The sequence below is a fragment of the Sorangium sp. So ce1335 genome (assembly GCF_051521615.1).
Taxonomy (GTDB): Bacteria; Myxococcota_A; Polyangia; order Polyangiales; family Polyangiaceae; genus Sorangium.
This window is the reverse complement of sequence record NZ_CP150363.1, coordinates 4,174,557-4,232,227: the sequence shown is the minus strand read 5'-3', so window position 1 is coordinate 4,232,227 and position 57,671 is coordinate 4,174,557. Positions and strand designations below refer to the sequence as shown.

Annotated in this window: 45 protein-coding genes (1 of these 45 only partly in view); 16 read left to right on the top strand and 29 right to left on the bottom strand. The window is 72.8% G+C overall.

Annotated features, from left to right (window positions below; genetic code table 11):
• The 4 genes from WMF24_RS15645 to WMF24_RS15630 form a co-directional block, all read right to left on the bottom strand.
• A protein-coding gene (locus WMF24_RS15645; RefSeq protein WP_437737207.1) for a ferritin-like domain-containing protein crosses the window boundary here: on the bottom strand, positions 1-770 show its 5' portion. 409 nt of this gene lie to the left of the window's left edge; only the first 770 of its 1,179 coding nucleotides appear in the window; its start codon is at positions 768-770; its stop codon lies off the left edge, out of view.
• A gap of 198 nt (positions 771-968) precedes the next feature.
• Positions 969-1,547: a c-type cytochrome gene (locus tag WMF24_RS15640; RefSeq protein WP_437737206.1), complete on the bottom strand. Its 579-nt coding sequence runs from the start codon at positions 1,545-1,547 to the stop codon at positions 969-971.
• 209 nt (positions 1,548-1,756) lie between these two features.
• Positions 1,757-2,725: a TauD/TfdA dioxygenase family protein gene (locus WMF24_RS15635; protein ID WP_437737205.1), complete on the bottom strand. Its 969-nt coding sequence runs from the start codon at positions 2,723-2,725 to the stop codon at positions 1,757-1,759.
• A gap of 82 nt (positions 2,726-2,807) precedes the next feature.
• The gene (locus WMF24_RS15630) at positions 2,808-3,623 is read right to left on the bottom strand and encodes a class I SAM-dependent methyltransferase (RefSeq protein WP_437737204.1); all 816 of its coding nucleotides are present in this window, start codon (positions 3,621-3,623) and stop codon (positions 2,808-2,810) included.
• A 567-nt stretch (positions 3,624-4,190) separates the two neighbouring features.
• Between WMF24_RS15630 and WMF24_RS15625 the strand changes: the two genes are divergently transcribed.
• The 3 genes from WMF24_RS15625 (at position 4,191) to WMF24_RS15615 (ending at position 8,118) form a co-directional block, all read left to right on the top strand.
• Positions 4,191-5,852: a DUF1592 domain-containing protein gene (locus WMF24_RS15625; RefSeq protein ID WP_437737203.1), complete on the top strand. Its 1,662-nt coding sequence runs from the start codon at positions 4,191-4,193 to the stop codon at positions 5,850-5,852.
• Positions 5,852-7,234 carry a DUF1552 domain-containing protein gene (locus WMF24_RS15620; RefSeq protein ID WP_437737202.1) on the top strand — a complete coding sequence of 461 codons (1,383 nt, stop codon included), beginning with the start codon at positions 5,852-5,854 and terminating at the stop codon, positions 7,232-7,234. The genes WMF24_RS15625 and WMF24_RS15620 overlap by 1 nt, the downstream gene beginning before the upstream one ends.
• Positions 7,235-7,362: 128 nt before the next feature.
• Positions 7,363-8,118 carry a hypothetical protein gene (locus WMF24_RS15615; protein ID WP_437737201.1) on the top strand — a complete coding sequence of 252 codons (756 nt, stop codon included), beginning with the start codon at positions 7,363-7,365 and terminating at the stop codon, positions 8,116-8,118.
• Between the two features lie 163 nt (positions 8,119-8,281).
• Here the strand turns inward: WMF24_RS15615 and WMF24_RS15610 are convergent, their stop codons facing one another.
• The gene (locus WMF24_RS15610; RefSeq protein ID WP_437737200.1) at positions 8,282-10,345 is read right to left on the bottom strand and encodes a rhamnogalacturonan lyase; all 2,064 of its coding nucleotides are present in this window, start codon (positions 10,343-10,345) and stop codon (positions 8,282-8,284) included.
• Between the two features lie 272 nt (positions 10,346-10,617).
• On the opposite strand from WMF24_RS15610, the gene WMF24_RS15605 reads away from it, so the two are divergent.
• A complete protein-coding gene (locus WMF24_RS15605; RefSeq protein WP_437737199.1) occupies positions 10,618-11,925 on the top strand; it encodes an RICIN domain-containing protein in 1,308 nt (435 codons plus the stop codon).
• A 54-nt stretch (positions 11,926-11,979) separates the two neighbouring features.
• On the opposite strand, the gene WMF24_RS15600 is transcribed toward WMF24_RS15605, so the two are convergent.
• The 6 genes from WMF24_RS15600 to WMF24_RS15575 all read right to left on the bottom strand — a co-directional run bounded on the left by WMF24_RS15600 (position 11,980) and on the right by WMF24_RS15575 (position 18,374).
• Positions 11,980-13,062, bottom strand: a complete 1,083-nt coding sequence (locus WMF24_RS15600; RefSeq protein WP_437737198.1) for a hypothetical protein — start codon at positions 13,060-13,062, stop codon at positions 11,980-11,982.
• On the bottom strand, positions 13,059-14,357 hold the full coding sequence (locus WMF24_RS15595) for a FecR domain-containing protein (RefSeq protein ID WP_437737197.1): 1,299 nt from the start codon (positions 14,355-14,357) through the stop codon (positions 13,059-13,061). Before WMF24_RS15595 ends, WMF24_RS15600 begins: the two co-directional genes overlap by 4 nt.
• The gene (locus tag WMF24_RS15590; RefSeq protein ID WP_437737196.1) at positions 14,347-14,910 is read right to left on the bottom strand and encodes an RNA polymerase sigma factor; all 564 of its coding nucleotides are present in this window, start codon (positions 14,908-14,910) and stop codon (positions 14,347-14,349) included. The genes WMF24_RS15595 and WMF24_RS15590 overlap by 11 nt, the downstream gene beginning before the upstream one ends.
• Before the next feature lie 450 nt (positions 14,911-15,360).
• The gene (locus WMF24_RS15585) at positions 15,361-15,696 is read right to left on the bottom strand and encodes a 4Fe-4S binding protein (RefSeq protein ID WP_437737195.1); all 336 of its coding nucleotides are present in this window, start codon (positions 15,694-15,696) and stop codon (positions 15,361-15,363) included.
• Positions 15,693-17,363 (bottom strand): FAD-binding protein, encoded by a 1,671-nt coding sequence (locus tag WMF24_RS15580; RefSeq protein ID WP_437737194.1) that lies wholly within the window; start codon positions 17,361-17,363, stop codon positions 15,693-15,695. The genes WMF24_RS15585 and WMF24_RS15580 overlap by 4 nt, the downstream gene beginning before the upstream one ends.
• 180 nt (positions 17,364-17,543) lie before the next feature.
• A complete protein-coding gene (locus WMF24_RS15575; protein WP_437737193.1) occupies positions 17,544-18,374 on the bottom strand; it encodes an NADPH-dependent oxidoreductase in 831 nt (276 codons plus the stop codon).
• Between the two features lie 364 nt (positions 18,375-18,738).
• Between WMF24_RS15575 and WMF24_RS15570 the strand changes: the two genes are divergently transcribed.
• Both WMF24_RS15570 and WMF24_RS15565 read left to right on the top strand, forming a co-directional pair.
• Positions 18,739-19,512 (top strand): alpha/beta hydrolase, encoded by a 774-nt coding sequence (locus WMF24_RS15570; RefSeq protein WP_437737192.1) that lies wholly within the window; start codon positions 18,739-18,741, stop codon positions 19,510-19,512.
• Positions 19,509-20,411: a hypothetical protein gene (locus WMF24_RS15565; protein ID WP_437737191.1), complete on the top strand. Its 903-nt coding sequence runs from the start codon at positions 19,509-19,511 to the stop codon at positions 20,409-20,411. The genes WMF24_RS15570 and WMF24_RS15565 overlap by 4 nt, the downstream gene beginning before the upstream one ends.
• Positions 20,412-20,495: 84 nt before the next feature.
• Here the strand turns inward: WMF24_RS15565 and WMF24_RS15560 are convergent, their stop codons facing one another.
• The 5 genes from WMF24_RS15560 to aroA form a co-directional block, all read right to left on the bottom strand.
• Positions 20,496-21,059: a GrpB family protein gene (locus WMF24_RS15560; RefSeq protein ID WP_437737190.1), complete on the bottom strand. Its 564-nt coding sequence runs from the start codon at positions 21,057-21,059 to the stop codon at positions 20,496-20,498.
• Between the two features lie 90 nt (positions 21,060-21,149).
• Positions 21,150-21,545 (bottom strand): tautomerase family protein, encoded by a 396-nt coding sequence (locus tag WMF24_RS15555; protein ID WP_437738809.1) that lies wholly within the window; start codon positions 21,543-21,545, stop codon positions 21,150-21,152.
• Positions 21,546-21,622: 77 nt separating this feature from the next.
• The gene (locus WMF24_RS15550) at positions 21,623-22,039 is read right to left on the bottom strand and encodes a MarR family winged helix-turn-helix transcriptional regulator (protein ID WP_437737189.1); all 417 of its coding nucleotides are present in this window, start codon (positions 22,037-22,039) and stop codon (positions 21,623-21,625) included.
• Between the two features lie 113 nt (positions 22,040-22,152).
• The gene (locus WMF24_RS15545; protein WP_437737188.1) at positions 22,153-23,574 is read right to left on the bottom strand and encodes a mechanosensitive ion channel family protein; all 1,422 of its coding nucleotides are present in this window, start codon (positions 23,572-23,574) and stop codon (positions 22,153-22,155) included.
• Between the two features lie 228 nt (positions 23,575-23,802).
• Positions 23,803-25,104 carry a 3-phosphoshikimate 1-carboxyvinyltransferase gene (gene aroA, locus WMF24_RS15540; RefSeq protein ID WP_437737187.1) on the bottom strand — a complete coding sequence of 434 codons (1,302 nt, stop codon included), beginning with the start codon at positions 25,102-25,104 and terminating at the stop codon, positions 23,803-23,805.
• A gap of 252 nt (positions 25,105-25,356) precedes the next feature.
• On the opposite strand from aroA, the gene WMF24_RS15535 reads away from it, so the two are divergent.
• Entirely contained in the window at positions 25,357-27,237 is a 1,881-nt protein-coding gene (locus WMF24_RS15535; protein WP_437737186.1) for a PEGA domain-containing protein, read from the top strand.
• 51 nt (positions 27,238-27,288) lie between these two features.
• The gene (locus WMF24_RS15530; RefSeq protein ID WP_437737185.1) at positions 27,289-30,465 is read left to right on the top strand and encodes a kelch repeat-containing protein; all 3,177 of its coding nucleotides are present in this window, start codon (positions 27,289-27,291) and stop codon (positions 30,463-30,465) included.
• Positions 30,466-30,558: 93 nt separating this feature from the next.
• On the opposite strand, the gene WMF24_RS15525 is transcribed toward WMF24_RS15530, so the two are convergent.
• The 4 genes from WMF24_RS15525 to WMF24_RS15510 form a co-directional block, all read right to left on the bottom strand.
• Positions 30,559-31,980, bottom strand: a complete 1,422-nt coding sequence (locus WMF24_RS15525) for a glycosyl hydrolase family 8 (protein ID WP_437737184.1) — start codon at positions 31,978-31,980, stop codon at positions 30,559-30,561.
• Positions 31,981-32,205: 225 nt separating this feature from the next.
• Positions 32,206-33,123, bottom strand: coding sequence for an isoaspartyl peptidase/L-asparaginase (locus tag WMF24_RS15520; RefSeq protein ID WP_437737183.1), 918 nt, complete (start codon positions 33,121-33,123; stop codon positions 32,206-32,208).
• Between the two features lie 51 nt (positions 33,124-33,174).
• On the bottom strand, positions 33,175-33,726 hold the full coding sequence (locus tag WMF24_RS15515) for a hypothetical protein (RefSeq protein WP_437737182.1): 552 nt from the start codon (positions 33,724-33,726) through the stop codon (positions 33,175-33,177).
• 1,035 nt (positions 33,727-34,761) lie between these two features.
• Positions 34,762-35,262: a hypothetical protein gene (locus WMF24_RS15510; protein ID WP_437737181.1), complete on the bottom strand. Its 501-nt coding sequence runs from the start codon at positions 35,260-35,262 to the stop codon at positions 34,762-34,764.
• 743 nt (positions 35,263-36,005) lie between these two features.
• Here WMF24_RS15510 and WMF24_RS15505 point away from each other — a divergent pair.
• From WMF24_RS15505 to WMF24_RS15495, 3 genes are all read left to right on the top strand, one after another.
• Positions 36,006-37,826: a hypothetical protein gene (locus WMF24_RS15505; RefSeq protein ID WP_437737180.1), complete on the top strand. Its 1,821-nt coding sequence runs from the start codon at positions 36,006-36,008 to the stop codon at positions 37,824-37,826.
• A gap of 65 nt (positions 37,827-37,891) precedes the next feature.
• Positions 37,892-39,280 (top strand): pyridoxal phosphate-dependent aminotransferase, encoded by a 1,389-nt coding sequence (locus tag WMF24_RS15500; protein ID WP_437737179.1) that lies wholly within the window; start codon positions 37,892-37,894, stop codon positions 39,278-39,280.
• Between the two features lie 90 nt (positions 39,281-39,370).
• The gene (locus WMF24_RS15495) at positions 39,371-41,608 is read left to right on the top strand and encodes a serine/threonine-protein kinase (protein ID WP_437737178.1); all 2,238 of its coding nucleotides are present in this window, start codon (positions 39,371-39,373) and stop codon (positions 41,606-41,608) included.
• A 98-nt stretch (positions 41,609-41,706) separates the two neighbouring features.
• Here the strand turns inward: WMF24_RS15495 and WMF24_RS15490 are convergent, their stop codons facing one another.
• Complete coding sequence (locus tag WMF24_RS15490; RefSeq protein WP_437737177.1) at positions 41,707-42,147, bottom strand: response regulator; 441 nt, start codon at positions 42,145-42,147, stop codon at positions 41,707-41,709.
• A 209-nt stretch (positions 42,148-42,356) separates the two neighbouring features.
• On the opposite strand from WMF24_RS15490, the gene WMF24_RS15485 reads away from it, so the two are divergent.
• The 3 genes from WMF24_RS15485 to WMF24_RS15475 all read left to right on the top strand — a co-directional run bounded on the left by WMF24_RS15485 (position 42,357) and on the right by WMF24_RS15475 (position 45,377).
• Complete coding sequence (locus WMF24_RS15485) at positions 42,357-42,863, top strand: DUF2505 domain-containing protein (protein ID WP_437737176.1); 507 nt, start codon at positions 42,357-42,359, stop codon at positions 42,861-42,863.
• 251 nt (positions 42,864-43,114) lie between these two features.
• Positions 43,115-44,446, top strand: a complete 1,332-nt coding sequence (locus tag WMF24_RS15480) for an NAD(P)/FAD-dependent oxidoreductase (RefSeq protein ID WP_437737175.1) — start codon at positions 43,115-43,117, stop codon at positions 44,444-44,446.
• Between the two features lie 184 nt (positions 44,447-44,630).
• Positions 44,631-45,377: a hypothetical protein gene (locus WMF24_RS15475; RefSeq protein WP_437737174.1), complete on the top strand. Its 747-nt coding sequence runs from the start codon at positions 44,631-44,633 to the stop codon at positions 45,375-45,377.
• Positions 45,378-45,401: 24 nt separating this feature from the next.
• On the opposite strand, the gene WMF24_RS15470 is transcribed toward WMF24_RS15475, so the two are convergent.
• The 3 genes from WMF24_RS15470 to WMF24_RS15460 all read right to left on the bottom strand — a co-directional run bounded on the left by WMF24_RS15470 (position 45,402) and on the right by WMF24_RS15460 (position 49,938).
• Positions 45,402-46,901 (bottom strand): tetratricopeptide repeat protein, encoded by a 1,500-nt coding sequence (locus tag WMF24_RS15470; protein WP_437737173.1) that lies wholly within the window; start codon positions 46,899-46,901, stop codon positions 45,402-45,404.
• 110 nt (positions 46,902-47,011) lie between these two features.
• Positions 47,012-49,198: a protein kinase domain-containing protein gene (locus tag WMF24_RS15465; RefSeq protein ID WP_437737172.1), complete on the bottom strand. Its 2,187-nt coding sequence runs from the start codon at positions 49,196-49,198 to the stop codon at positions 47,012-47,014.
• A 44-nt stretch (positions 49,199-49,242) separates the two neighbouring features.
• A complete protein-coding gene (locus WMF24_RS15460) occupies positions 49,243-49,938 on the bottom strand; it encodes a hypothetical protein (protein ID WP_437737171.1) in 696 nt (231 codons plus the stop codon).
• A gap of 111 nt (positions 49,939-50,049) precedes the next feature.
• On the opposite strand from WMF24_RS15460, the gene WMF24_RS15455 reads away from it, so the two are divergent.
• Positions 50,050-51,258, top strand: coding sequence for an LNS2 domain-containing protein (locus WMF24_RS15455; RefSeq protein WP_437737170.1), 1,209 nt, complete (start codon positions 50,050-50,052; stop codon positions 51,256-51,258).
• A 22-nt stretch (positions 51,259-51,280) separates the two neighbouring features.
• Here the strand turns inward: WMF24_RS15455 and WMF24_RS15450 are convergent, their stop codons facing one another.
• Positions 51,281-52,099 carry a lysophospholipid acyltransferase family protein gene (locus WMF24_RS15450; RefSeq protein WP_437737169.1) on the bottom strand — a complete coding sequence of 273 codons (819 nt, stop codon included), beginning with the start codon at positions 52,097-52,099 and terminating at the stop codon, positions 51,281-51,283.
• 113 nt (positions 52,100-52,212) lie between these two features.
• The gene (locus tag WMF24_RS15445) at positions 52,213-53,277 is read right to left on the bottom strand and encodes a hypothetical protein (RefSeq protein ID WP_437737168.1); all 1,065 of its coding nucleotides are present in this window, start codon (positions 53,275-53,277) and stop codon (positions 52,213-52,215) included.
• Positions 53,278-53,468: 191 nt separating this feature from the next.
• On the opposite strand from WMF24_RS15445, the gene WMF24_RS15440 reads away from it, so the two are divergent.
• Positions 53,469-53,906: an acyl-CoA thioesterase gene (locus WMF24_RS15440; protein ID WP_437737167.1), complete on the top strand. Its 438-nt coding sequence runs from the start codon at positions 53,469-53,471 to the stop codon at positions 53,904-53,906.
• A 24-nt stretch (positions 53,907-53,930) separates the two neighbouring features.
• Here the strand turns inward: WMF24_RS15440 and WMF24_RS15435 are convergent, their stop codons facing one another.
• The 3 genes from WMF24_RS15435 to WMF24_RS15425 are packed head-to-tail and all read right to left on the bottom strand — an operon-like array spanning position 53,931 to position 57,531.
• Positions 53,931-55,517 carry an AMP-binding protein gene (locus WMF24_RS15435; protein ID WP_437737166.1) on the bottom strand — a complete coding sequence of 529 codons (1,587 nt, stop codon included), beginning with the start codon at positions 55,515-55,517 and terminating at the stop codon, positions 53,931-53,933.
• The gene (locus WMF24_RS15430) at positions 55,505-56,590 is read right to left on the bottom strand and encodes a mandelate racemase/muconate lactonizing enzyme family protein (protein ID WP_437737165.1); all 1,086 of its coding nucleotides are present in this window, start codon (positions 56,588-56,590) and stop codon (positions 55,505-55,507) included. Before WMF24_RS15430 ends, WMF24_RS15435 begins: the two co-directional genes overlap by 13 nt.
• Before the next feature lie 5 nt (positions 56,591-56,595).
• Positions 56,596-57,531 carry a 1,4-dihydroxy-2-naphthoate polyprenyltransferase gene (locus WMF24_RS15425; protein ID WP_437737164.1) on the bottom strand — a complete coding sequence of 312 codons (936 nt, stop codon included), beginning with the start codon at positions 57,529-57,531 and terminating at the stop codon, positions 56,596-56,598.
• Positions 57,532-57,671: the final 140 nt, after the last annotated feature.

Here is a 57,671-nt window from a genome sequence, read left to right as displayed (position 1 = left end):
CTCGCGGCGCGCGCCGCGATCGACGCGAGATCCGCGTCGACCTCGACCCGCCCGTCGAACGGGAACGCGCCGGGCGCGATCGCCTCGCCAGCGTAGGCGCTCGCGAGCGCGAAGCAGAGGCGCGCGTGGCGGGCCTCGTCGAGCGCGGCGCGGTGCGCGTCCTCCACGAGGCCGGCCGGCGCGCCCGCGGCGAGCAGCTCGAGGGCGAAGCGGCCGAACGAGGCGACGGACGCGTGCTCGAAGAGCGCGTCGCGCGTCCACGCCGCGGCCAGCGCCTCCCGCACCTCGGCGGCCAGGTCGCCGACCCCCGGGGTCATGGCCTCCGCCGAGCCCCACCCGGCGTCGCGGCGGGCGCGCACGGCGGGCGCGGTCCGCGCCGCCTCCTCGACGAGGTAAGGGCGCCCCTCGCATATCGAGAGGACGTGGGCCTGATAGCAGCACTGGCCGTCCTCGAAGGTCCCGTCGCTCCTGACGGCGTGAGACGCGAACTGTGTTCGATCGAGGATCTCCTCTGCTTCCGGCCGCGAGGGGCACACGAGCGGCTCGCCCCCGCCGGCACCACCGTCGCCCGCACCGCCCGCAGCGCCGCCGCCTGCGCCGCCCGCGCCTTCCTGCGGCCACGCGAAGCAGGCCACCCGCGGAACGGGCTCCCGATCGTCGGGACAGCTGCTCGTCTGGAAGCAACCGGCGGAGGCGCCCGCGGCGGGGAGCGCGAGCAGGGCGAAGAGGCGATGGGCGAGCGCGAGACGGAAGGCATGTGCTGTGTTCATCGAGGACCTCGTCGGCAAGGGAATCGGACGAGGCGCAGGCCCATGCACGACGAATGCCCCTCTCGCACCGAGGCGGGACGCGAGCCCCGCGCGCCCGCAGGGCATGATCAGGCGATCATGACGACTTCGCGTCGGTCGCCGCGGCGTCGCCGCTCCCGCCGGTCGCGGCCCCCCCGCCGGCGACGCCGAGCCCCGGCCTCAGCGCAGGACCCGCGTCGCCCTGGCCGCCTCGAGCTCGGCGCCGCCCGCCCACGGCGCCTGCCGGTCGCCCAGCGAGGCGCGCACCCGCGCGACGTCGTCCTTCGTGATCGCGGGCGCGCTGTTCCCCCAGCTCGATCGGACGTAGGTGAGCACCAGCGCGATCTCCTCGTCCGTGAGCGTCACCCCGTGGTTGGGCATCACGTCGTTGTAGACAACGCCGTTCACCTCCATCGGGCCGGCGGCGCCGAGCAGCGTGATCCGGATCGGGGTCTCCGCGTCCTCGAGCAGCCACGACGCGCCGACGAGGGGCGGGTAGCGGCCGGGCTTCCCCTCCCCCCTCGCCTGGTGGCAGCTCGTGCACGAGCGGTAATAGATCTTACCGCCCTGGGCGAGGTCCTCGGCCGTGACGCCGGCGGCCACGCCGCCGGGCGGCGGCAGCGCGCGGTCCTCCAGCTTGCGCAGCACCATCCACGGCAGCGCGAGCACGCCGAAGGCCACGAGCAGCAGGATCACCACGACGTGCGCCGTATTCTGCTCTCGACCCCTGGCGTCGTCGCGCTTGCTCGCTGTCTCCACGCGGCACTCCTCCGCCGCTGATGAAGCGCACGCGATCCCCGCCGTCAAGGACCCATCCGTCACCGGCCGCCGACCCCGGCGCCGCGCCCCGGAAACCTGGGCCCCTGCGGCGCCGCGCGCCGGGCTCGACGTCCGGCCCGTCGCCGTGGTGGACGTCGACGTCCACCGCGGCGACGGCGTCCTCGCGCTCTCCTCCCGCGATCGGGTCGCTACGCCGTGGCAGCCGCCACGGAGGCCGCCGCGACGCCGGCGCTCTCGCTCCTCGCCGCGGGCGCGCGCGGCGCCTTCTTGCGGGTGAAGCTGCGCCGGCCGTCGACGCCGACGGGCACGTCGCCGTCCACCGTCACCCGGCGCACGACGCGGAGCTGATCGCCGTAATCGTTGATCGCGTAGTGCTGGGTCGCGCGGTTGTCCCAGATGGCCACGTCGCCCACGGCCCAGCGCCATCGCACGGTGTTCTCGAGGCGCGTCACGTGCTCCTGGAGCACCTGGAACAGGTGCGCGGAGTCGAACGACGACACGCCGAGGAGGTTCTTGACGAAGTGGCCGAGCAGCAGCGACCGCTCCCCCGTCTCGGGGTGGACGCGCACCACCGGGTGCTCCGTCTCGTAGACCGTCGACGTGAACACCTCCTGGTACCGCCGCACGTCGTCCGCCGACGACTGCGGCTTCCGCGCCTGGTAGTCGTACTCGTTGCTGTGCACGGCCCACAGCTTGTCCGCGAGCTCGCGCAGCGCCGGCGGCAGATCCTGGTACGCGGCGACCGTGTTGGCCCAGACCGTGTCGCCGCCGTACGCCGGGATCGCGAGCGCCCGGAGGATCGACGCCTTCGGGTACGCGTCGACGAACGTGACGTCGGTGTGCCACGAGTTCGCGCGGCCGCCGTACCGCGAGTCGAGCTCGTGGATGTAGTCGGTCCCCTGGACGACAGGGACCGTCGGGTGCGCGACGGGCTTGCCGTCGAACAGCGCGGTGAGCGTCTGCTGACCGGCGTCGTCGAGGTGGTGCTGGTTCCGGAAGAAGATCACCTTGTAACGCAGCCACGCCTTGCGGATCTCGCTCGCCGTCGCGGGGTCGAGATCGGCCGAGAGGCGCACGCCGCGCACCTCCGCGCCGATCCGGCCGGCGACCGGCACGATCTCGAGGACATTGCTGCTCTGGTTCACTGTGGCGCTCATGCGGAGTTCTCCTGTTGGCAAGGATCGGCCCGTCCACGCGGCGCCATCGCGCCGCGACGTGGAGCTCGGCCGGGTGGGCTTCTCAGTGCGACGCGGGCTTGTGTGCGATGGCGAAGAGCCGCTTCCCCTCGAGCCGGATGCCCGCGGGCGTCCGGAAGGCCTCGAGCTCGCGCTGGATGTCCTCGATGGCCTGGTTGCGCAGCGACTCCGGCAGGTGGCCGAGGAAGTTGCCGAACGAGCTCGCCTGCGAGAAGGCGATCGCCGCGCGCCCGTCAGGCTGGTAGTGGACGTTCTCCTGCGCCTCGATCTTCTGCACGGCGAAGCCCGCGCCGGTGAGCAGCTGCGAGAGCTCCTCGGCCGTGACCCAGTGGGGCGTGCCCGCCTGGGACTCCGGATAACGCGCGTACGGCTCGCGCGACAGCACCTGCCGCTTGATGGCCTGGAGCCTGTTCGGGTGGTCCTTCGCGCCCGTCGTGAGCCCGACCCGCCCCCCCGGCTTGAGCAGGCGATGGATCTGCCGCAGCGGCTCGGTCTTCTCGGGCAGCCAGTGGAAGACGGCGTTGAGGTACACGACATCGAAGCTGCCCGAGGGGAGCTCGTCGAGCGCATACGCGTTGCCGACCCGGAAGGAGAGGTTCGCCTTCGCCTTGCGCTGGGCGATCTCGATCCGCAGCGGCAGCGGGTCGATCCCGAGCACCTTGCCCGTCGGCCCGACGATCCCCGCCACGTGCTCGGCGAGCAGCCCGGTGCCGCTCCCGATGTCGAGCGCGTGCTCGCCCGCGCGCACGCCGAGCTCGGCGATCAGCCGCTGGCCGTGGCGGAACTGCCGCTCCGCGCTGCGCACCTCGTAGTCCTGCGCGAGCTGCGGTGTATCGAAGACGAGACTGAGTCCACTCATGCGACGGCTCCGGAGAAAAGAGGGTTGTCGGGCGCTCTCGGCAGGGCGACGTCCTCGCCCGCGCCCGTCGACGCCCACGTCGACCGCCTGACATCGCACGCGCCGTGCCAGGGTTTTCCGCGCGCTCCGGCCGGTCTTCGCCCGCCGGGTGCTGCGTCGCGAGCACGCCGCCAGCACCTCGTGTTGCGCAGCGCGCAGACCGCACCTCGCCCGCCCGCGGGGCTACGCTCCCAAAGCAAAGCTTCATCTTCGCTGTATTCGCTCTTGCGGTGAGCCGATCCGAGGGCGAGCCGCTACTGCCGGACGGGTGCTTCGCTGGCTCCTGCTTTCGCTCATCCCTCTCCATCCGTCAGCCGCCCGAGGGCGGCGCGTCCCAGTTCGTTGGGGGCAGACCGGCGATACGCGCCCGCCAGGACACGGCACGTCAAGAAATATGTTGTTTGTTCGATGATGGGGCTTCAGCGCGCCCAGAGCGGGCGAAGGGCGACATCGATGTATAGATCCTTGAACCATGAGCAGGCGCTTCGTCTCAGAGGCCTTCGGTCCGCTGTCCCGATCGCGTTGATCGTGGCCAGCGGTTGCACTGGAAACGTGGGCGGCGCGGGCAACGCAGGCAACGCGGGCAGCTCGGGCGGCGTGGGCGAGCCTGGCACCGAGAATCCCACCACGGTGGAGCCGCTCGTCTGCGACGACGGCCTCGTGCACCCCGGGCGAGCGCCGCTGCGGCGGCTCACGCGCTTCGAGTACAACAAGACCGTTCGCGACCTCTTCGGCGACACGACCGAGCCAGCCTTCTCGCTGCCGAGCGAGGATGTCGGCAACGGCTTTGGCAACGACGCGGACGCGCTGTCGGTCTCGAGCCTGCTCGCCGAGCAGCTCAGCACCGTCGCGGAGGGCGTCGCCCGGCGCGCGACCTCCAGCCCGGAGGCGCTCGCGAGGCTCGACCCGTGCGCCCGCAACGTGACGCCGTCGGGCGAGGAGGCGTGCGCCCGCACGATCATCGAGCGGATCGCGCCGCTCGCCTATCGAAGGCCGCTCGTCGCCGACGAGGCGGGCGAGCTCATGGCCCTGTACAGCGTCGGGCGGACGGATGCGACGTTCGACGTCGGCGTCGCGACGGTGATCGAGGCGCTGCTCCAGTCGCCCGATTTTCTCTACCGCATCGAATGGGGCACGCCCGACCCGGAGCGCCCCGAGCTCCGCCGGCCCACCGGCGACGAGATGGCGACGCGGCTCTCGTACCTGCTCTGGGGAACGATGCCCGACGAGGAGCTGCGCATGGCGGCGCGGGCGGGCGAGCTCTCGACGAAGGAGGGCGTGCGCGCCCAGGCCGAGCGCATGCTCGAGGATCCTCGGGTTCACACCACCGTCCGGTTCTTCTTCGACAACCTGCTTCCCATCAGCAACCTCGCGGACCTGGAGCGCAACGCGGAGACGTTCCCGACCTTCTCGCGGACGATCGGCTCGTTCATGCGCGAGGAGACGCAGCGCTTCCTCGAGCACGAGATCTTCGAGGGGACCGGCACCTGGCCGTCCATCTTGACGGCCCCGTACACGTTCATGAACGGACCTCTCGCCGCGTTCTACGGCGTCGACGGCGTGAGGGGCGACGAGTTCCAGAAGGTAGAGCTCGACACGACCCAGCGCCTCGGGCTCCTCACCCAGGCGGGCATGATGGCCGGGACGACGCACTCGAACATGACGAACCCCGTGACCCGCGGCTCGTTCGTGATCAACAAGCTGATGTGCAAGAAGGTCCCGCTCCCCACCGGCGATATCCTGGAGAAGGTCAAGCCGCCGGAGCCGTACACCGGCGCGACGGCGCGGGAGCGCTACAGCCAGCACAGCCAGGATGCGGTCTGCGCGGCGTGCCACCAGTTCCTGGATCCGGCCGGATTTCCGTTCGAGAACTACGACGCGGTCGGGCTGTTCCGCACGACGGAGAACGACGTGCAGATCGACGCGAGCGGCGGGGTCCCGGGCACGGACGTCACGGTGAGCGGGCCGATCGAGCTGGTGCGGGCGCTCGCCGAGGACGAGGACGTGCTGAGCTGCTTCGCGACGCGCTGGGCCGAGTACGGCTATGGTCTCACGCTCGGCTCCGAGGACGCTTGCACCAAGAAGGACATCACGGCCGCCTTCGTGGCGTCCGGGTACAACGTGAAGCAGCTCCTGATCGATCTCACGCAAACGGACGCTTTCCACTACATGGCTGCCCGAGAGGAGTGATGGTGATGTCGAACTTTCGCTTGAGCCGACGTGCCGTGCTGCGCGGTGCTGGCGCCATCGCCATCGCGCTCCCCTGGCTGGAGATCATGGGCCCCGAGCGCACGGCGCGCGCGGCCCCGGCTCCCGCCAAGCGCTTCCTCTCGGTCTACACGCCGGGCGGGACCGTGATCAACCGCTGGCGGCCGACCGGCACCGAGACGAACTTCACCCTGGGGCCCATCCTGTCGCCGCTCGCGCCGGTGCAGGACCGGCTGCTCGTGGTCGACGGCCTCGACCTGAAGAGCGCGCGCGGTGAGCAGCACCAGAGCGGGATCATCGCCTGGCTCACGGGCACGGCGCAGGAGGGCTCCTCGAACGGCGGCTACGGCAGCGGGCCCTCCGTCGACCAGGTGATCGCCTCGCGGATCTCCGCCGGTCAAAAGGCGAAGGCGAGCATCGAGATCGCGGTGCGCTGGGCGACGGGCAAGTCCCACGGCCTGGTGTCGCCGATGAACGCCGCGAATTTCGAGACCGCCGCGCCGTACAAGCCGATCCCGCCGCGCCTCGATCCGGTGGAGATCTTCACCGAGCTCTTCGGCACGTTGGATCCCAGCGCCGGCAACGATGCCGCCCGCCGCCTCGCGCGGAAGAAATCGATCCTCGACTTCCTCGACGGGCGCTACTCCGCCCTGTCCGCGCGGCTCGGCGCCGCCGACAGGCAGAAGATCGACCAGCACCTGACGAAGATCCGCGAGATCGAGAAGAGCATCAGCAACGTGCCGGTCGAGACGAGCGCGTGCAAGGCGCCGGAGCGGGTCGACACGTCCGACTACAACCCGCGCACGGGGCTCAACTCGGCGGACAACGGCTCGATCAAGGACACCTCGACCGACGCGGCGATCCCCAAGGTCGGCAAGCTCATGATGGACATGCTGGTGATGTCGCTCGCCTGCGACATCACCGCGGTCGGCACGCTGCAGTGGAGCGACACCGAGGCGAAGCACACCTTCCCCTGGCTCAACCTGAGCGAGCACCACCATTACTACCAGCACGACGGCGGATTCAAGCCGAACGAGTGCGAGCTCATCTGCAACTGGTATTCAAAGCAGCACCTCTATCTCCTGCAGGAGATGGAGAAGGTCGACATGGGCGGACACTCGCTGCTCGACGAGAGCGTCGTCTTCTTCGGTTCCGAGCTCTCGGATCCGCCGAGCCACAACAAGACGAACATGCCGTTCCTGCTGGCCGGCGGCGGCGGCGGCCTGCGCACGGGGCGCTGGGTCCGGTACCCGAACCTCCCGCACAACAACCTCCTCGTCTCGATCCTGAATCTGTTCGGCGACACCCGGGACACGTTCGGTGACCCGCGGTACTGCACCGGGCCGCTCACGAACCTGACATAGCCATTCCTCGGGGGGGGACACCGGCTGCTTCGATGGGGACGAGACGACGTCCGGCAGCTTCAGCCTTTACACCGGCGCTCTCGCCGGAGTGGTATCCCATGAGAGTATCTCTTCTTACGATCCCGGTGATGATGGTCGCTCTTGCCTGTGGCTCCGATGCCGACCCGCCTCCGACAGACCAGGGCACCTCCAGCTCCACGGGCGCTGGCGGTCCAGGCGGCGGAGCCGACGCGGCCACCAGCACGAGCGCCTCCAGCAGCGCGAGCTCCGGCGGGTCCGGCGGCAGCGGCGGGGACGGCGGCAGCGGCGGGGACGGCGGCAGCGGCGGCGGGGACGGCGGCAGCGGCGGCAGCGGCGAAGACCCGCGCGCCGCGGCCGCCAGCATCGACGGCTTCCGCTGGGAGATGCCGTGCGATCGCGATCCGGGCGGCAGCGACGAGTGCTCGACGTCCGCGCACGTCGACGAGACAAGGACGTTCGGCGGCTCGCCCGACACGATCTATCAAGTGACGGTCCGGCTACGCGGCGTCGTCGAGCCGATGAGGTACCGGGGCGGCACGCCCGACGGCATGCACTTTCGCGTGGGCGGCACGCCCGACGACGCGACGTACAACGTCTACAGCTTCACTGTCTCCGACCCGCCGGAGGTCTATTACCTCAACGACAGCCCCAACGTGGGTCACGACACGTTCCTCATCGACCATACGAAGACCATTCCAATCCGGGGTGGAGCCACCGTGTCTTTCCTGGGCGACGGCCAGAACGGCATAGAGATCGCCAACTTCAAGCATCTGGTCGTGGACGGCATCGCCCCCGCGCCCGAGCCTTATGTCGGTCAGCTCATCCAGCTCGACGTGCAGTCCGTCGAGGTGGCGCAGCCCTGACCGCCACGACAACCAGGTCAACACCGTCGACGGGTTCATCCCCAGGGGCGCCGACACCATCGTGATCGCGCCCCGGGGATCGCTGGCTGGAAACGGGCGGCAGCAAGGCCCAGCTGTCGTTCGGTGACGACACGTCCGGAGGGCCGCCGCCGCCCGGCGTGTCTCAGCGGACGTGGATGTCCGGCTTCGGCACCGGGGCCATCCCCTCCCCGATGTGGAAGCTCGGGTGGGGCGGCTGGTTGTAGGCGCCGTTCTGCCACGAGATGGCGACGCGGTACTGCGGATCGTGCATCAGGGTGTGGATCCGGTCCTTCGCGAGCTGGCTCGTCGTGAAGATGCGGATCGAGTTGCCGCAGCGGAAGATCACCTCCTCGCGCCAGTCGCCCAGGATATCGGCGCTGAGGGTCGGGTTGCTCTTCGTGCCGTTGTTCGCGGCGCACCCGTCGGCCGTGAAGCTGCCGCCCTCGCCGTCGTACTGACGGATGCCGTTGCCGTCGAGGAGCTCCCGGCTGAGATCCGCGTCCCACCAGATGAGGAAGTTGGACGACGAGGGGCGGCTCCCGGCGCGGTTGCCGTCCGAGCCGCGCAGCAGCTCGCTGCTGTTGACCCACGCCTCGCTCCCCGGGCTCCGCGGATCGATGTCCGCCGCGACGCCCCGGCCGGGGCCCTCCTCGCCGCCGTTGCCGGGCCCCCGCCAGATGACCTCGCACGTGCGGGCGTCGCGCATGGCGTAGGCGGGGGCGTCCCCGCTCTCGTACGGCATGAACACCTCCAGGCCGGGGCGCGACGGGATGTGATCCGTGACGTGCAGCGCGTCGCCGTGAGCATAGTAGTCCACCGTGCAGAGGCCCGTGCCGTCGTTGTCGAACGTGGCGCCGCCGTTGATGATCTCCTGCTGCGGGTCGTCGTCCACGTTCGCGACGCTGATGGAGTGGGCGCCCTTGCCGCCGTACGCCCCGTTGTCGCGGCTCGAGCTGGAGTCGAACGTCCAGAGGTTGGTGAGCGCGCCGTCTCGGTAGTTCCAGGCCGAGAGCGTGGTGCGCGCGTAGTAGCCCCGGCCGAACACGACGCTCGGCCGGCCGGTGTCGTCGAGGAACGCGATCGTGCCGACGAAGCGGTCGACGCGGTTGCCATAACACTCGTTGTTGCCCCAGCTGCACGGGTCGCCGCGCCCCACCTGGAACTCCGTCGTGGCGAGCTCGGCGCCGGTCTCTCCGGAGAACACCGTGAGATACTCCGGGCCGGTCAGGATGTAGCCGTCTCCATTGCGGTAGTCCCTGGCGTCGTCGTCGGTGGCCGCAGGCCCGAGGCTCAGCGGCTCGCCCCTGCCGTCGCGCGTCCCCGGCGCGGTCTTGACGGCCACCTCCGCCTTCCCGTCGCCGTCGAGATCGTAGACGAGGAACGGTGAGTAATGCGCCCCGGCCCGGATGTTCACGCCGAGATCGATGCGCCAGAGCCGCTCGCCGTCGAGCGTGTAGGCGTCCAGGTAGGTCTTGCCGGTGCGGCCAGCCTGCGAGTTGTCCTTGAGGTTCGACGGATCCCACTTGACGACGATCTCGTACCGCCCGTCGCCGTCCAGGTCCCCCACGCTGCCGTCGCCGCTCGAATAGGTGTAGCCGTCCCCGGCGGGCGGCGGCGTCGTCTGGATGGTCAGGGATCCATCCTTCCACACGGACGCGGCCTCCGACTCGCCTTGTTCGACGCCGCCGACGACCGGCCGCACCGTGTAGACCGAGCTCGGCGAGCCTCCGCGGTCCACGAAGTTGGTGGAGTCCGTGATCGGCGCGTCATTCACCTTGGCGCCGTCCCGGTAGACGTTGAATGCGATGTCGTCGGGATCGTAGCCGAACAGGCGGAAGCCCACGTAGATGCCGCCGTCGGTGGGAACGGCAACGACGCCGCGGTCGAGCTCCTCCATCTGCGCGAACCCCGTCGGCGCGGGCGCGCCCCCGCCGCCGCCCGCGCCGGGGCCTGCGCCCGCGCCGCCGCTGCCCGACGCAGCGCCGCCGCCCGATGCGGTGCCGGTCGCGCCGCCCCCGGACGATGTGCCGGTCGCGCCGCCTCCGGACGACGTGCCGGTCGCGCCGCCTCCGGACGACGTGCCGGTCGCGCCGCCTCCGGACGCCGTGCCGGTCGCGTCGCCGGCGCCGGCACCGGTATCGCTCGACCCGCATGCCACGAGACAGGCAGCGAGCGAGAAACAGATCGAGAGAACAGGGCGCCTCATGAATTACCTCGCGTTGCCGCTCCTCCTCCGGTCGGCGGTTCGCCTCCAGGCCGTGAGCGGCATGATGATCTGGTTGCTGGCCTAGGTTGCGACATGAGCGCAGACTCAATCACCTCGATCGCTCGTGATGTGCGTTTTCTCGATGGGCTGGAAATTTGAACACCCCTCGCGAAAACGCGGCTCTGCTCCGAGGAACACCGCGGGGCCCACGGACATGCCAGCGCAGTTTTATGGTGAACCGGAGACGTCTGGGGTACGCAAGAAGGCCTGACATGCAGCAGTCGCGCACGCCGCACCGCGCCATCACCAGGACGCTCAGCGCAACGGCAATCGCGGGCGGGCGCGCGGCGCCCCGCTGCCTGGCCGCGGTCGCGTCGCTCGGGCTCGCGGCCTGCGCGAAGGGGCCGCTCGACGCCGTCGAGCTGACGCCGACGCTGGCTCAGGGCCTGGTCGCCTACTGGACGTTCGACGAAGGCCAAGGGACGACCGTGACCGATCGGTCCGGCAACGGGCGCGACGGCGCGCTCACCGGCGGCACGTGGGTGGAGGACGGCCGCTTCGGGCAGGCGCTGCACTTCGATGAGGGCGAGTTCATGACGGTGGGCGAATTCCCGAACGCCACCCCGAGCTGGACCGTCTCGGCGTGGGTTCGCGTGCTGACCGACGCGCCCCCTGCCGACGACACCCTGAGGACCGTGATCAGCACGGAGAGCTCCGGCGGATGGGAGCTCGACATCGACTACGACGGCGAGGCGCCGGGCATCCACTTCGGGTTGTGGAAGGGGCCCGAGCTGAGCGACCACCACCGCCTCCTGTGCTCCTGCCTCGAGCTCCAGCGGTGGACGCACGCCGCCGGCGTCGTCGACGGCGAGGCGCTCACCATGAGCCTCTACATCGACGGGCGCCTCCACAGCACCGAGCCCATCGACAGGACGACCTCGCCCGGCGCTACCAGCCTCTACGTCGGGAGGCGGCCGCAGGAGGGTCGGCTCCTCGTCGGGGACGTCGACGACATCGCGATCTACAGCCGAGCGCTCGTCCCGGCGGAGATCGCCGAGCTCTTCCAGCACTCCGTCTCGGCGGAGGTCGAGGCGGATATCTCGACGGACACCACCTACACCCTGGTCGGCGTCCAGAGCGGGCGCTGCGTGGACGTCGACGCCGCCGTCTCCACGGCCGACGATGTCGTCCTGCAGCTCTGGGATTGCAACGGCGGCACCAACCAGCAGTTCCGCTTCGAGGCGGTGGACGGCGGGTACTACCGGATCCGCAGCGTCAGAAGTGACAAGTGCCTCGACGTCCGCAGCGGGTCGACCGCCGACGGCGCCGCCATCGTCCAGTTCACCTGCCACGGGAACCGCAATCAGCAATGGTACGTCACCGCTCTCGGCGGCGGCGCCGTCCGCATCACGTCGCGCCTCAGCGGCAAGGTCATCGACGCTTACGGCTCCCCGCCCGCCAACGGCACCGCCCTCCTCCAGAGGGCTTCCAACGGCAGCACCAGCCAGCAGTTCAGGCTGAGCCCGGTCGGAGCCGGCACCGACACCGCCACGAGCACCACCAGCGGCCCGGAGCCGTGACGCCGGGCGCCTCTCCGCAGGGGCGCGCGCGGCGCGACGCCGCTCGTCCTCCGGTCACAGCCACCCCACGAGGCTGAGGCTGCCGAGCAGCGCCGGGCGCGCGGCGCGCGCCGCCTCGGTCTCGACGAAGCGGACCACCGGATAGGGGTGCGCGACGAGCGCGTGCGCCTCGGCGACGACGTCGAACCGCCGCATGATCCCGAGCTCGACGCCGGCGCCGGCGTCCGCGGCGAACGCCCACCGCGCGCTGTGGCCCCCCCGGTACGGCCACGATGCCTCGCCGTCGACGGCGACGTGGAGCGCCCCGAGGCCCACCGAGAACCTCGGGCGCAAGCGCAGCTCGGGCCAGGGGAGCGCCGCGAGCTCGACGAGCCCGAACCGCTGCTGCACGGTCGCGCTGCCCTGCGGCCCGGCGACGCGCGGCGCCGTCCCGAGCCCGGCGAGCGAGAGGCGCGCCTCGAGTGGACTGCTCGGCCCGGGCGGCGCGACGCGCAGGCGCGCGACAAGGAGCATCGCCGGGCCGATGCCGCCGCCCGGGCTCGCGAGGAGCCCGCCCCCCAGCTCGACGCCCCACATCGCTCGGCGCCACGGCTGATCGAGCGGCCGCGCTGCCGGTCGAGGCACCTGCTGGCTCACCTCGCTCGGACGCGGCGCGGCGTCGCCGGGCGGCGCCGCGGAGCGCCGCGAGGACATCAGGAGCTCCAGCAGGCTCGCGCGGAGCAGCTCGACGGCGCGCACCGCGAGCACCTCGACGATGTGCTCCCGCGCCTCGCCGCGCGTGTCGATCCGCCGCACGAGCGTCTCGTTCGTCCGCGGGTCGACCACCCAGAGCTCGGCGGCCTGGCCATCCGGCGCAAGGAACAGCCCGATCAGGGCCGCGGAGCCGGCCTGCTGCCCGGCGTCGTCCATCGTCGGCCGGGGGGCGGAGGCCGACTGCGCGTCGAGGAGCTCCACGTCGAATCCATCGGCGACGAGCTCCCCGCGGATGCGGATCAGCGCCTCGGAGATCGACGGATCGGCGGCGACGGGCCGCACGAGGACCACACGCGCAGGCTCCCCCGACGCCGCGGGGCTCGCCGCGCAGAGGAGGAGCGCGAGGGCCGCCCCGGCCAGCGCCTGCGCCCGCGCGAACCTCACGGCGTCCGAGCGAGGGCCCGCGCTGCCTGCGCGTAGGTTCCGCCCGGGAACCGGCGCAGGTACGCCCGCGCGACGGTCTCGGCCTGCGCGTCGCCGTGGAGCCGCTGCACGATCACCATCTTGCGCCCGAGCGCTTCGGAGGCGTAGGCCCCCTGCGGAGCCTCCTTGAGGTAGGTCTCGAACCAGGCGAGCGCCGCGGCGCCTCCCTCCTGGGTCTCCGCGAGGCGGCCGAGATGGAACGCCGCCTCCTTGCCCCGTTGCGTCGCCGGAAAGCGCCGGCGCTGGGCGAGGAGCGCCCGCCGCGCGATGTCGTTCCGCCGCGTGTAACGCGCCGCGTCCGCGAGGGCCGAGAGCTCCTCGTTGCTGCTCTCCGCGAGCGAGGCGTCGAGCCCGCGGCGCTGCGCCTCGCCGACGATGACGTCGAGCTTCCCGGCCGCGAGCTTCCCGGCCCAGTCGCGCCTCGGCTCGGCCGCGGGCGCCGCCGCGGTCGGGCCCGCGGGCGTCCCTGGCGCCTCCGGAACCGGCGCCGCGCTGGGCTCCTCGGCGCGGTCGGGCGTCGGCGGGGCGGGCGCAGGCGGGGCGGGCGCCGGCGACGCCTCCGCGCCCTGCTGAAGCTCGAGATCGCGCAGGAGCACCTCTCCCGTGCGCTTCCGCAGGGTCAGCCACTGCCCGGCGCGCACCGCGATCGGCTCGCCGGACAGCGGCCCGCTGACGACGACGGCGCCGTCCTCGAGCCGCAGATCGAGGCGCTCGTCCTCCGGCGTCCAGGAAAGCGCGAAGGCCGTCCCGGTCACGGTCACGAGGAACGGCCCCGCATCGAACTGCCACTGCGCCTCCGACCGGTGCACGACGCGCGCGTGGACCTCGCCCCGGTCGAGGGCGACCCTGGCGCCCTGCTCGTTCACCGACACGATGTGCGCGCGCGCCATCTCGGCGAGCTGCACCTCGGTGCCGTCGGAGAACCGGACCTTCGGGCGGCTCGATGTGTCCGCGTGGACGGAGCCGTCCTGCTGCACGGCGCCGCCCTCCACCTCGTAGGAGAGCCGATCGGAGCGCGCTCCTCGCTGCCATCCGTTGACGCCGAGCAGGACGGCGGCGGCCACGGCGAGCGCGAGCGCTCCGCCCCGGAGGGGCGACAGCCGGAAGCCCGGGCGCCTCGCCGTCCGCTCCGTCACGCGGAGCAGCCCCTGGGCGCGCTGCTGGGGAGACATCGTGCCGAGCGACCGGCGAGCCAGCTCGACCGCGCGCGCGGCCTTCGGGCTGAGTGCCGGGGCCTTCTCCTCGTCAAGAGTCATCCCGCGCCTCCCCTCTCATGCAGTAAGCGCCGAGAGACATGTCCTTCTCGACCTCGGACGACACACGCTCCGTCGCGCGGCTGAGCCTGCGCTTCACGGTGGCCAGCGATATCCCGGTTGCCTCGGCGATCTCGGGCAGGCTCATCCCCTCCATGTGGCGGAGCACGAACGCAGTCCGGTCGTCTGCGCTCAGCGTGTCGAGGATCGCATAGAGGCGGCCAAGGGCCTCGCGCGCCTCGCTGTCCGCTGGCTCGACCGCCTGCTCCGGGAGCTCGGCGGTGTCCGCGAGCTGGAGGATTCGCCTCACGCGCCTGCGGCGGAGCTCCCACTTCAGAAGTCGAACGGTCACCGAGAACACGAAGCTCCCCAGCGCATCGGGGTCTCTCAGCCCGGATACTCTGGAGAACACGCGAGCAAAGACCTCCTGGGTGACGTCCTCTGCGTCGGCGCCGGGCCCGAGCACGCGCGCGACGATCCGGAACACCTTGGGCGCATGCGCGTTCCATACCGCGGCTGCCGCCCACGGCTCTCCTGCGATGAGCGCGCGAACCACCTCGCTTTCGTCAGTACCGCCACGCTCAGACGGAGCGATGGCAAGGCTGGCTCTACGCACAACGTCATCGCTCCGAGGGCTCGAGGCTTTCGCAGATCGATCGTGAGGAGCGAGCACAGTACCGAGCCGAGGTCCCCGGCGCAAGGCGGTCAGCGCGCACGGCCGGGGAGGAGCCCACCAGATGATCTTGAGTGGAGTCAACATCGCATCGGACGCTCCCGAGCTGCGTTGCCCGGATGCCCGGCACGGCGACGACCACGGATGTCCGCGGAGGTCGAAAGGATCTCGGCGGGGACTTCGACCCGGCCAGCCAAGCGCACGTCTGTCAGGCAGTAGCCGCGCGCCCTCGAACCGGCTCACCACGAGAGAGAATAGCGTGAGGGCGGAATATTCCCGTTGTGAAGGCGGAGGCGACGCGGCGCGGGAGGAGAGCAACGCGCGGCGCTGGCGTCAGCCGCGGCGCGCGGCATCGAGGACGCGGAAGGTCTGGTCGGCGGCGGCGCCCGGCCTGCGCCGGGTCCCCCACCCCACGGCGGCCCTGTAGCTCCCGAGGAGCCCGGACGACGAGAGCTGCTCCTCGTCCACCGGGACGGCCCGCTCGGCCTCCGGCGCCACGTAGAGCGCGTCCACCGGGCAGTAGGCCTCGCACATGAAGCACGTCTGGCAGTCGCGCTGCCGGGCGATCACGGGCGCGCCGCCGGGCACGCGATCGAACACGTCGGTCGGGCAGACGTCGACGCAGAGATCGCACCCGATGCACCGGGCGTCGCTGACGAGCTCGATCATGGCGCGTGCGCCTCCGCGGCGGCCGCGCCGATCGACGCCGGCGCTGGCGGCTCGGGGCGCACCCACACCTCGTCGAGCCCCCCGGTGATCAGCCGCCGCTGCTGCGCCGGATCGAGGCCCGGGTGGTCCTTGTGCTTGTGCATCCCGCGCGTCTCGGTGCGCGCGCGCGCCGCGTTGAACATCCAGCGCGCGGTAGCGACCATGGCCGCGCCCTCCCGGGCGCGCACCGCGTCGCGCACCTCCGCGGCGGGCCGCGCCGCCCGCACGTCGCGCCAGAGCGCGTCGAGCCTGTCGAGCGAGATGGCGAGCCCGCGCTCGGTGCGGAAGAGGTTCTTGTCGTACGGGAACACCTCGTCCTGCACCGACCGGATCACGCCCTCGGCGTCGAGCTGCCGCGTCCCGCCCCCCGCGTGGAGCGCCGCGCGTCCCGCGCCCTCGACCTTGCGCTGGCCGGCGCGGGCGCCGACGCCGCGCGCGAACCGGGCGGCGCCCTCGCCGGCCCACTGCCCCGACGAGATCGCCCACGCGGCGTTGTGGCTGCCGCCCCCCGTGAAGCCGCCGCAGATGAGCTCCCGCGTGGCGGCGTCGCCGGCGGCGTAGAGCCCCGGCGTCGAGGTCGCGCACGCCTGGCTCGCGATGCGGATCCCGCCGGTGCCGCGCACGGTGCCCTCGAGCCGCAGCGTGACGGGGAACCGCTGCCGGAACGGGTCGATCCCGGCGCGGTCGAAGGGGAGGAAGAAGTTCGGCTGGGCCTTGCGCATCCACGCCTCCAGCGCCTCGTCGGCCTTGTCGAGCTGGGCGTAGACCGGCTGCGTGAGCAGCGTCTCCGCGATCACCGACCGGCCGCGCTGCGATCCGGCCCCCTCGATGACGCGCCCGTCCTCGTGATAGAACGTCGCCCAGTTGTAGAAGAGCGTCTTTGTGACCGACGCGAACGCCGGCGCGATCGCGTAGGCGTTCGAGAACTCCATGCCGGACATCTCCGCGCCCACCTCGGCGGCCATCAGGCCGCCGTCGCCGGTGAGCACGTTGGTGCCGAGGGCCTTGCTCAGGAAGGCGCAGCCGCCGGTGGCGATGACGACGGCCCCGGCCTTCACCGTCCACCGGTGCCCGAGCTGCCGGCAGATGCCGGCGGCGCCGGCGACCGCGCCGTCCGCGTCGACGAGGAGCTCGAGCGCGGGGCTGTGGTCGAGGATGCGGACGCCCGCGAGCTTCACCCGGTTGCGCATGAGGCGCATGTACTCGGGCCCTTGCAGGCTGCGGCGCACGGGCTGTCCGCCGTCGTCCGTCGGAAACGGGTAACCCCAGGTCGCGAGGTCGTTCACGCTGGCCCAGGTCCTGTCGAGCACGCGGTCCATCCATCCCCGGTCGGCGAGGAAGCCGCCCAGGCCCTCGCGGCTCGCCTTGGCCGCCTCGCGCAGCTCGGGGACCGGCGGCACGTACCACACGCCGACGCCCGACGGCGCGGTGGCGCCGCTGCTGCCGCAGTAGCCCTTGTCCGCGAGCACCACGCGCGCGCCCTTCGCCGCCGCGGCGAGCGCCGCCCATGTCCCGGCGGGCCCGCCGCCCAGCACAAGGACATCGGTCTCCAGCGCCAGCGTGTCGCTCCCGTCGAGGGCGCGCCCGCCCTCTCCGGCGTTTGATTCAGGCTCCAGTACCTCGCTCATGATTGGACGACTCCCTTGCTCAGGCCGACTGCCCCGGAATGCAGCCGATATGCCATCGCGGGGCGCATTGCCTCTCTCCGGCGGGCGGCGCCCTTCGTTGCTGGCGTGGCACCAGGGCCTGCTGCTCGGGTGTTGCTCCGCGCGCATGCTGGCGATCACGCGCGCCGGGGCTGGCCCGCTTCAGCGGAGCCCGAAGCCCATCGAGGCGAGCGCCGCGCGCAGCCGGTCGCGCCCGCGCAGCGCGTGGGCCGACGCGACGCGCGCGGCCGAGTGGCGGCTCCAGCTCCCCTGCACGCCCATGCGCTCCTTCGCGTAGAAGCGATCCATGAGCTCGTCGTAGGCCTCGAGCGCGCCGAGCGAGCGATCGAGGGCGCCATACTGCTCGTGGTGCAGGACGACCTCCTGCGGGAGCCGCGGCTTGATGCTCGCGCGGGCGTCCGGGTCGGGCCAGCCGACGCACAGGCCGAAGGTCGCGAACACCTGCGGGGGCAGGCCGAGCTCGGCCGCGACCGCCTCCGGCTGGTTCCGCAGCGCGCCGATGTAGACCGTGCCGAGGCCGATCGACTCGGCCGCGACGAGCGCGTTCTGGGCGGCGAGCGCCGCGTCGACGACGGCCATGACGAACATCTCGAGATACTCGAGCCCCTCGCGCCCGACGCCGCGGTGGCTCGCCAGGTCGCCGAGCCGCCGCTGATCGGCGAGCCAGACAAGGAACAGCCCGCACTCGCGCACGTGCGCCTGGTCGCCGGCGAGCTCCGCGAGCCGCCGCCGCCGCTCGGCGTCCTGGACCGAGAGAACGCTCCAGAGCTGCAGGTTCGAGGAGCTCGGCGCCGACTGGGCCGCGGCCACGAGCAGCTCGAGCGTGCCCTCCGGGAGCGGCTTCTGCGCGTAGCGGCGCACCGATCGGTGGCCGAGCAGCGACTCGATCACCGGGTTCCACCGATCGAAGCGGGGCGCCGAGCCCCCGTTGCCGTATCGCTCGCCAAAGTGCTCCAGGGCGCGGTTGCTCATCGGTTCTGCTCCTCCTCGTCCATCGATCTTCCCGGCTCCCCGGGCCCGCCCCGGGCACGGGCCGTGTCTCCCGGCCTCGACGCCGCGGCGCCCGAGGTGCTCGCCACCGAGCCCGGGCCCCGCGGCCCACGGCGCGACGCGCGCACGGAGCGCCGGACTCATCCATTAAAACGGACAAATATTCCGTTAAAACGGACATGTCAACAGCGCGCGCGCAGGCTGGGCTCCGGTGTGGCGAAAAAGCAGAAGATGACGAGCTCGCCCGCCGCGCCTCCCGCGCGCCCAGGCTCGATTTCCGCGGTGGTATCGCGATGAGAGCGACCGTTCGCCTGGGGTGGCCCGATCCTGGCACTGCGCCATGGACATGAAAACTTCCGTTGTAGCCATAGCCGGGTTTGGCCTCGCCGTGCTCACGACGGGGTGTGGCAAGGAGGAGCGTGCGCTCGCGGAGGAGCGCCCGGCGCAGCCGGCGGTTGTCGACGTCGACAACCGCGCTGTCGATCCGCCGCTCGTGGCGACCGAGATGGCGGTGCCTGGCGACCTGCCGGCGTTCGTCGTCACAGGGCCGGGCGGCGCGTGTCCGCGGATGATCTTCCTGCACGGCATGTGCGGGCACGGGCTGGGTTACGTGCAGTCGATCCAGGGGGCGGCGCGGGAGCACGGCGGGGTGCTCGGCCTGCAGGGAAACATCCCGTGTGGGGACAGCGCGTTCAGCAAGTACTCGCCCGACCCCGAGGAGCAGGACGGCCGCATCCGGGCCGCGCTCGCGGCGTGCGGCGGCGAGGCGGAGGACCTCGTGCTGATCGGCTACTCGCAGGGGGCGTACATCGGGGAGCGGCTCGCGGAGCGCTGGCCGGAGCGGTACTCGCGGCTCGTGCTGCTCGGCGCGCCCACGACGCCCTCGGCGGCGCGGCTCCGTGGTATCCGGGGCGCGGTGATGATCAGCGGCGAGTTCGACGCGAAGTACCGCATGAAGGAAGGCGCTGGCGGCCTCATGGCGGCGAAGATCCCGGCGGTCTACCGGGAGATGCCCGGCGCGCGCCACGGAGAGATGCCGGACGCCGAGCGGGTGATGGACGAGGCGCTCGACTGGCTCGACGCGAACGCGCTGCCGCCGCGCCGCGCGGCGCTGCCATGAGCGCCGCGCCGGCCCCGGGCGACCCGCTCGGCGAGCTCAACCAGTTCTTTCTCGACGCCTACGCCGCGCGCCGGGAGGCCATGCTCGCCAGCATCGAGCCGATCATCGCCCAGATAGACGACAGCCTCATCCTGCGGCGCGGGGGCCAGCGGTTCGAGGGCCCCGCGCGCACCCGGCGCTACCACGATCTCAAGGCGATCGCGCACGTCCCCCTCGCCGTCCACGCGCTCCTCTCCGGCCGGCGGGGGGCGCCCGACGGCGACGCGCGGCGCCGGATGGCCGAGCTCCGGCAGCGCATCGCCGCGGCCGCGGGCGACCTCGACCGGCGCGGCTTCACGCCGGAGCAGCTCGCGCGGCAGCGCCGGATCCTCGACGCGTCGCTCGCGCTCCTCGACGAGGCGAGCGCGGCCGGCGGGGTCGCGCCCGGGGCGCTGACCGCCTTCGCGCGCGCGCAGACCGAGGACGTCCTGCGCAACGCCGAGGACGCGGCGCGCGATCAGATCGAGACGATGCACGCCACGGTCGAGGGCTGGCGGCGGCAGATGACCCCGGAGGAGCGGGACCGGCTGCGGGCCGTCGTCGCCGTCTCGCACATGGCCCGCCCCGGCAACGTGGCCGCGCAGTACTTCTCGGTGACCCTGGGGGAGACGTGGGAGGGCCGCTTCGAGCAGGAGGACCTGAGGCCCGGAAAGCGCGTGCTCACCGCCGAGGCGACGTTCGACGAGGCGGAGGCGTTCGCGCTGCTCGCGACGCACGCGCTCGACGCCGGGGTGGCCACGCGGTTCTTCGGCGAGGAGACCCGGCTCTCGCGCGACATCCTCGCCGACGCGGCCGAGCGGATCCTCGCCGGGATGTTCCGCAAGGAGCCGGAGCCGCCGGCGCAGCCGGTGGAGACGTAGACCCCCCCGGGGATCTCGCGAGCCGACGGCGGCGCGCCAACGAGGGGCGCCGGCGTCGGCAGAGGACGGGGCCCAGGCCGTCGATCAGTCCTCCCACACGTCGACCCGCGGCAGCCCGAGCGCGTCGCGGGCGCGATCCACGATCGACTGGATGATCGCTGTCTTGCCCTTCGTGTACGCGAGTCCGTCGCGCGCGTGCTCGCGGGCGAGCCGCTGCTTCAGCGCGCCGTAGGCGCGCGCGTCCTCGGGGTACGCCCGCAGGTGATCCCGGAGCAGGCGCTCGTTCCGCTCGTGCCAGGTGGCATGCTCGACGATGTGCAGGTGGAAGGCGCAGGCATCGCCCGGCGCGCGCTTCCGGAGGAAGAGGCGATTGCGCATCCCCGTCGGCGCGAGCCGATAGCCGAGATCGCCGAGGCGATCGAGCGCCGCGGACGCCTCGGCCAGCCGCTCCACGGCGGCCATGATGTCGATCACCGGCTTGGCCAGGAGCCCCGGGACGGCCGTGCTGCCGACGTGCTCGATCGCGACGAAGAGCGCGCCGGTCGCCCCGAGGATCGTCGCGCGCTCTGCGTCATACCTCCCGGACCACGCCGGGTCGTGGGGCACGACGGCGATGTCCGGCTCGGGCGCCTCGGATGCGCTGGTCATGGGCCACTGTCCTCGCGGCCTCTGTAACGCAGCAGCTCATCCTCATCAATCCTGGCAAGGGTGGAGCGCGGCGCCGGGCTACCCGCGCCATCAGTCCGGGTGTTGCCATCGATACTCCTGCGTCTTTCCGCCGTAGCCGTAGGCCGCCGCGCGGACGTCGTGGATGTGGATGTAGCTCTCCTCGTGCAGCGTGCCGAGCAAGCGCCGGAACCCCTCGAAGGCCTCATAGATGTACTGCGCCTTATCGGCCTTCGTGTTGGTCTCGTCGGTGATCTTGATATCGAGATAGAAGCTGCTCTTGCCCTGCGCGGCGAGCGAGCGGCCGCCGACGATCCAGTCCTCCGGATCGACGTACTGGATCGCGATCGACGTCAGCTCCGGCTTCTTGTCGAGCACGCGCGCCGTCAGCTCGCTGAGCATGCTGGCGATCTGGCCCGACATCTGCGCCGACTTCTTGGCGCTCACCTTGACGTTCAGGATGGGCATCATCATCTCCTATGGTTAGCTATGCAACTACTTGAACAATGATCAGAGATGCAACGGCATCGATGAAGAAAAGACGCTCAGCGGAGGGCCGAGCGCACGTGCCTGACCCGGGCGACGGTGTCGCTGAACTCGCCGGCGCCGAGCACCTTCTTCAGGCGGGCGGTGACCGCGCCGCTCGCCTCGTTGATCGCCGCCTTGAGCGCGACCGCCTTGGGCTTCGGGTGGATCTCCCACTCGCGTCCGTCGCGCGCGGAGGCGCGGCGCTCGACCAGGCCCTTGGCCTGCAAGCCGTCGATCGCGCGCGTGGCGGTCGGGCGCGAGATCGTCATCCGGTCGGCGATCTCTCGCTGGAGCAGCCCGGGCTCCTCGAGCACGACGCGGAGCAGGAAGGCCTGCGGCGGCGTCAGATCGAACGGCTTGAACGCCTCCGCCCACTCGCGCTCGAGCAGGCGCGCGAGCGCCGTCGTGTTGAAGTACAGGCAGTGCTCGAACACGGCATCAAGGTAGCGCGAAATGGTTAGATATGCAACTACCTGAGGGCGGCCGATCTCGGCGCCGACCGGACGCCGACCGCGCGCCGACCGGACGCCGACCGCGCGCCGCCGGCTCACGCCGACGCGATTCCCCCCGTCGGGTCCAGGGCGCCCCGCGGCTCGCCCTCTCCCCCGAGCGCCACGCGCGCCCGCGGGAGGTACCGCCCGCCCTCCAGCGACGTCAGCCGCTTGATGAGCCCCTCGCGCACCGCGCAGCGCAGGTCCCAGAGCTTGCCCGCCTCGGAGGACGAGACCAGCGCCCGGAGCGCGATCGTCTGCGCCGTCGCGTCGACCACGACGAGGCCCGCGACCTTTCCGTCCCAGTTCGGGTCGGCGGCGCACAGCCGCGCGACCTCCGCGCGCATCTCGTCGATCGGGACCGTGTAGTCGGCGTGGACGAAGACCGTGCCGAGCAGATCCGGCGACACCTTCGTCCAGTTCTGGAACGGCTTCTCGAGGAAGTAGGTGATCGGCACGACGAGCCGGCGCAGATCCCAGACCTTCACGACCACGAACGTCAGCGTGATCTCCTCGATCCAGCCCCACTCCCCCTCGACGATCACGGTGTCGCCGATGCGGATCGGCTGCGAAAAGGAGAGCTGCAGGCCGGCGAGCAGCGTGGAGATCGACTTCTGCGCCGCGAAGCCGACGACCACGCCGGCGATGCCGGCGGAGGCGAGCAGCGAGACCCCGACCTTCCGGACCACGTCGAACTGGAGGAGCACCAGCGCCACGGCCACCACGCCCACGAGCACGTTGGCGATGCGCCGCAGCATGGCGACGCGGGTCTTGCTGCCCCGGGCGAGCGCCATGTCCGCGGCGCTCGCGGTCACGCGCTCGGTCACCGTGTCGCCGGCGAAGCGCACGAGGCGCGTCGTGAGCCACGCCGCGGCGGCGATGAGGAGGGTCTGGAGGAGCGTGTCGAGCACGTCCTGCGCCGGGGCGGCGAGGCGCAGCGGCCTGACGAGGCCGCTCGCGAGCGCCAGCGTCAAGAGCGCGCGCAGCGGCGTCTGGATCCCGTCGAGGAGCCGGTCGTCCCATTGCACCTCCGTCCGCCGCACGACCCTGCCGATGGCGACGGAGACGAGGCGGCCGAGCAGCAGGCCGCCGAGCGACGACGCGGCGATCGCCGTCACGAGGCCGAGCCACTGCCAGGCGGCGAGCCCCAGGAAGCGCACCCGGGAGAGCACCGCCGGCAGCCGCTCGGCGATCGGCCCAGGACCGAACGCCTCGTGGAGCTCGGGCCCGCGCTCCGCCTGCGCGGCGCGCGGGATGGCGGACAGGTCGAGCGCGTACGCCGCGACATCGTGGCGCCCCTCGCGCGAGGCGTCGACGAGGAGCCGCAGGGCGCGCCGGGGCGTCGAGCGGTCCGCGTCCGCAGGCGCCGGCGGCAGGCCGTCCTGCGGCCCCGCGGCGGCGCGCGCCGAGATCATGAGCACGGCGACCAGCAGCGCGAGCAGCGCCGCCGTCGCGATCCCCGTTCGGGTTCGCTTCACTTCGTCAATCTCCGGGATCTGGTACCGAGCGCACGGCGGCGGGACACGTGCTCGTCCCGGGCCGAACCGGCCGGGATGCTTCGCGCAGATTGCTTTGAAGTCAAACAATCTCGAGCGCGGCGCGCGCCGGCGCCGGTCCGGCGGGACCTCGGCTGGATCCGCGCCGCAGCGCTCGGCCATCGCCTCGATCTCGGCTGGCAGTCGCCGTGGGTCCACGGCGGTGCGCGGTCACCCCGGCGGCGCGCCGCCGCCGGCTGCGCTCCGGCACCGCTCGACGTCTTCCCAGAACGTCGGGTACGTCTTCGCCACGCAGGCGGGGTTCTCGATCGTCACGCCGGGCCGGCACAGCCCCAGGATCGCGAAGCTCATCGCCATGCGGTGGTCGCTGTAGCTGTGCACGAGCGCGGGCGTCAGCGGGCGCGGGTCGACGCGCAGCCAGTCGTCGCCGTGGGTCACCTCCTGCCCGAGGCGGCGGAGCTCGGCGACCGTCGCCGCGAGGCGATCCGTCTCCTTGATCCGGATGTTCGCCACGTTCCGGATCGTCGTCGGCCCGTCGAGCAGCGGCGCGATCGCCGCCAGCGTCATCACGGTGTCCGAGATGTGGTGCATGTCGACGTCGACGCCGCGCAGGCGGCCGCCGCCGCGCACCGTGGTGGCGTCCCCCTGCCGGATCACGCGCGCGCCGGCCTGCTCCAGGAGCTCGACGAACCGGTAGTCGCCTTGCAGCGCGCCCTCGCCGAGCCCCGGCACGGTGATGGCGCCGCCCGCGGCCGCGGCGAGCGCGAACGGGTAGCTCGCGGACGACGCGTCGGGCTCGATCGGGTACCTCCGCGGCCGGTACCCCTGGGCAGGGTGGACCGTGAAGCCGCCGGCGGCCTCGTCGATGCGGCCGCCGAAATTCGCGACCATGCGGCGCGTGATCTCGACATAGGGGCGGCTCACGAGCTCGCCGGCCACGCGCAGATCGATCGCGGACTCGGCGAAGGGGCCCGCCATCATCACCGCCGAGAAGTACTGGCTGGAGCGATCGCCGCGCATCGTCAGGGTGCCGCCCTTCAGCCGGCCGCCCCGGATGCGGAGCGGCGGGCACCCGGTCGGGCACTCCACGTCCGCCCCGAGCTGCCTCAGCCCGTCGACGAGATCCGCGATCGGGCGCTTCGCCATGTGCTCGTCGCCGACGAGCACCACCTCGCCGGGCACGAGGCACGCGAGCGCCGCCAGGAAGCGCACCGTGGTGCCGCTGTTCCCGATGAACAGCTCGCGCTCCGGCGCGCGCAGCCGGTGCCGCCCGCCCTCCACCACCAGCGTCGTCGGCCCGGCGTCCTGGATCCGGATCCCCATCGCCTCCAGGGCAGATCGCATGTGCCGCGTGTCGTCGCTGTGCAGCACCCCCTCGAGCGTGCTCTCGCCCTCGGCCAGCGCCGCCAGCACGAGCGCGCGGTTCGTGATGCTCTTCGAGCCGGGGACACGCCAGGTCAGCTCGGGAGACGATGTCAGCGGGACGATGGGCAAGGGACCGGCAGGGATCATGGGGGCGGCAGACTAGATCCTTCCGGTGACGCTGGCTATGTACGGCGGCAGGACGTCGTGTTACCGGCAGCGCGCCGCGCGTGCCTCGAGCCTGCGCTGCCCTGAATGCCGATGGTTCGCCGCGGATCTCAGCGCGGAGGCGCCGGGATCACCGCGACCTCCCCTCCGTCGCTCCCCCCTTCGCGCGCTCTCTTCGTCGGCTCGCCCGCGAGGCGCGCACGACGAGGCCGCACGCACAGAGCCGGTGCCACGATGCCCCTCTCGCCTCCTCCCCCTCCCCAGCCCGAGCGCCACGGCGGCGCCCGCTGCCCCCGCCTCCTCGTCGCCGCGGCGGGGCTCCTGCTCGCCGCAGCGCCGACGGCGAGCGGCGCCGCGCCCGCCGATCGCGCGCGGCCCGCGGCCGTGCCTGCGCAAACGGCCACCGCACCGGCGCAGCCCACCGCGGGCCCCGCTCCGCCCGCCGCCGCACCGGCGCCCCCCGCCGCCAGCGAGGCGCGCGAGAGGGCGGCAGAGCGCTATGCGACCGCCCGGGCGTTCTATGAGCGGCGCGACTGGTCCAGGGCGCTCGCCGAGTACCTCGCCTCGCGGCAGCTCTATGCGAGCTGGGCCGCGACGTCGGGCGCCGCGCTGAGCCTGACGCAGCTCGGGCGCCACGACGAGGCGCTCGAGATGTTCGAGGCGCTGCTGCGCGACTTCGGTGACCGGCTGCCCACCGCGGCGAAGGAGGCGGCGCAGCGCCAGCTCGACGAGCTGCGCCAGCTCGTCGGCATCCTCGAGGTCGACGGCGCCGAGCCGGGCGCGCTGATCGTCGTCGACGGGCGGCACCGCGGCGAGGCGCCGCTCCCCGCGCCGCTCCGGCTCACCTCCGGCAGCCACTGGGTGCGCGTGTTCAAGGAGGGGTTCGAGCCGTTCGAGCAGCGCGTCGAGATGGCGGGGGACCGACTGACGCGCGTCAGGGCGCAGATGCGGCCGCTCGCGCGCATGGGACGCCTGCGGGTCATCGAGGAGGAGGGCCGGCCGCTCGACGTCGTGGTGGACGGCAACCTCATGGCCAGGGCCCCCTGGGAGGGGCTGCTCGCGCCCGGCGAGCACACGGTCGCGCTGCGCGGCGAGGGTCGCCTCGGCACGCCTCCTGTGCGGGTCGAGGTCGAGGCGGACAGGACCGTGCCGCTGACGCTCTCGGCCGAGGAGCTCGCCGCGTCGCTGCGGGTCGAGCCGGTGCCGGTCAACGCCACCGTCGCGGTCGACGGCGTGACGGTGGGCCGCGGCCTCTGGGAAGGACGGCTGCGCGCGGGCGCGCACCGCGTGGAGATCGCCGCGCCCGGGTTCTTGCCGGAGTCGCGCCGCGTGATCCTCGGGCGGGACCAGATGGAGATCGCGAGCGTGACCCTGGAGCGCGATCCGAGCTCGCCCTTCTGGCGCAAGCCCGCGCGCCCGGCGCGGTTCGTCGTCGAGGCCACCACGGGCGTCGTGTTCGTGCCCAGCTTCGGCGGCGAGGTCGCGGGCACGTGCATCCGCGGCTGCGAGACGTCGCTCGGGACGGGCGGCTCCGCCGTGCTCCAGGCGGGCTACGAGCTCGGCATGGGCCTCGGGTTCGGCGTCACCGCCGGCTACGTCACGGCGTCGCAGCGCCTCCACGGCCGCCACATGGAGGTGACCCCGGTCGGCCTGCCGGCGAACCAGGGCACCGTCGACGATCGGCTGGCGCTGCGCGGCGCGCTCCTCGGCGGGTGGCTCGGCTTCACCTTGCCGCTCTCCGAGCGCGTCCCGCTGCACTTCCGCCTCGGCGCCGGGGCCATCGCCGGCGCGCTCCTGGACCAGCGCACGGGCGGCGCGTTCCGGGCGAGCAGCGGCGCGCCGTACGAGCTCGCGCCCTTCCTCCAGGACCACCCCGCGCTCTTCCTCCACGCGACCCCCGAGGTGCGCGTCGGCCTGCCGGTGGGCCGGCACGTCCAGCTGAACGCGGGGATCGCCTTGCCCGTGCTCATCGACATGAAACGGGCCGCGTGGGACACGGCGCAGGCCTTGCCGGCGGGCGAAGACGGCCGCGCGACGTTCCCGGCCGAGCGGCTCGCCGGCCCCGTGCTCCTCACGGTCGTCCCCGGGATCGGCGCCCGTTACGAGTTCTACTGACGAGAAGGGGCGCTCGTACGAGCTCCACGGACACGGAGGAGAAGGTTCGATATGTCCATTGCTGGCTCAACGCGCGACCTTGGCCGGTGGGCGCTGGCGATCGTCTGGAGTCTTTCGCTGGCGCTGCTGCTCGGCTGCAGCGAGACGGCCGATCCGCTGGACGCGCGCGCCCTCAGGCGGCAGTTCCCCGAGCAGGCGGACGCCATCCTTCAAGGGCCCCTTGCCTTCGCGCCGACGGGTGACGGCTTCGAGGCCGTGCAGCCGCTCGACGCGCGCCCTCACCGCGCCGGCGCGGACAGGCTGCGCTCGCGGTTCCCGCGAGACGGCGACGGCGACGTGCGATTTCTCCTGCCCGACGGCTCCGAGGCGCAGGTGACGGAGCTCGGCGCAACAGGCGCCGGCGAGATCGCGGAGGGCGCCGTGGCCTATGCGCGGGCGGGCGGAACTTCGTTCTGGACCGCCCTGGAAGACGGCTACGAAGAGTGGCTGCTGCTCGATCCGGGCGCGGTGCGGCGCGACGCGCCCGTGGCCGCCTGGCAGGTCGACGGGGCAGACCTGCGCCAGGACGGCGACGCCGTGGAGGTGGCCGACGCGCGCGGCGCGCCGCAGATCCGTGTGACCGCGCCCGAGGCCTACGCGGCGGGGGGGAGGCCGGTCGCCACGCGGCTCATCGCGCAGGGGCAGCGGGTCGAGCTGTGGGTGGAGGCCGAGAGCGAGACCGTGCTGGTGGATCCGCGGTGGAGGCTCATCAGGAAGATGGATGTCCCCCGCCACCGGCACACGGCCACGCGGCTATCGGACGGGCGCGTGCTCATCGCTGGCGGGTATCAACGCAGGGACGCGGTCGACAGCGCCGAGGTGTTCGACCCGGATTCCGGCGCATGGTCGACCCAGGCTCCCATGCTCGCCGCCCGCGGTGATCACACCGCCACGGTGCTGCCGGACGGACGGATACTCGTCGCTGGTGGTGATACGAACACCGATGGCCCCGAAGGGGTGCTCGCCAGCGTCGAGGTGTTCGACCCGCGCTCCGGCGCGTGGTCCGCCGGGAAGCCCATGAGCGCTGCCCGCGGCGATCACACCGCCACACCGCTGCCCGATGGACGGGTGTTCGTCGCCGGCGGCCATGGCCCGGAAGGCGCGCTCGACAGCGTGGAGGTGTTCGATCCTCGCTCGGGCGCGTGGTCCGCCCTCGCCTCCATGCCCACCGCGCGCACGGACCACGCCGCGACGCGGCTGCCGGACGGGCGCGTGCTCGTCGTCGGTGGCGACGGCCGCGATGGAGTGCTCGGCAGCGTGGAGGTGTTCGATCCTCGCTCGGGCGCGTGGTCCGCCCTCGCCCCCATGCTCACCGCGCGCATGGGTCACACGGCCACGCTGCTGAACGACGGACGGGTGCTCGTCACCGGCGGATATACCCCACAGGGAGATTTCGACAGCGCCGAGCTGTTCGACGTGGAGTCCAACACATGGCGCGCCGTCAATCCCATGCTCGCCGCCCGGGTGTGGCATACCGCGACGGAGCTGCGCGATGGACGGGTGCTCGTCGCCGGCGGCCATGATCGCATCAACGCGACCGACAGCGCCGAGGTGTTCGACCCGGTCTCCGACACGTGGACGACCGTCCAGTCCATGTACACGTCCCGGAACGAGCACACAGCGACGCTGCTGGAGGACGGGCGGGTGCTCATCGCCGGCGGCTCGGGTCATGGCACGATCAACGATGCCGAGGTGCTCGACCTCGACGCGGGCGCGTGGGTGCCGCTCGGCCCCCTGAACCACGCCCGGCACTCGCACACAGCGACGCTGCTAGAGGACGGACGGGTGCTCGTGGCCTCCGGGGAGGTCAACCGCGGCGGCGTGATGGCTGGAGGGCTGACCGCCAGCGCCGAGGTGTTCGATCCGATCTCCGGCACGTGGCGCGCCGTCGATCCCCTGCGCAACGCCCGGCGGTCGCACTCGGCGACGTTGCTGGAGGACGGACGGGTGCTCGTCGCCGGCGGTTACATGGAGCTCGATGAGAACAAGATACGCTCGCTCGACAGCGTCGAGGTGTTCGATCCGGCCGCCGGCGCATGGGGATCCCTCAGCCCGCTCCTCGCCACCCGGCACGGGCACACGGCGACGCGGCTGCCGGACGGCCGGGTGCTCGTCGCCGGCGGCCGCAACCAGGAAGGGGTCCACGACAGCGCCGAGCTGTTCGACCCGGACCTCGACCAGTGGAAGCCCGTCGGGCCCATGCTCGCTCCGCGACAGGGGCACACGGCCACGCTGCTGCACGACGGGCGGGTGCTCATCGCCGGCGGTTATGGCCCTGAAGGGGTGCTCGACAGCGCCGAGCTGTTCGACCCGGGGTCCGAACAATGGCTGCCGCTCGCGCCCATGATCGCCGGGCGCTACGATCACACAGCGACGCTGTTGCGCGATGGACGCGTGCTGGTCGCCGGGGGTTTCGCCCCGACGGACATCCTGGCCAGCGCCGAGGTGTTCGTCCCGGAATCCGGCCGCTGGATGCCGCTCGGGCCCATGCACACCGTCCGCAACGCGCACGCCGCGACGCTGTTGCCGGACGGCCGGGTGCTCGTCGTCGGCGGCGCCGACATGCAGGGCTGGACCCTGCAGCCCAACACCGCCGAGGCGTTCGACCCCGCCACTGGCACCTGGCTCCCGCTCGAGCCGCTCCCCGTGGGCCGGTACTGGCACACCGCGACGCTGCTGCCGGACGGCCGGGTCCTCGTCGCCGGCGGCGGCGGCGGCCCTGATGGCCCCAAGCTCGACAGCGTCTTTGCCTTTCGCCCGATGCCAGCCGGCGACCCCTGCGCTGCAGACGTCGAGTGCCACAGCGGCTCCTGCACCGACGGGGTCTGCTGCGAGCAGCGCTGCGACGTCTATCTCTGCGAGGCGTGCTCGGAGCTCCGCGGCGCCTCCGCCGACGGCGTCTGCACGTCGCTGCACCCCGACTACGCGCCCTTCGCGTGCTCGCCCGCCACCGGGGAGCGGCTGAAGCCTTGCAAGTCGGTCCACGACTGCGTCGACGGCTTCGTGTGCGACGTCTCCGATGGCCCGGGCGAGTGCGTCTCGCCGCCGCCGAACGGCGGGTTCCTCGACAAGGGGGGCTGCCACCTCGCCGACCCGGCAGCCGCCGAGCCCACGAGGCGCGTCCCCGCGGAGCTCGGCCTGCTGGTGCTCGCCGCCGTCACCACGGCCCTGCGCCGGCGCCGCAGGTGACCCGCGCCCGGGGCAGGCGCCGCGGCGCGCGCGTCGGCGCCGCGGCGCCGCCCGGCGTGGACGCCTCGGGCTCCCCCGCGCGCCGAGCGCCGCTCACTGCGGGGCGTACGCCCGGAACTCGCCGCTCACGTGCAGCAGCGCCATGAAGTAGAGCATGCCGTCGTAGTAGCGATACTGCCCGCTCGGGGGCTGGAGCTCCCAGAGCGCCCGGACGAAGTCGGCGGATCGCTCGTGGGTGGCCGCCATGCTGGCGGTCGCGTTCATCGCGACGAGCCCCGAGGAGTGGTCGGTGCTCAGCGGATCGCCCTCGATGGTGAACTGGTTCGCGTAGCCCTCGCCCTGCCCCTCGAAGAACGCCTGGATCCTGTCGCTGAGCTCCTGCGCGCGCGGGTCCTTGGCCCACCACGCCCAGTCGACGGACCAGTTCATCGCCGTGCGCCACGCGTCGAAGCGGAAGTCAACGGACTCGGGCTTCCAGGACGCCGCCTTGGGCGTGCCGTCGAAGTTCGCGTAATCCGGCGTGAGCCCCGTCTGCGGGTGGGCCGCGAGCTGGAAGTAGTCGCGGCTCACCTCCGCCGCCTCGGCCCAGAAGGCGCGATCTGCCTCCGGGCCGTGCTTGGCCCAGATCTCGTAGAAGGCCGGCAGGTGGTACGACGGATCGGTGAAATCCCCGTTCGTCTCGAAGTTGCCCGCGTCCGGCGTGAAGCGGACCTGGTGGTTCTCCGTGTTGAAGAGGGTCGTCCCCTTCGTCGTGCGGGTCTCGCCGTTCGAGATGACGCTCCCCGTCACGTCCGGCCGGTTCTTCATGAGGTCGAGCAGGTTGTCGGCCTCCTTGCGGTAGTCGTAGATGCCTTCGCCGTTGCCCCAGCGCCCGGACGCGAAATACAGGGCCGTCGCGAAGTACTCCTCCCCGTCCGGCGCCGGCATTTCGTCCTTCGGGGTGCCGTCGAAATTCATCGACCACGAGAAGTACCCGTACGCCGGGTGCGCCTGGTCGCCGTGGTACATGTACGTCTTCGCCCAGTTCCACAGCGCGTCGAACTCCGCCTTGTGGTCCGTCTGGACGGCGATCATCATGCCGTAGCTCATGCCCTCGGAGCGCACGTCAGCGCTCGCGATGTCGCGGATCTGCGCGAGCGGGCCGCTGTCGTTCTCCCCCGCGTCGAAGTAGACGGCCTCGGTCTCCGGATCGCCCTTGAAGAGGCTATCCCACGCGGCCGTGAGCTTCGCCGCGACCTCGTCCTCCGTGTACCCGACCTCGACGAAGAGGTCGCGGTACTCCCCCGTGTCGACGGCCCCGTCGCCGCCCGGCGTCGACGCGCCGTCGCCGCCCTGGCCGCTACCACCGCCGCCGTCGGCGTTCCCGCCGGTCCCCGCCCCGCCTGTGCCCGACGTGACGCTCGCGCCGCCCCCGCCGCCGGCGCCACCGTTACCCGAGGAGTCTGAGCCGCCGCCGCACGCGACGAGCGCCGGGATCAGACCCACCGAGAGAAACCGAAGAGAATACCGGATCATCAGAAGAACCTCCTGCCGACAACCCCGGAGCGAACCCCGGGAATCACGCGGCGGTCACGCAGCCTGCCGCGCAGGACGTGAGTAACGCAGCGGCGCCGCGTGTCATGTGAGCACCACAACGCTGGATGGAAGAAAGCGACACTCGACACGGCGCGCGAGACCGGTTCACAGCGCCACGTGACGACCGGATCGCAGAACTAGCGGGTACAACTTTGTAAATACATTTTACACACCGCTCTCCTCACCCCAGTCTCCGGCCGCCGCCCATGACATCGTCGCCGTGGAGCGCGCCAGCCCGAACCGCCCGTCACGGTCGATGGCGATGAGGCCGCCGGTCATGTCGAGCCGCTCGGCCAGGTGCGCGATGATCCCCCGCGCGGCGTCGACCGCGCTGCTGCCAGCGCGCATCCGCTCCGCGGCCGAGTGCGCCACGGCGAGGCGGATCATGCCCTCGCCGTGGCCGGTCGTTGACACGGCGCCGGCCTCGTCGTCGGCGTACGTGCCCGCGCCGATGAGCGGCGAGTCGCCGACGCGCCCGACGCGCTTGTTCACCGTGCCGCCCGTGCTCGTCGCCGCGGCGGTGAGGCCGGCCTCGTCGCGCGCCACCGCCCCGACCGTGCTGCCCGCCCAGGAGGTCGCGCGGCCTGCGCCCTGCTGGGCCGCGGCGAGCGCCTCCCGCGCGGCCTCGGTGATGAGCGCGGCCTCGCCCACGGGCGAGAACCCCTTCCATCGCGCGAACCTCGCGGCGCCGTGCGCGGCGTAGAGCACGTGGCGGCCGTCCTCCAGCGCCGCGCGCGCGATCGCGATCGGCTCGGCGAACTCCGACAGCGCGCAGACCGCGCCGGCGCGCAGGCCGCGGCCCTCCATGATCGACGCGTCGAGCTCGACGTGGCCCTCCTCGTTGAGGCACGCGCCCGTGCCCGCGTTGAAGAGCGGGTCGTCCTCGAGCACGCGCACCGCGCGCTCCACCGCGTCGAGCGCGCTGCCTCCCTCCGCCAGAACGCGCGCGCCCTCGCGCGCGGCGCGGAGGCACCCCGCCGCGTGCAGCGGCCTGCGCTCGGGGGCGACGTTGCCAGCGCCGCCATGGACCAGGATGGAGCGCCGCCCGCCGCGCCCGCCCAGATGATGGATGACGTGCTTCACGTTCGCGGCACCCTACCGCGGCGCGCGCCCGGAGGTCCACGCTCGCGCCGCTCACTCGGGCGGGAGCGCGCTCCGTTTTGCCTCGAGATCGTAGGCCATCCCGCACGGCAGCGCCGCGAACACAGGCGCCACGCTGAGCTCGCCGGCGACGAGGTCCTCGCAGCGCGATCCCGCGGTGGGCGCGAACTCGTAGGAGAGCCTCGCCTCGAAGTCCGCGACATCGTCGCCCGCGGCGCCGAGCTCCCCGCGCGCCCGGTCGCGCCGCTCGATCGAGCAGGGCGGCCCCGGCGGCATGTCGCCGCCGCGCATGTCCACGACCACGCGCGCCTCGATCGAGAAGCTCACCTGATCCTCGTCGAGGACGCCCGCGATGACGCTGGCGCCGTTGTCCCAGTAGAGCGCGCCCTCGTCGCGCGCGAGCTCGACGTCGAACTCCCAGAGGAGCGCCGTGCCGAGCGCCCCCTCGCCGCACGTGTTCGACGTCTGCACCGCGACAACGTGGAACGCGCCGAGCGCCGTCCCCGGCTCCTCGGCGGGCTGGTCCCCGAACGCCTCGACGCACGCCGAGAGCGCCGGCACCATCGCGAGCAGCAGCATCCGCATCGGCGCCGCCTACCAGAGGGGCGCGGCGCAGGACAAGAAAGCGCGCGCCGGCGATGGAAAGAAAAAACGGGCCGGGTGCTTCGCTTGCACCCGACCCGTCCCGTGGGCCTCTACCGGAGGCCTTCTGGACCCCGCTTGATCCCGCCTGTGCGGCGCCACCCCTGTCCCATCGCGACGAGCGATCGACCCCGGAGCACCGGTGAGAACCGCCACCGGAAGACCTGAGTCTTCCACGATTCTCTCTCTGCCGGCCTCGCGGAGGTCGCGATGGCGTTCAACAGGTTGCTAGGCGCCGGACCTGGCCGAGCGCGGAGGCGTCTCGCAAGGCCCCGATGGCCCTGCGTCACGCTCCACGAGGGTCAGCTGTTCCCAGCCTCCGGTATAGAAGAGCCACTGGTACTGTGCATGGTGTCCATCCCTCCTCCGGCGTGCCGGCACCCCGCGCCGGATCGAAAGAGTCCGTCCGGCATGGCAGGGGTGTTCGATTGCGGATCAACGGAGAGCCCGCTGATCTGGTGTCGACCTCGGTACCACGGTGCTCCGCGGCAGGACCATCCTGGAGCTGATGCTCCGTCCGAAGCCGAGGACCAGCCTATCACCGCTGTTCAGGCGAGCAAGGGGCTCACGCACCGAAACATGCAAAGTGATTCACTTCCTCTTTCTCCGGCTCTCGTCTCGACCAGCTTCGACCGGCTTCGACCGGCTTCGACCGGCTTCGGCCGGCTCGGCATCGGCCGGCTCGTCCGCCAGAGCTGCCAGACGGAAGCGAATCGCCGCTTGACATGACATGGCGGAGCGGCAGGCCGGGAGAGCGCGGCGAGCGCGCGCGACGGAACCGCGAGGGCCAGGCCGGCGGCCGATGAGGGGGCACGGCGGCCGATGAGGGGGCACGGCGGCGGCGCGGAAGGATGCGGGGTGGCCCCGCGCGGCGATCTCCGCCGCGTCAGCTGCGGCGCCGCGCGGCGCAGGTGCGGCGCCTCATGGCGGAGGCGCCGGGGCGCGGCGCCGCATGGCGGAGGCGCCGGGGCGCGCCCGCTACACGTGCGCGAACCAGCTCGTCTCCTCGCCCTCCGGCAGCGCCGTGGCCAGGACCGCGAGCATCGCGTCGATCTCTTCCTTCGTGTGCACGCCGCTGCGCAGGATGGCCGCCGGCCCGTCGCCGGCCGGCACCACGACCGACTCGACCGCGAGCGCCGTCTCGACGCCGTAGCCGTAGGACGCCAGCGTCACGACCGCGGTGGCTTCCCGGTCGTCGAGCAGCCTGCGGATCGTCAGCGTCCGCCGCACGCGCTCGCTGTCCTCGGCCCACGTCGCGAGCCACGCGCGCGTCGCCTCGTCGAGGCCGACGAGCACGAGCTGCGCGGGCGGCATCGCGTCGGGATCGGCCGCTGCCACCGCGGCGCGGTGGAAGCCCCGCACCTCCCGGCACCAGAGCGGCGGCGCGCCGTCGACTCGGACGAGAAAGCCGTAGGGACCGCGAGCCCCCTCGCGCTCGGAGCCCCCCGAGGAAGCAGAAGAGAAACTGTCGTTCGACACGAGGGAAGACGATACACGAGCTCTGCTCGGTGGAGGAAGCCCGCTCGATTGCGCAGCACGTCGAACTGACACAGCTCCGCCCTGGCCACACGCAGCTCCTGGGTACGCTCGCTATTCCCTGGTATTCCCGGCTGTTCCCTGGTGTTCCCTGGTGTGCCCGGCTGTTTGTGCTGTTTCCCGACGTTCCCTCGGTTCCGCCGTAAGTCCCGCTATTCCACCGTAGCTCCGCTGTTCCCGGCTGTTCCCGGCTGTTCGCGGTTGCGCAGCACATTCCGCTGTTCCCGCTTGTGCCCGCGGTTGACGCCATACGTCCCCTGTCCCCGCGGTTGCGCCGCGCCTCGTGCTGTTCCGGCCGTTCCCGGTACCGTGCCGTTCGCGGCGGTTCCTTGCTATTCTCGGCGGCTCCGCGGTTCCTCGCTGCTCCTGGGTCCGCCGTTCCCCGCAGTTCCCCGCAGTTCCCCGCAGTTTTCCGCCGTTCCCCGCAGCTCCCGACGCTTCCTTCAACGAGAGCGCCACACTCCCGGGATTTCGGCTAAGGTGGCCCCGCCTCCCCTGTGGAGCCCGTCCGGGACGGGGTGCGTTCTGCACCTACGGCGCTGCCCCTACCGACGCGCTCCAGCCCGCAGCCGCGGGTCGGGGCGGCGGCGGCAGCGCCCGCCGCCGGGCGCCGCGGTGGTCACCGGCGCAGAGGCCCGCCGGCGCGCTCGCCGCGTCACCCCCGATCCCGATCCGACACGCAGGCCATGAAGCTCACGTCACAAGAAATCATCGAGATCGTCACCGCGCTCTGCGCCTTCTTCGCCGTCGCATACGCGCTCAACTCGTTCGCCCCCGCGCGCTCGCGCGTGCTGGCGCGGTACGTCACGGTCGCCGGCGGCGTCGCGCTGTTCTTCTATGGCCTGCACCGGTACATCGACGAGCACGCCCGCGCCGTGGACCTGGCGAAGGTGCTCATCGCGATGGGCGCCGCGCTCTGCGTCTTCTACGAGAAGCAGCGCGAGGGGATGCGCCGGCCGATCGCGGAGCGCTGGAAGCGGTTCGTCGGCGTGGCGCTCGGGATCGCCGCCATCGTCTCCTACTTCAACGGCTTCCGCTTCGGCTATCCCAAGTATTACCACCGCTGGGATCAGTTCCATTACTACATGGGGGCCAAGTACTTCCCCGAGATGGGGTACGACGGCCTCTACAAGTGCGCGCTGATCGCGCAGGACGAGCTCGGGCTCGTCACGTACACGAACGAGGACACCGGGCGGCAGGTCAAGCTGGACATGTCGAAGGAGGTCCGCCACCCGGACAAGAAGATCCGGAACCTCGGCGGCGACAACCTCCTCATGCCGGCGAGCGAGGTGCTCAGCAAGCCGGAGGCCTGCAAGGCGCACTTCGCCCCGGAGCGCTGGGAGGCGTTCAAGGCCGACGTCCAGTTCTTCAGGACGGCCTCGGACAAGGGCTACTGGGAGGACATGCAGAAGGACCACGGCTACAACCCGCCGCCGGTCTGGACGATCATGGGCAAATTCTGGGCGGACCTCCAGCCGGCCAGCACGCGCTATCTCCAGTTCCTCGCCAGCTTCGATATCCTCTATCTGCTCGGGATGTTCGTCGCCATCTACTGGGCGTTCGGGTGGCGAGTCTTCTCGGTCGCGGCGATCTTCTGGGGCTGCCAGTCGTCAGCGCCGTTCTACTGGACCGGCGGCGCGTTCCTCCGGCAGGACTGGCTCTTCTACCTCGTCCTGTCCGCGTGCCTCATCCGCAAACGCTACCTCAAGCTGGCCGGCGCGAGCATGGTCTACGCCGGCCTCTTGCGCGTCTTCCCTGGCCTGCCCGTGATCGGCTGGCTGACGGTCGCGGGGATTTACCTCTTCCGCCACAAGCGCATGGCGAAGTCGCACGTGCAGGTGCTGATCGGGGGCGTCCTCGCGGCGGCCGTGCTCATCCCGGTGAGCATGAAGGTCTCCGGCACGGACTCGTACATGCGGTTCTACGAGCACACGCTCAAGGTGCACGACCAGACGCCGCTGACCAACCACATGGGCCTGCGCGTGCTCGTCGCCCACGAGCCCGGCACCGGCGTCGAGTCCGGCCGGATGAAGTACACGAAGGACACGAAGCTCGTCGATCCGTTCGAGGTCTGGAAGCGGATGCGCAACGAGCGCTACGCGAAGTACCGCTGGGTCGCCTACGGGATCATCGCCGCGAGCCTGGCCGCCTTCGTCTACGTTTGCCGGCGGATCCGCTCGCTGTGGGTGGCCCAGTGCCTGGCCCAGATCTTCGTCATCCTGCTCTCGCAGCTCACCTGTTATTACTACTCGTTCATGATCCTGACCGCCCCGCTCACCCGGCTAAAACGGGAGATCGAGGTGCCCCTGTTCGGCCTGGCCGCGCTCAGCCAGTTCATCTGGATCACGTTCCACTACAACGACGACAAGTACACGGCGCTGACCGCGGTCTCACTCGCCTTCTGCTACTACCTGCTCTGCCTGTTCTCGGGTAAGCCGGTGCCGTGGGCGCGGCCCGTCGAGCCCACGGCGGCCGACGGCGGAAAGCCGGCGGCCCAGCAGGCCTGAGGCGCTCACCCCCGCGCCGGGGGGCGCGACATCGAAAGCGCCCCCCGCGATCCTGGAAGCGAACGATGACGGACGTAGTGCGAGAGCATCCTGAAGAACCCGGCGATCTCCAGGGAGACGAGGCCCGACCGAGCGACCCCGGGGCGCCGGCCGACCGGGACAACACGCCGCCCCGGCGCGGCGAGGAGCGGGCGGTCCACGCCTTCCGGAAGGTCCCGCGGACGGGCGTCATCTACGTGACGACCGAGGCCGCGCGCCTGGGGTTCAAGCCGGGCGCCGACGAGGGCGCCGACGGCTGGTGCAACCTCGGGCAGGGCCAGCCGGAGACGGGCCCGCTGCCTGGCGCGCCCGAGCGCTGCGCGGCGGTGCCGATCGCCGGCGACGACCAGGAGTACGCGCCGGTGGCCGGCCTGTGGGAGCTGCGCGAGGCGGTCGCGTCGCTGTACAACCGCGCCTACCGGCGGGGCATGCCGTCGCGCTACACGGCCGAGAACGTCGCCGTCTCGGGCGGGGGCCGCATCGCCCTCACCCGCGCCGCGGCGGCGCTCGGGCAGATCAACCTCGGCCACTTCCTGCCGGATTACACCGCGTACGAGGAGCTGCTCGACATCTTCCGGCTGTTCTCGCCGATCCCGATCCTCCTCGAGGGCGAGCGGGGCTACTCGTTCTCGGTCGGCGACCTCCGCCGCGAGATCCTGGGCCGCGGCCTGAGCGCGATCCTCGCCTCGAACCCGTGCAACCCGACCGGAAAGCACGTGCGCGGCGAGGAGCTCGCGGCGTGGGTCCGCACCGCGAAGGAGCTCGATTGCGCGCTCCTGCTCGACGAGTTCTATTCGCACTACGTCTACGGGATGGGCGACGTGGCGCCGATGGAGAGCGCGGCGCGCTACGTCGAGGAGGTCGACCGCGATCCGGTGGTGATCTTCGATGGTCTGACGAAGAACTGGCGCTACCCCGGCTGGCGCGTGACCTGGACGGTGGGGCCGCGCGAGGTCATCGAGGCGGTCGCCAGCGCCGGCAGCTTCCTCGACGGCGGCGGCTCGAAGCCGATGCAGCGCGCCGCGGCAGAGCTGCTCACCATCGAGCACACCCGCGCCGAGACGACGGCCATCCACCGGGCGTTCTCGCGCAAGCGCGAGCTCCTGCTCGCCGGGCTGCGCAAGATCGGCGTGACCATCGACGCGGAGCCCGAGGGCACGTTCTACGTCTGGGGCTCGGTCGCCGATCTGCCCCCCGGGCTCTCCGACGGGCACGGCTTCTTCCGGGCGGCCCTCGGGGAGCGGGTCATCGTCGTGCCGGGCGAATTCTTCGACGTCAACCCGGGCAAGCGGCGGGCGGGGCGGCCGTCGCGGTTCCGCCATCACGTCCGCTTCTCGTTCGGTCCGAGCGAGGAGGTCCTCGTCCGGGCGCTCGGGCGGCTCGAGCGCATGGTAGGCGAGCGTCGCCGGGCCTGACACCGGTGGCGCCGCGCAGCGGAGCGGCGGGACGGCGCCGAGCGCCAGGTCTTGTCGCGCTGCACGTCTTCCGACATGGTGGGGGAGCGCGTGGCCAAAGATCCGTGGAGTGATTGGAACGACGACGACCCCGGTAACTTCCAGCCGGGCGATACGATCGGCCCCTACGAGCTGCTGTTCCCTGCGGCCGTGGGCGGCATGGCCGCCGTGTGGGCTGCGCGGCTCCGGCGGCCCAACGGCTCCGTCCAGATCGTCGCCGTCAAGCTGCTGTCGGACGCGATGCGCGGGGACGACGACGCGCGGGCGATGTTCCTCGACGAGGCGTGCACCGCGTCGCGCATCCTCCACCCGAACGTCGTGCACATCCTCGCGTACGGCGAGGTCCGCGATCGGCCCTACCTCGCGATGGAGTGGATCGACGGCGCGCCGATCGCGAAGATCTTCGCGAACCAGAAGGCGAAGCGCGCGCTGCTGCCGCTCGGCTGGGTGCTCCACGTGATGATCGACGCGTGCGCCGGCCTGCACGCGGCGCACGAGGTCCGCGACGACACGGGGGAGCTGCTCAACCTGATCCACCGCGACGTCACGCCGGAGAACGTGATGGTGACCTTCGACGGCATGGTGAAGGTCGTCGACTTCGGCGTCGCGAAGACGCGGGCGCGCGCGCAGATCAGCCGCGTCGGCGCGATCAAGGGCAAGACGGGGTACTTCTCGCCCGAGCAGGTGATGGGCGGGACGCTCGACCGCCGCAGCGATCTCTTCTCCATGGGCGTGCTGCTGTACCTGCTCGTGACAGGCCACACGCCGTTCCGCGGCAAGGGCCCGCTCGAGGCGATGCAGCAGATCGCGAACCGCAACCCGCAGCCGCCGCGCGAGATCATGCCCGAGGTCCACCCGGAGCTCGACCGCATCATCATGCGGGCGCTCGCGAAGAACCCGAACGAGCGGTACCAGACCGCCGCGGAGCTGCGCCGCGATCTCGAGCAGGTGAGCCTCGCGGTCCGCGAGAGCTACACCGACAAGCAGGTCGGCCAGCTCGTGCGCGATCTGCTCCCCGGGGTCGCCGAGGCGCGCAAGGAGCGGATCGATCAGGCGATCGACGAGCTCGATCGGATCCTCGCCGAGCGCGCCCACCCGCAGCGGGCGCAGGCCGCGCGGCCCGAGGACGCGACCGAGGTGATGCTCCGGCGCATCTCGATGCTGCCGATCCTGCAGGACGGGCCGGAGGCGACCGAGGACGGGGCGTCGTCCGACGCGGCGCCCGCCTCGTCCGGGCCGGCGAGCTCGCGCATGTCGGGGCCGGCGAGCTCGCGCATGTCGGGGCCGGCCAGCTCGCGCATGTCGGGGCCGGCCAGCTCGCGCATGTCGGGGCCCACCAGCTCGCGGCGGTCGAACCCGGACCCGATGCGGAAGTCGAACCCGGACGCCATGCGCAAGTCGACGCCGGACGCGACCCGCAGATCGCACCCGGACGCGACGGCGTCGCCGCTCGAGTTCGCGGCGGGGCTCTCGCCGCTGCCGGTGGGGCTGCCGCCGGCGCACACGGGTCGCGGCGCGACGCACACGGGGCCGGCCGTGCATCCGGGCGACCCCACGGACGCGGGCGCGTCGCTCCCCGAGCGGGCCGCCCGCCCGGCCGCAGCGCGGGGATCCTTCGTCCGGACGGCGCTGCTGATGGTGGCCGTGCTGGGCCTTGCGGCGATCATCGCGCTCCTCCTGATCCGGCGCTCCGGTCGCCTGCCGTTCGGCTCCCAGGTGTCGCCGTCCTCTGTACCCGGCGCGCCCGGGCCGACCGTGGATCCGCCGAACGCCGGCGCGGCGACGGCGCAGGGCGCGAGCGCGCCCGCCCTGACGGCGCCGGCCGCGCCGGTCACGACCGCGCCGGTCACGGCCGCGCCCGTCGCCGACGCCGCTGCGGCCGACATGGCGGCCGACGCCGCGGTCCCCGCGGCCACGGCGGCTGACGCCGCGGTCCCCGCGGACGCCGCGGTCCCCGCGGACGCCGCGGTCCCCGCGGCCACGGCGGCTGACGCCGCGGTCCCCGCCGATGCGGCCGCTCCGCTCGGGCAACCGGCCACGGGGCTCGGCGCTGCGCCCACGCCGGGAGCGCCGACCCCGGCCGCCCCGGCGTCGCGCATCCCGGGGCCGATGCCGACGCCGCGCGCCCCGGTCCAGCCTGCGCCGGCAGCGACCCCGCCGGCCGCTGCGCCGGCCCCGCCGCGCGCGCCCGTGCCAGCCCAGGCCCCGCCGCGCGCGCCCGTTCCAGCCCAGGCCCCGCCGCGCGCGCCCTCGCCGGCCCCGCCCAGCCTCGATCTGGCGCCGCGGTAGCGCCTCCGGCCGCGCCCGCGACGCCGGCCCCGGTGATCGGCGCCCTCGGACAGCCCCCGCGCCGGCTGCGCCGCCGTGGACGCCGCCGCGGCGGGCGCTCAGTCCCTCTTCGGTCTGTCGGGCTGAGCCTTGTCGGGCAGCGGCGACGGCGGCGCCGGGGTGACGCGGGACGCCGCCTTCTTCAGGGATGACTCCGCGAGCGACACGAGCGTCGCGAGGTGCACAGGCTTCGAGAGGAGGAAGATCGCATGACGCCGCAGCGCGCGGATGCGGGCCTGCTGCGACTCATCGGCGGTCACGACGAAGACGGGGGTGTCCCGGTTCAGCGCCCCCTTCGCCGAGAGCGCGTCGAGCACGCTGAAGCCGTCGACCAGCGGCATGTGGAGATCGAGCACCACGAGGTCGAACTTGCGCGCGGAGAGCCGCCGCAGCGCCGGCGCCCCGCCGTTCGCCTCCTCGACATCGCCGAGCGTACGCAGCGCGCGCGCAAACATGCCTCGGATCGCAGCGTCGTCGTCGATGACGAGGATGCACGTCACAGCATGTGGATGCTTGCACGGATACGGAAGCCCTGGAAGGCCGGCGCAGATTTCCGCATCACGCGGAGCGAGCGCCTTCGCGCGCAGCGGAGACGGACGCGCCATCAGCGCAACACCCGTGTCGGCGGGCCGAGGGCGGACATGGACGCCACGGACGGGGTGCGGTAAACGCGGAGGAAGACCGCATCGGCACCGCAAAGGAGCCATCCATGGGCAAGTTCACCGTCACGAACGACATCAACTGCAACATCGACACGTTCTGGAAGCTGTTCCTGGACAAGACCCTCAACGAAGAGCTCTACAAGAAGGAGCTCGGTTTCCCCGAGTACACGATCCTGGAGCAGTTCGAGACCGAGACCGAGATCGTCCGGAGGTCGGCCGGGAAGCCGAAGATGAACTTGCCCGGCCCCGTGGAGAAGCTGCTCGGGTCCGGATTCCGCTACACCGAAGAGGGCCGGCTGAACAAGGCGACGAAGGTGTGGACCTTCAAGCTGACGCCAAGCACCCTGGCGGACAAGATGCGCAACGAGGGCGTGGTGCGCGCCGAGGCGATCGGCGACAACAAGACGCGTCGGATCGCCGAGATCGTCATCGAGGCGAAGGTCTTCGGCGTGGGCGGCCTGATCGAGAGCAGCGCCGAGAAGGAGCTGCGGCAAGGGTGGGAGCAGAGCGCCGTCTTCATGAACAGGTGGCTCGCCGAAGGCAGAGCGGTGTAGCCGCCCCGGCGCGGACCGCTCGATCAGCCCCCACCGCGCAGCCCCCACCGCGCACCCACCGGCCCGACCGAAGTGGGCCACTCCCGATAGACCACCAGGCACCTCCCGATAGCCGGGCACGCCGGCGAGCGTTCGTCTCACCGTCCGAGCGTGTCCTGGCGAGGGAACGGGCCAGGACGTTCCGATCGAAAGCGAGAGATCCGCGCTGTCGACGCTTGCCGAAGCGGAGGACGAGCAGCAGGGCCACGGCCATGGAGCACGTGGTCCTCATCGGCGCCGGCTTCGGGGGCCTTTACGCGGCGCGGACGCTCCGGCGCGAGCCGGTGCGCGTGACCGTGATCGATCGGCGAAACCACCACACGTTCCAGCCCCTCCTGTATCAGGTCGCGACGGCGGGGCTGAACGCGAGCGACATCGCCGCGCCCATCCGGCGCGTGCTCCGCAAACAGAAGAACACGAGCGTGCTCCTCGCCGAGGTGACGGCGATCGACCCCGTCCAGAAGAGGGTGATCTTCGAGGACGGCGGGCTCGGCTATGACAAGCTGATCGTGGCGGCCGGGGCGTCGCACTCCTACTTCGGGCACGACGAGTGGGCGGCCTTCGCGCCCGGGCTCAAGACCGTCGACGACGCGCTGGAGATACGCCGGCGCGTGCTCCTCGCCTTCGAGGCGGCCGAGCGCGAGACCGACCCGGCCCGGCGCGACGCCTGGATGACGTTCGTGGTGGTCGGCGGCGGTCCGACGGGCGTCGAGCTCGCCGGGGCCCTCTCGGAGCTCGCCCGGCACACGCTCGTGCGGGAGTTCCGGCACATCAACCCGTGCGAGGCGCGCATCATCCTCGTCGAGGGGGCGGGGCAGGTGCTGCCGTCGTACGTCCCGGAGCTCGGAGAGAAGGCGCGGCAGCAGCTCGCGGCGCTCAACGTGGATGTGCGGACGGACTGCCTGGTCACCCGGATCGACGCGGAGGGGGTCTCGATCGGGGACAGGCGCGTCGAGGCCAGGACCGTGCTCTGGGGCGCCGGCGTGGCGGCGTCGCCCCTCGCCCGCACCCTCGGCGTGCCGCTCGATCGGGCAGGGCGCGTGCTGGTGCAGCCGGACCTGACGGTGCCCGGCCACGAGGACATCTACGTCATCGGCGACCTCGCGTCGCTGAAGCAGGAGGACGGGACGCCCGTGCCGGGCGTGGCGCCCGCGGCCATCCAGCAGGGGCGCCACGCGGCGCGCAACATCACACGCACGCTGCAAGGGCAGCCGCGGCTGCCGTTCCGGTACCGCGACAGGGGATCCATGGCGACCATCGGGCGCGCCGCGGCCGTCGCCGACTTCGGCCGGCTGAAGCTGTCCGGGTTCATGGCGTGGCTGGCCTGGCTCTTCGTCCACGTCCTCTTCCTGATCGGCTTCCGCAACCGCTTCCTGGTGCTGTTCTCGTGGGCCTTGTCGTACCTGACCTACGAGCGCGCCTCGCGGCTGATCACGGGCGAGACCCCGATCCTGCTGGAGGCCCCCCGCGCCCGGGCGCTCGAGCCGCGCAAGGACGACGGCGCCGCGAGGACCCGGCCGATGCCAGAGCACGCGCGCACGTGACGGGACACAGGCGCGCCGTCTGTGCGGCCAGGTGATGCGCGGTTCCATGGCCTGAGCGGCGCTGCGCGCGGCGAACGGCGGGCGACGAACGGCGAGCAACGAGCAACGAGCAACGAGCGCCGCACAGGGGGCCTCTTGCGCTCATCTGGACGTTCGCGCGCGAGCTGCGTTAGCGTCATCGACCATGCAAATTCATCCCGGACAGGGCGCCTCCGCGCACCTCTCGCGAGCCCTCTTCGCCAGCGCAGCACCTGTGGCCGCACTCCTGCTCAGCGCCTCCTCCGCCTTCGCGCAGGCGCCTCCCGCGGCGTCCGCGGACGCCCCTCCGGGGAGCGCCCAGGCCCAACCGGCGCCCTACGGGGCCCCCGCGCCGTACGGCGCTCCGTACGGACAGCAGCCCGGCTACTACCCGCCGCCCGGCTACGCCCCGCCGCCCGGGTACGCTCCGCCCCCCGGGTACGCTCCGCCGCCGGGCTACGCCCCGCCGCCCGGCGCCGTCCCCATCGGGCCGAGGATCATGAACTACGAGGAGGGGCAGACCATCCCGGAGGGCTACCGCGTCGAGTCCAGGGCGCGGCGCGGGCTGGTCATCGGCGGCGCCGTGACGTTCGGGGTCACCTACGTGCTCTCGGCGATGGCCGGGCTCGTCGCCGAGGCCGACGAGCGCTCCCAGGGCGGCAGCGGCGCGAGCTACATGCCGCTCTACATCCCGCTCGCGGGCCCCTTCATCACCATCGGCACCGCAGACGCCAAGGGCGGCGGCGTCTTCATCCTCATGGTCGACGGGCTCGCTCAGGTCGCCGGCGCCGCCATGTTCATCGGCGGCCTCGCGGCGCCCGAGCAGAAGCTCGTCCGCAACGACGTCTCCCTGTCGGTGAAGCCGATCGTCACGGCCGACACCCTCGGGCTCGGCGTCTCCGGCTCGCTCTGAGCGCCCGCCGCCGGCGCCCTCGCCTCAGGTCGCGACCGGCGGCGTCTCGTCCATCGTCTTGACCGCGCGCTTGGCCCGGCGGCGCACGTCGACGTGCAGCGACTCGTCGAAGTTGATCGCCGAGAACGCCGCGCGCGCCTCGATGTTCTTGCCGAGGGCGGCGTAGGCCTCGGCCTCGTTCCACCGCAGCTTCCAGTCGCGCTTCGCGAGATCCGTGAGCTTCGCGGCGTCGGCGATGATCTCCGGGTAGCGCTGCTGCTTGCCGAGCTCGCTCCAGTACTCGGCCCTGAGGTCGTCGTCGTCCTCGGGCGCGAGCGCGACGGCCGCCGCGAAGCCGGCGAGCGCGTCGTCGACGCGGCCGGCGACGAGCTCGGCGCGCGCGAGCGAGCGGCGCGCGCCGGCGCTCTCGGGGTGCGCCGCGACGAAGGCGGCGAGCGCGGGGATGGCCTCGTTGACCTTCTGGATGTCCGTGGGATCGCTCGGCCAGAACCGGAGCGAGAGCGCGGCGAGGTCGCCGGGGTCGCTCTCCAGCGCGCGCTCGATGGCGGCGGGCGCCTCCTCGCCGCGGCCGGCCTGCGAGAGGCACTTCGCGAGCTCGACCCACGCGCCCGACGAGGACGGCGCCGCCTTCACGTACGCCTCCGCCGCGGCGAGCGCCTCGTCGACGCGCCCGAGGGCGCGGAGCGCGGCGACGCGCGCGAGCTGCGCGCGCTCGACGCTCGCGCCCTCGCCAGCGCCCGCGGCGGCAACCGCGCGCTCGGCGGCGGCCAGCGCGACGTCGTGGCGGAGCTCGCGCTCGTGGTAAGCGAGCTGCTCCAGGTAGAAGGCGGCGTCGCGCGGGGCCGCGTCCCACTGGCCCGTGAGGTAGTCGAGCACCGCGTCGGAGCGCACGTAGACGAGCGAGGCGGCGTCGCGCGGGTTCTCGTAGATCGGCATGAGCACCCCGAGCTGCACCATCGCGTCGAGCGCCGGCTGGCAGTCGGGCTTCGCCTCGAGCGCGAGCACCATCTCGTCGAGCGCGGCGTCCTTCTTCTGCATCGCGAGGTGCACCTGCCCGACCGCCACGTGGTAGTCGGCGTCGCCCTGGAACGTCTTCCGGATCGCCTGGAAGCTCTTCAGCGCCGCGGGGTAGTCGCCCATGTTCGCCTGCGCGGAGGCGAGGTTCAGCCGCGCGGCGTGGTCGTCGGGGTCCATGGTGACGATGCGCTTGAGCGCCGAGATGGCCTTCTCGTAGTCGCGCTCCCCGAACGCCTTCTGCGCGCGCTCCCAGACCGGCGCCTTGTCGAGGAAGGCCTCGAGCTGCGAGACGAGCGCGCTGTTCTGCTTGCGCCAGACGCCGCTCTTGCCGGGCTCGGAGTTCGTGAGGAAGTCCTTGATCCACCTGCGGGCAGCGTCGATGCCGAGCCCCTTGTCGGCCAGCCCCTCGAACTCGCCCCGAGGCACCGGCATGCGCGCGGGGATCCCCTGCCGGCGCGCCGTGTTCTCGTCCAGGCCGATCAGCATCCACTCGCCTTGATCGCTCATGATCAAGGACGGTAGACGCCGTCCCCCGCCGGGATCAAGGACGTCTCGGCGCGTCGGTCCACCGCCTGAGGCCCGCGCGGCGGCGCGCGAGGGCGCGCCGGGGCCGCGCGTCAGGAATAGAACCAGACCAGCAGCGCGAGGGCCGCGAACGCCGCCGCCGCGATGGCGAGGACGATCGAGCGCGGCACGCCGAGGAGCATCGGCCGGACGCTGGCCTGGAACGCGATCGGGTCGACGGAGCTTGGCGGATTGCTCGGCGCGTCCACGCTGGACGCGCCGCCCTGGACGACGAGCGGCGCGGGGGCGCGCACGGCGGCGCCGCTCCTCATCGGGGCGGCAGGGGCGAGCTGCGGGGCCGCGCTGGCATCCGGGAGCGCGGGCGGGGGGCTCAGCGGGGGCGGGCCGAGGTCCGGCGGCCGCGCCGTCGCGGGCGACGCGAGGTGCTCGAGGCCGAGCTGGGCCAGCATCGCGTGCGGCTCGTTGCCCCACGCGACCGGTCCAGCGGCCGTCTCGGGCGCGAGCGTGAGCGGCGCCGACATCGCCTTGTGCATCGCCCGCTCGAGCGCGAGCGCCTCGTCGAGGCGCTGCGACGCGCGCTCCGCGCCGGAGCTCGCCGACAGGCGGAGCGCCTCGGCGGCGATCGACGAGAGGTGGGCCGCCACCTTGGCGATCGCCAGCTTGCGCTCCGCGTGCGCGACCGCGAAGCGCGCCTCCTCGCGGAGCCGCAGCGCCTCGGTCGTGAGGCGATCGACCTCCGCGTGGAGCTGCTTCTCGCCTCCGGGCGCGCCGTGCGCCGGCGCGACGGCCGCCGCGTCGCGCTCCGCGGTGAACGGCGTCGTGGCGGTGGTCGAGCGCGGCGGCTCGGGGTGCTGCGGCCTCGCGGACGGCGAGCGCGGCTCGCTGTCCAGCGAGGTGATCGATCCGTACGACGGCTCGCTGCTCCGCGGCCGACCGCCGCCCGAGCTGGCCGACGCAGGGTCCGCGCGCCCGCGGCCGCTGCCGCCGACGACGACGGTCTTCTCGTCGGCCGTGTCGGACGACAGCGGCCCGCGCTGGCGCGCGCCCTCGTCCGTCATGTCCACGCGGCGGGTCGTTGCGCTGGACGGCAAGGGGGACGACGGGGCGCCGCTGCGCGGATCGAGATCGGTCGGCTCGTCCTCCCGCGCGCGTTCCTGCGCGCGCTCCTGAGCGCGCACAGCGCCGTTGCCCCGGAGCCGGTCGGGGACGCCCGCGCCCCTGTCCCGCGCGGCGTCCGCGGCGGGCCGGCGCGGGATCGCCGTCGTGGCCGAAAGCGACGGGCGCGGCGCCTTGTCGACGCCCGCGAAACCGCCGGAGACCGCGCGCTCGAACCAGCGCATCTGCCTCATCGCGTTGCGCCGCACGAAGCGGCCGAGCGCCTCCTCGTTGCCCTCGAGGTACCCGTGGCTGCGCAGCCAGCCGTCGAGCCGCGCGAGGATGTCGTCCGCGCTCTGGAAGCGCGACGACGCGTCCTTCTCGAGACAGCGCATCACGATCGCCACGAGCTCCTTGTCGATCTTCGGCCGGAGCTCCCGCAGATCGGCCGCCGGCTGCGTCGTGAGGGCCCGGAGCAGCTCGTAGTCGCTCGACGACGGCCACGGGTGCTTGCCCGAGAAGAGCTCGTACAGCACGACGCCGAGCGAGAAGAGGTCGGAGCGCTTGTCGGCGGGGCCGCCGCGGGCCTGCTCCGGGGCCATGTAGTTCGTCACGCGCCGGCGCGCCCCGACGGCCGTGGTCATCACGCGGAGCGAGGATTTCGCGAGCCCGAAGTCGGCGATCTTGACCTCGCCCTGGAAGCCGACGAGCACGTTGCCAGGCGTGAGATCGCGGTGCACCAGGTTGAGCAGCTCGCCGCTCGGCGAGCGGAGCTCGTGCGCCGCGGCGAGCCCGCGGCAGAGCGTCGCGCCGATGTACACGACGAGCCGCTCGGAGAAGACCTCGCCCGTGTCGAAGACGGTCTTCATGAGCCGCGCGAGGCTCACGCCCTGGACGAGCTCGACGGCGAAGTACCACCCCTGCTCGTCGGTCCCCCAGCCGGCGACCTCGACGACGTTCGGGTGCTTGAGCGCCGCGGTCGTGCGCACCTCGTCGAAGAACCGGGTGGACACCGTCGGGTCCTCGGCGAAGTGCGGGTGCAGCCGCTTGACGGCGAGCAGCTCCCCTGGCCGGTGCGGACCGGCCGAGCGGCAGAGATCGACGCGGGTGGTCGCCCCGGATGCGATCTCGGCGAGGAACTGGAGCGAGAGCGCGGCCGGCGCGGGCTCGGGGAGCCGAGACATGCGCGCTTCAGTCTAGCGGGCGAAAGCCCCCACCGGAAAGAGCCTCAGACGCCCGCGCGCGCGGCGGCGATCGCGGCGGGGACCCCGGAGGGGGTGGCCTTGAGGTGGACGTCCAGGTGGTCATCCTTGGTCTTCAGCGCACGGACACCGAGCACCGGCGCGCAGATGCGCAGCGCGCGGGCGACCGTCGGGTTGCCGCCGATGGCGGGGACCTTGAGCAGATCCAGGGTGATCCTGTCGTCCTTGGCGTCGACCAGCGCGGCTGGCCGGTTGGGCATGAAGGACACCAGGTTACCGGGGTTGTTCAGATCGATCGCTCCCGACTGAATCAGCCCGGCGATCGGCGAACTCTCGTCGCCCATGACGTGGAGCTTGAGATCGGCGATCCGCAGGCCGACGCGGATGGCGTCCGCGCGCACGTCGAGCTCCTCGGCGTAGACGGCGAACGACGCCCGGATCGGGGCGCCCATGACCTTCACGGTGAGCGCGAGGCGGAGGCCGGGGGGTGCGGCCTCGATCACGATGTCCTTCGGCGCACGTTTTCCACCGCTGAGCTCCCGCGCCAGGTAGCGCAGCGCATCGATCGGGACGCCGAAGCGCAGGCCGAGCGCGCCGCGCAGGGCCCTCACGATCTCCTCGGGGTGCGCCTTGAGGTAGTCACCGGCGTGGCGAAGCAGCAACTTCGGGCTGGGCTTGGGCATCGTTGGGGCAACTACGATTGCCCGGAGTCCGGCCAGCACGCAAGGGCCGAGCGCGATCCGCGGCGGGCTCGTCGCCGCGCGAAGGCCACTGTTCGAGCACGGGCGGGTCGGCGACACTCGGGCGCGATGTACATCAAGATCCTTCTTGTCATGGCCACAACAGCGCTCGCGATCGGCTGCGGCTCGGCCGACGCGACGCTCGGGGGGCCGCCGGGCGACGCGCCGACGGGCGGTGGAACATCGAGCCAGGGCGGCGACGACGACGAAACGACGGACGGCGGAGACGGCGAGGGCAGCGACGACGCGTCGAGCGGCGAGGGCGGCGAGCTGTCGAGCGGCGGCGGCGACGATGGATCGACCAGCGACGGCGGCGATGACTCGAGCGGCGCCGGGGCGACGGGCGCGCTCTGCGATCCGCCTCCGGCGTGCAACGCGGCGCCGCCGGACCCGGGCGAGGAGCTCTCGTGGAACCACGCGACGTCGTACCTCATCGCGGGCGCGGGGAGCCCGAACCACCGCGGGCGCGACCTCTACCTGACGCCCGACGATCCGCAGTGGATCCTCGGCAAGTTCGCGTACGGGCTCACCGACAAGGACCTGAAGGGCGAGCGGGTCGACATCTACCTGCTCCGCGGCTGCGAGGGCGCGTGGGAGCGGCTCGGCTCGGCGATGACGACGGGAGGCGACGCGACGCACCCGGAGGTCGAAGGCGTCAGCGACAGCGGCGGACGCGTCTACTTCGAGATCCCCGCGGCGCAGCGGCTCGGTCCGGGCAGGCACCGGGTCCACCTGGTCGTCCGCGGCGATCTGTCGAGCACCGACAGCTTCATCGAGGTCGTCCCCAGGGGGACGCCGATGTTCGTGAGCGACGTCGACGGGACGCTCACCGGCACCGAGACGGAGGAGTTCACGACCCTGCTCACCGGCCTGCTCCCCGAGGTGCACCCGCACGCGGCGGCGGCGTTCCACCAGCTCACGTCGAAGGGATACCGCCCGATGTACCTGACGGCGCGGCCGGAGTGGCTCGTGCAGCGCACGCGCGATTTCCTTGAGGCCTACGGCTTCCCGCCCGGCATCGTGCACACGACGCTCGGCCTGACCGGCGCGCTGGGCCAGAGCGCGGCGGAGTACAAGACCGCGGAGCTGCAGCATCTCTTCGAGAGCAAGGAGATGGAGCTCGCCTGGGCCTTCGGCAACACGGAGACCGACGCCGAGGCCTACGACAACGCCGGCCTGATGCCCCTCGGCCGCCGCGTGTTCTTCCAGTTCGACGACGACGCGTTCGGTGGCCGGCGCATCGACGACTACGGCGACCTGTTCGACGAGATCGAGGCGCTCCCGAGCCTCTGCGATCGATGATCGCGGGAGGCGCGCCGGCCCGTCAGCCGGTCGCCTGCTCGGTCCGGGCGCCGCTCGCCGGCGGCTCCGGGGCGGCCGCGACGTCGGCCGGCGCCTCGACGCTGCCGCCGATCGACCGGAGCAGCTCGCTGACGGCGGCGTGGGCGCGCACGCGCAGATCGTTCACCCGCGCGCCCTCGCGGCCGTCCGGGCGCGCGGTGAGCGGCGCGCCGACGCGGACGCGGACGCGCCGCATGGTGCCGTCGCCCGTGTCGATGGCCCCCTTCTTCATGAGCAGGTGCGTGCCGTCGATGGCGACCGGCACCACGGGCACGCCCGCGCGGACGGCGGCGTAGAACCCGCCGTTCTTGAACGACCGGAGCACGCCGTCCTCGCTGCGCGTCCCCTCCGGGAACACGAGCAGCGGCTTCCCCTCCTTGAGCACCTGCTCGAACCGGGCGATCGCCTCGGCCGCGGCGCGGGAGCCGACCGTGCGATCGACCGGCACGTGGCCCGCGAGCTGGAGGTGCCAGCCGAGGAACGGGATCTTCATGAGCGATGCCTTCGCCGCCCACTTGAAGTCGCCCGGCAGCACCGCGCCGAGCGCCAGGATGTCGAGCAGGCTCTGGTGGTTCGAGCAGTAGACGAACACCCCGGTGGGGACGTTCTCGAGCCCGCTCACCTCGATGTTGATGTCGAGCCCGCGCGCGCTCGCCTGGCACCAGCGACGCATCGCCCAGAGGCTCGCCGACCGCTGCCGCGTGAGGGGTCCCAGCGTCAGAGATACGGTGCCGTACGCCATGGTCCTGACGGCGAACGGGACCCATTGCCGCGTCGCCAGCCACGCGCCCTTGAGATCCATACCACAGCGCTTACCACTCTCCATGTGTGGCGAAAACGCGTAGCGTCGTGCGCACGTGCGTCCGTGCGCCGCGGTGGCCCGGTCTTCCGCGCCGTCGCGCGTCCGCGTTGTGCCTACTGCGGCTCGAGCGGCGGCGTGATCAGCCCCCAGCCGACGGTGGCGGGCCGCCCGGCGCGCTCGAACTTGACCGTGTACAGGCCCGTCTCCTCGGCGCTCTGCACGGCCGCGGGCCGCAGCGTGCCCACCCACTCGGCCCAGACGCTCGCCCCGACCTTGAGCTGCGGCTTGATCGGGATGGGGCGCAGCGCCGACTCGTCGGCGATCAGGGCGGCGCCGCCGTACCCGAGGGCGAACCACCGCGCCGTGCTGGTGGCCAGCGACGTCGGGACGGCGCCCGGCTCGGCCGGGGGGCCGCCGAGCCGGGACACGAGGAGCACGTGGCGCCACGTCTCGCCGTCCTTCCACGCGGCGAAGTTGCCGGGGACGAGCCCCTCGGTCTGCACGACGAAGCGCACGCCCTTGAGCTGCGCCAGCGGGGTGCGCGGGTCCATGTCCGTGTAGCGGACCTCGATCTTGTCCTTCACGAAGCGGGTGATCACGGCGTGCTTCATCACGCCGTTCCACTCCGTGAGCACGGGATCATGGGGCCGGAGCCGGGGCGCGTCGGGCACGGGGACGACGTAACCTGGGTGGACCTTGTACGACGGGCCGCCTTTGCCCTCGACGATCAGATCGTCGCCCTCGAAGCCGACCACGGTCGCCGGGTACAGCACGAGCGTCGATCCGAGCTTGGCCCCGGCGAGCATCCTCTCCGAGAAGGTGAACACGCGGCGCCCTGGATCGAGCTTGGCCGGGATCGTGGGGAGGCCGAGCGGGTTCGACGCGTGCGCCGCGCCGGTCGGCGCCGGGGTCTCTGCGGACGCGGGCCGCGGCAGCGCCGCGAGCGAGGCGATGGGCGGGCTCTGGGACGGGATCGGCGTCGGGGTCGACGTCGGCGCAGACTCGCACGCGACCGCGGAGCCGGCGCCGAGGAGGCAAGCGAGCGCCGCGACCCCGCGGCGAGCGCGCGGGGCGTCGTTCCCGCGACGTCGCGTCGCGCAGCGCTGGCGGTCCTCCGCGGTGGCGCGCCCCGGCCTGCGGGACCCGGCCCCGAGGCCGCCGGGACATCGGTCAGCCATCGGGGGCGAGCATGGACCGCGAATCGGACGGCGGCGAGCAGAAAGGGACAGGGCCGGCCGCGCGACGAGGCCCGCTGTGCCGGCGCGGTCGCCGGCCGCGCCGGAGCCCGGGCGCGCGGCCGCCGCGTCGAGGCCGCGTGCCGCAATTCCGCGCGGCGCGCGCGGCCGCGCCTGCGCTAGCCTGCGGCGCCGTGAAGCGCGCGTTCAGCGTCGATGAGCTCAAGCAGACCGCGCCGCGCCTCGCCGTGGAGCGCCGCGCCGTGCGCTTCCAGGACGTCGACGCGGCCGGCATCGTCTTCTACCCGCGGGTCCTCGAGTACTTCAGCGACGCGTACATGGTCGCGCTGAAGGAGCGGGGCATCGACCTCCCCGGCATGATCGCGGGCGGCGCGATCAAGCTCCCGCTCGTCCACGCCGAGGCCGACTACCTGCTGCCGCTCCGGTTCGGCGACGCCATCGAGGTCGCGGTGCTCGCGCCGAAGCTCGGCGACACCTCGTTCACCGTGGGCTACCGGGTGACGACCCCGGGGGGGATCGCCGCCGTCGGGCAGACGGTGCACGTGTGCATCGACGGCGCGCGCTTCGTTCCGCGTCCGCTCCCGGACGACCTGCGCAGCGCGCTGAGCTGACGGCGGCTCCGGCGCAGCGCCGCGCTAGCGCGCCGGGAACGGCGCGAGCGCGTCCGCGAACCGCGCCGCCGCGCCGGCGCGATCGAGCTTGCCCGCGGCGGTGAGCGGGAGCGCCGCGGCGGCGCAGAGGCGCCGCGGGCGCTTGTGCGGGGCGAGGCGCGCCGCGACGGCGGCCGCGAGGTCGTCGAGAAGCGCGGGCGGGAGCGCGGCGCCGCTTCGCGCGCCAGATTCGTCGAGCGCGGCCTGCTCGGGGACGACCGCCGCGGCGACGATCTGGCCCCAGCGCTCGTCCGACACGCCGAAAACGACCGCGCCCGCCACGCCCGCGCACGACGCGAGGACCTGCTCCACCTCGGCGGGGTAGACGTTCTCGCCGCCGGTCACGATGAGGTCGCTCCGGCGCGCCGCCACGTGAAGCCGCCCGGAGGCGTCGATCGCGCCGAGATCCCCGGTGCTGAACCACCCCGCGCCGTCGACGAGGAGCTCCGGCGCGCGCTCCCGGCCGCGGTGGTAGCCGCGGAACAGCACGGGGCCGCGGATCTCGATGCGTCCCACGCCGTCGCTGCCGGCGTCCGCGATGCGCAGCTCGACGCCGGGGATCGGCGCTCCGGAGCCCGGCTCGCGGGTGCGCGGATCGCGCGGGCGCTGGACGGTGACCTGCGAGCACGCCTCGGTGAGGCCGTAGGTGGTGAGCGCGGGGACGCCGCGGCGCGCGCACTCGTCGAGCGCCCGCTCCGGGGCGCCCGCGCCGCCGACGAGCACCGCGCGCAGCCGGGCGAGGACGTTGTCGCGGTCGGCCTCCAGCAGCGCGAGGAGCATGGTCGGCACGACGGAGAGCAGCGTCGCGCGGTCGCGCGCGATCGAGGCGAGCACCACGGCGGGATCGAAGCGGGGCACGAGGACGACGGCGCGCCGCGCGAGCAGGCAGCGCGTCACGATGGAGAGGCCCCCGACGTGGCAGAGCGGCATGCAGAGCAGCCAGCGGTCGTCGTCGCGCACGCCGAGGTTGGCCGCGCTCCCCTCGGCGGCGGCGAGGAACGCGCGCCGCGGGAGCACCGCGCCCTTGGGCCGCCCGGTGGTGCCGGAGGTGTAGACGATCGCGAGATCGCCCGAGGGATCCGGCGGCGCGACGCCGGCCGCCGCGGCGATCTCGACGGCCGCCACGGCGCAGGGACCGCGATCGCGGCGCGCGGCGAGATCCAGCCCGGCCTCGTGGAGGAGGGCGGCGAGCTCGGGCTCGCGGAGCACGAGGTCGGGCCGCGCGTCGTCGATCAGGAGGCTCGCCTCGCCGGCCGTGAGCCGCGGGTGGATCGGGACGAGGACGGCGCCGAGCGCGAGCAGGGCGTGGAGGACGACGACGGTCCCGAGCGCGTTCGGGGCGACGAGCGCCACGCGGGCCCCCTGCCCCACCCCCGCGCGGGCGAGCCGCGCGCAGACGGCGGCGACAGCGGGCGCGAGGTCGCCGAAGCGGAGCGCGTCGCCGGCGCCGACGCGCAGGCCGGGGACGTCGAGCGCGCTCGGCGCGTCCGCGTCGGCGCCGCCGTGCACGAGCGCCGTCCGCGCCGCGACCGCGGGGTCGCGCACCGCATCAAGGAGGCTCAGGCCGTCCATGTCCGGATCCCGAGGCCCGGCAGCTCGCTGGCCGCGACCCGGCCGCCCTCGCGGAGCTGCGGGACGCGGACCGCGGGCCACGCCTCCAGGCCGGCGTGCGCGTCGAGCCCGCACGCGAGCGGCGGGCGCGGCAGCGACAGCGCGAGCTCGCACGCGGCGGCGAGCGCGACGGGGCCGTCGAAGAGGTGCGTCACCACGGCGCCGAGCCCGCGCGCCTGCGCCTCCCGCCCGAGCTCGTGCGCGCGCAGGAGCCCGAGCATCGCCGGCTTCAGGATGAACGCGGCGCAGCCCTCCGCTTCGAGCAGGCGCTCCGGCATGCCCTCCACGGCGAGCGACTCGTCCGCCGCCCACGGCACCTCGCACGCGCCGAGGTGGTGGAGGAGCTCTGGCGCGACCGGCTGCTCCACGAAGCGGGGGCGGAGCGGCGCGAGCAAGCCGAGCCGTCGGGGCGCCTCGTCGAGCGACCAGGCCGCGTTCGCGTCGAGCCGAAGCTCGACGGCCGGGTGCTCCCGCCGGAGCGCTCGCAGCGCCTCGAGATCGCGCGCGAACCCGTCCTCCCCGCGCGAGCGGAGCTTCACCTTGATGGCCGCGACGCCGCGCGCGGCGAGGGCGCGGGCGCGCTCGATCATCTCCGGCAGCGCGACCGACGTCGTGAGCAGCCCGTTCACCTGGATCTCCGCGTGGGGAGGGTGGCCGCCGAGGCACGCGGACACCGGGACGCCGTGGCGCTGGCCGATCAGATCGAGCAGCGCCGTCTCCAGCGCGTAGCGCGCCGCCGGGGCGCCGCGCAGCCGCGAGGACAGCGGCGCGAGCGCGCGATGGATCGCGGGCGCCGCCGCCCCCGGCGCCGCGCGCGCGGCCGACGCGCCGTCCGGCGGCTCGATCGGGCCGAGCGTCCCCGGCAGACCGGCGAGCGCGCGCCCGTCGTCCTCGGCCGACTCGGGCGAGTAACCGGGGAGCGGCGTTGCCTCACCGAGGCCCACGCGTCCCTCGTCGTCGACGAGCGACAGCACGAGGCCCCGTCGCGCGCCGTCGAGATCGACGTGATCAACCCTCGCGCCGGTGACGCGCATGATCCCTACAGCCTCGCGGCGAGCCCCAGCGAGAAGAGCAGCGCGTAGGCGAGCAGCAGCTTCGCCGTCCCGGCGAGGCACTCGTTGAGCGGCCGGCCGTCCGTCGTCGCCAGCACCCGGAGCAGGCGCACGGCGCGCGGGAACGTCGCGAGCACGAGGAGCGTCCACCGCCGGCCCTCGCCCACCGCGAGCGCCACCGGCACCGCGTAGGCGACGGCGAGGAGCATCGCGTACTCGAGGACGCCCGCCTTCCGGCCGAAGCGGACGGCGAGCGTGCGCTTGCCGGCGACGACGTCCGTGTCGCGATCGCGGACGTTGTTGACGACGAGCACCGCGGTGGCCAGCGCGCCGACGGGCACGGCCGCCGCCCACGCGAGCGGCGGGACCGAGCCGAGCTGGACGAACGCCGTCCCGCAGACAGCGACGAGGCCGAAGAACACGAACACGAAGACGTCGCCGAGGCCGTGATACCCGAGCGGGTACGGGCCGCCCGTGTACGCGACGCCGGAGAGGATCGAGGCGACGCCGATCACCACGATGGGCCACCCCCCCACGAGCGCGAGGTACACCCCGAACGGCAGCGCCAGGGCGATCGTGACGAGGAGCCCGACGCGCACCTGGCGCGGCGTGAGCAGCCCCGCCTGCACCGCGCGCGTGGGGCCGAGCCGCTCGTGCGTGTCGGCGCCCTTCTCGTGATCGAAGACGTCGTTCGCGAAGTTCGTGGCGATCTGGATGAGCATCGCGCCCGCGAGCGCCGCGAGCGCCGGGCCGAGCCGCATGCCGCCGAGCGCGTACGCGACCGCCGTGCCGACCATGACCGGCGCGAGCGCCGCGGTCAGCGTCGCCGGCCGGCACGCGAGGAGCCACGCCCGGAACGAGCCCGGCCGCACGCCCGCTGCGCCCGCCGCGCCGGCCACCTGGGAGGCCGCCGTCGCGCTCATGACCCCCTCCCCTGCCGGCGCGCGCGGCGCTCGCCCGCGGCGGAGCGATCACCCCCGCGTGCCGCGGTGCCCTCGCCGTGTGCCCCGCGCGCGAGATCCTCGGCGCCGGGACTCCTGTTCGCGTTGACCTGGCTCATGAC

Coding starts and splice junctions, on each gene's coding strand:
- WMF24_RS15525 (WP_437737184.1), bottom strand. CDS start 31,980: ATGATCCGGTATTCTCTTCGGTTTCTCTCGGTGGGTCTGATCCCGGCG.
- WMF24_RS15580 (WP_437737194.1), bottom strand. CDS start 17,363: ATGAGCGAGGTACTGGAGCCTGAATCAAACGCCGGAGAGGGCGGGCGC.
- WMF24_RS15595 (WP_437737197.1), bottom strand. CDS start 14,357: ATGACTCTTGACGAGGAGAAGGCCCCGGCACTCAGCCCGAAGGCCGCG.
- WMF24_RS15570 (WP_437737192.1), top strand. CDS start 18,739: ATGAAAACTTCCGTTGTAGCCATAGCCGGGTTTGGCCTCGCCGTGCTC.
- WMF24_RS15435 (WP_437737166.1), bottom strand. CDS start 55,517: ATGGACGGCCTGAGCCTCCTTGATGCGGTGCGCGACCCCGCGGTCGCG.
- WMF24_RS15485 (WP_437737176.1), top strand. CDS start 42,357: ATGGGCAAGTTCACCGTCACGAACGACATCAACTGCAACATCGACACG.
- WMF24_RS15585 (WP_437737195.1), bottom strand. CDS start 15,696: ATGATCGAGCTCGTCAGCGACGCCCGGTGCATCGGGTGCGATCTCTGC.
- WMF24_RS15530 (WP_437737185.1), top strand. CDS start 27,289: ATGTCCATTGCTGGCTCAACGCGCGACCTTGGCCGGTGGGCGCTGGCG.
- WMF24_RS15430 (WP_437737165.1), bottom strand. CDS start 56,590: ATGCGCGTCACCGGCGCGAGGGTTGATCACGTCGATCTCGACGGCGCG.
- WMF24_RS15610 (WP_437737200.1), bottom strand. CDS start 10,345: ATGAGGCGCCCTGTTCTCTCGATCTGTTTCTCGCTCGCTGCCTGTCTC.
- WMF24_RS15535 (WP_437737186.1), top strand. CDS start 25,357: ATGCCCCTCTCGCCTCCTCCCCCTCCCCAGCCCGAGCGCCACGGCGGC.
- WMF24_RS15605 (WP_437737199.1), top strand. CDS start 10,618: ATGCAGCAGTCGCGCACGCCGCACCGCGCCATCACCAGGACGCTCAGC.
- WMF24_RS15475 (WP_437737174.1), top strand. CDS start 44,631: ATGCAAATTCATCCCGGACAGGGCGCCTCCGCGCACCTCTCGCGAGCC.
- WMF24_RS15455 (WP_437737170.1), top strand. CDS start 50,050: ATGGCCACAACAGCGCTCGCGATCGGCTGCGGCTCGGCCGACGCGACG.
- WMF24_RS15620 (WP_437737202.1), top strand. CDS start 5,852: ATGGTGATGTCGAACTTTCGCTTGAGCCGACGTGCCGTGCTGCGCGGT.
- WMF24_RS15635 (WP_437737205.1), bottom strand. CDS start 2,725: ATGAGCGCCACAGTGAACCAGAGCAGCAATGTCCTCGAGATCGTGCCG.
- WMF24_RS15470 (WP_437737173.1), bottom strand. CDS start 46,901: ATGAGCGATCAAGGCGAGTGGATGCTGATCGGCCTGGACGAGAACACG.
- WMF24_RS15575 (WP_437737193.1), bottom strand. CDS start 18,374: ATGAGCAACCGCGCCCTGGAGCACTTTGGCGAGCGATACGGCAACGGG.
- aroA (WP_437737187.1), bottom strand. CDS start 25,104: ATGATCCCTGCCGGTCCCTTGCCCATCGTCCCGCTGACATCGTCTCCC.
- WMF24_RS15500 (WP_437737179.1), top strand. CDS start 37,892: ATGACGGACGTAGTGCGAGAGCATCCTGAAGAACCCGGCGATCTCCAG.
- WMF24_RS15480 (WP_437737175.1), top strand. CDS start 43,115: ATGGAGCACGTGGTCCTCATCGGCGCCGGCTTCGGGGGCCTTTACGCG.
- WMF24_RS15555 (WP_437738809.1), bottom strand. CDS start 21,545: ATGCCCATCCTGAACGTCAAGGTGAGCGCCAAGAAGTCGGCGCAGATG.
- WMF24_RS15505 (WP_437737180.1), top strand. CDS start 36,006: ATGAAGCTCACGTCACAAGAAATCATCGAGATCGTCACCGCGCTCTGC.
- WMF24_RS15515 (WP_437737182.1), bottom strand. CDS start 33,726: ATGCGGATGCTGCTGCTCGCGATGGTGCCGGCGCTCTCGGCGTGCGTC.
- WMF24_RS15445 (WP_437737168.1), bottom strand. CDS start 53,277: ATGGCTGACCGATGTCCCGGCGGCCTCGGGGCCGGGTCCCGCAGGCCG.
- WMF24_RS15450 (WP_437737169.1), bottom strand. CDS start 52,099: ATGGATCTCAAGGGCGCGTGGCTGGCGACGCGGCAATGGGTCCCGTTC.
- WMF24_RS15425 (WP_437737164.1), bottom strand. CDS start 57,531: ATGAGCGCGACGGCGGCCTCCCAGGTGGCCGGCGCGGCGGGCGCAGCG.
- WMF24_RS15630 (WP_437737204.1), bottom strand. CDS start 3,623: ATGAGTGGACTCAGTCTCGTCTTCGATACACCGCAGCTCGCGCAGGAC.
- WMF24_RS15465 (WP_437737172.1), bottom strand. CDS start 49,198: ATGTCTCGGCTCCCCGAGCCCGCGCCGGCCGCGCTCTCGCTCCAGTTC.
- WMF24_RS15615 (WP_437737201.1), top strand. CDS start 7,363: ATGATGGTCGCTCTTGCCTGTGGCTCCGATGCCGACCCGCCTCCGACA.
- WMF24_RS15560 (WP_437737190.1), bottom strand. CDS start 21,059: ATGACCAGCGCATCCGAGGCGCCCGAGCCGGACATCGCCGTCGTGCCC.
- WMF24_RS15565 (WP_437737191.1), top strand. CDS start 19,509: ATGAGCGCCGCGCCGGCCCCGGGCGACCCGCTCGGCGAGCTCAACCAG.